The 44,509-nt window shown below is 42.3% G+C and carries 42 protein-coding genes and 9 pseudogenes; 29 read left to right on the top strand and 22 right to left on the bottom strand.

Annotated elements, in window-relative coordinates; genetic code table 11:
• The 4 genes from ACYRY3_RS05110 to lpdA form a co-directional block, all read left to right on the top strand.
• A partial coding sequence (locus tag ACYRY3_RS05110) for a hypothetical protein (RefSeq protein WP_460200635.1) occupies positions 1–377 on the top strand: 377 nt, incomplete at its 5' end.
• 517 nt (positions 378–894) lie between these two features.
• Entirely contained in the window at positions 895–1,695 is an 801-nt protein-coding gene (locus ACYRY3_RS05105; RefSeq protein ID WP_460200634.1) for an isopentenyl phosphate kinase, read from the top strand.
• 159 nt (positions 1,696–1,854) lie between these two features.
• Positions 1,855–2,484 (top strand): Uma2 family endonuclease, encoded by a 630-nt coding sequence (locus tag ACYRY3_RS05100; RefSeq protein WP_460200633.1) that lies wholly within the window; start codon positions 1,855–1,857, stop codon positions 2,482–2,484.
• Positions 2,485–3,008: 524 nt separating this feature from the next.
• Positions 3,009–4,442, top strand: coding sequence for a dihydrolipoyl dehydrogenase (lpdA, locus tag ACYRY3_RS05095; RefSeq protein ID WP_460200631.1), 1,434 nt, complete (start codon positions 3,009–3,011; stop codon positions 4,440–4,442).
• A 246-nt stretch (positions 4,443–4,688) separates the two neighbouring features.
• Here lpdA and ACYRY3_RS05090 read toward each other — a convergent pair whose 3' ends face one another.
• The gene (locus tag ACYRY3_RS05090) at positions 4,689–5,090 is read right to left on the bottom strand and encodes a universal stress protein (RefSeq protein ID WP_460200629.1); all 402 of its coding nucleotides are present in this window, start codon (positions 5,088–5,090) and stop codon (positions 4,689–4,691) included.
• Between the two features lie 90 nt (positions 5,091–5,180).
• Here ACYRY3_RS05090 and ACYRY3_RS05085 point away from each other — a divergent pair, with 90 nt between their 5' ends.
• From ACYRY3_RS05085 to ACYRY3_RS05075, 3 genes are all read left to right on the top strand, one after another.
• Entirely contained in the window at positions 5,181–6,383 is a 1,203-nt protein-coding gene (locus ACYRY3_RS05085) for a phosphoglycerate kinase (RefSeq protein ID WP_460200627.1), read from the top strand.
• Positions 6,384–6,466: 83 nt separating this feature from the next.
• Entirely contained in the window at positions 6,467–7,078 is a 612-nt protein-coding gene (locus ACYRY3_RS05080) for an NUDIX hydrolase (RefSeq protein ID WP_460200626.1), read from the top strand.
• A gap of 365 nt (positions 7,079–7,443) precedes the next feature.
• Positions 7,444–8,208 carry a hypothetical protein gene (locus tag ACYRY3_RS05075; protein ID WP_460200625.1) on the top strand — a complete coding sequence of 255 codons (765 nt, stop codon included), beginning with the start codon at positions 7,444–7,446 and terminating at the stop codon, positions 8,206–8,208.
• 105 nt (positions 8,209–8,313) lie between these two features.
• Here the strand turns inward: ACYRY3_RS05075 and ACYRY3_RS05070 are convergent, their stop codons facing one another.
• Together ACYRY3_RS05070 and ACYRY3_RS05065 are read right to left on the bottom strand one after the other, a co-directional pair.
• Complete coding sequence (locus tag ACYRY3_RS05070) at positions 8,314–9,024, bottom strand: HNH endonuclease (protein ID WP_460200624.1); 711 nt, start codon at positions 9,022–9,024, stop codon at positions 8,314–8,316.
• A 34-nt stretch (positions 9,025–9,058) separates the two neighbouring features.
• A pseudogene (locus ACYRY3_RS05065) lies at positions 9,059–9,916 on the bottom strand (histidine kinase dimerization/phospho-acceptor domain-containing protein); the annotation flags it as partial.
• Positions 9,917–10,069: 153 nt separating this feature from the next.
• Between ACYRY3_RS05065 and ACYRY3_RS05060 the strand changes: the two are divergent.
• Positions 10,070–10,402 carry an element excision factor XisI family protein gene (locus tag ACYRY3_RS05060; protein ID WP_460200623.1) on the top strand — a complete coding sequence of 111 codons (333 nt, stop codon included), beginning with the start codon at positions 10,070–10,072 and terminating at the stop codon, positions 10,400–10,402.
• 46 nt (positions 10,403–10,448) lie between these two features.
• Here ACYRY3_RS05060 and ACYRY3_RS05055 read toward each other — a convergent pair whose 3' ends face one another.
• The 3 genes and pseudogenes from ACYRY3_RS05055 to ACYRY3_RS05045 all read right to left on the bottom strand — a co-directional run.
• On the bottom strand, positions 10,449–13,151 hold the full coding sequence (locus ACYRY3_RS05055) for an MGH1-like glycoside hydrolase domain-containing protein (protein WP_460200622.1): 2,703 nt from the start codon (positions 13,149–13,151) through the stop codon (positions 10,449–10,451).
• A gap of 57 nt (positions 13,152–13,208) precedes the next feature.
• Positions 13,209–13,376, bottom strand: coding sequence for a hypothetical protein (locus tag ACYRY3_RS05050; protein WP_460200639.1), 168 nt, complete (start codon positions 13,374–13,376; stop codon positions 13,209–13,211).
• Between the two features lie 51 nt (positions 13,377–13,427).
• Positions 13,428–13,595: pseudogene (locus tag ACYRY3_RS05045) on the bottom strand (NADPH-dependent FMN reductase); the annotation flags it as partial.
• On the opposite strand from ACYRY3_RS05045, the pseudogene murB reads away from it, so the two are divergent.
• Positions 13,539–14,093: pseudogene (gene murB, locus ACYRY3_RS05040) on the top strand (UDP-N-acetylmuramate dehydrogenase); the annotation flags it as partial. The pseudogenes ACYRY3_RS05045 and murB sit on opposite strands and share 57 nt — an antisense overlap.
• Before the next feature lie 98 nt (positions 14,094–14,191).
• On the opposite strand, the gene ACYRY3_RS05035 reads toward murB, so the two are convergent.
• Complete coding sequence (locus ACYRY3_RS05035) at positions 14,192–14,680, bottom strand: low molecular weight protein-tyrosine-phosphatase (RefSeq protein ID WP_460200638.1); 489 nt, start codon at positions 14,678–14,680, stop codon at positions 14,192–14,194.
• A 78-nt stretch (positions 14,681–14,758) separates the two neighbouring features.
• Positions 14,759–15,109: a YbaB/EbfC family nucleoid-associated protein gene (locus tag ACYRY3_RS05030; RefSeq protein WP_460200621.1), complete on the bottom strand. Its 351-nt coding sequence runs from the start codon at positions 15,107–15,109 to the stop codon at positions 14,759–14,761.
• Positions 15,110–15,804: 695 nt separating this feature from the next.
• Between ACYRY3_RS05030 and ACYRY3_RS05025 the strand changes: the two genes are divergently transcribed.
• A complete protein-coding gene (locus tag ACYRY3_RS05025; RefSeq protein ID WP_460200620.1) occupies positions 15,805–16,488 on the top strand; it encodes a response regulator transcription factor in 684 nt (227 codons plus the stop codon).
• Between the two features lie 9 nt (positions 16,489–16,497).
• Here the strand turns inward: ACYRY3_RS05025 and ACYRY3_RS05020 are convergent, their stop codons facing one another.
• The 3 genes and pseudogenes from ACYRY3_RS05020 to ACYRY3_RS05010 form a co-directional block, all read right to left on the bottom strand.
• Entirely contained in the window at positions 16,498–17,883 is a 1,386-nt protein-coding gene (locus ACYRY3_RS05020) for an AtzE family amidohydrolase (RefSeq protein WP_460200619.1), read from the bottom strand.
• Positions 17,880–17,993, bottom strand: a pseudogene (locus tag ACYRY3_RS05015) (DUF4089 domain-containing protein); the annotation flags it as partial. The gene ACYRY3_RS05020 and the pseudogene ACYRY3_RS05015, both read right to left, overlap by 4 nt.
• A 443-nt stretch (positions 17,994–18,436) precedes the next feature.
• Positions 18,437–19,264 (bottom strand): cold shock domain-containing protein, encoded by an 828-nt coding sequence (locus ACYRY3_RS05010; RefSeq protein WP_460200618.1) that lies wholly within the window; start codon positions 19,262–19,264, stop codon positions 18,437–18,439.
• Positions 19,265–19,340: 76 nt separating this feature from the next.
• Here ACYRY3_RS05010 and ACYRY3_RS05005 point away from each other — a divergent pair, with 76 nt between their 5' ends.
• The 7 genes from ACYRY3_RS05005 to ACYRY3_RS04975 all read left to right on the top strand — a co-directional run bounded on the left by ACYRY3_RS05005 (position 19,341) and on the right by ACYRY3_RS04975 (position 22,320).
• A complete protein-coding gene (locus ACYRY3_RS05005) occupies positions 19,341–19,547 on the top strand; it encodes a hypothetical protein (RefSeq protein ID WP_460200617.1) in 207 nt (68 codons plus the stop codon).
• 301 nt (positions 19,548–19,848) lie between these two features.
• Positions 19,849–20,502, top strand: a complete 654-nt coding sequence (locus ACYRY3_RS05000) for a peptidoglycan-binding domain-containing protein (RefSeq protein WP_460200616.1) — start codon at positions 19,849–19,851, stop codon at positions 20,500–20,502.
• Positions 20,503–20,568: 66 nt separating this feature from the next.
• Positions 20,569–20,709 carry a tetratricopeptide repeat protein gene (locus ACYRY3_RS04995; protein WP_460200615.1) on the top strand — a complete coding sequence of 47 codons (141 nt, stop codon included), beginning with the start codon at positions 20,569–20,571 and terminating at the stop codon, positions 20,707–20,709.
• Positions 20,710–20,713: 4 nt separating this feature from the next.
• Positions 20,714–20,854 carry a hypothetical protein gene (locus ACYRY3_RS04990; protein ID WP_460200614.1) on the top strand — a complete coding sequence of 47 codons (141 nt, stop codon included), beginning with the start codon at positions 20,714–20,716 and terminating at the stop codon, positions 20,852–20,854.
• Between the two features lie 196 nt (positions 20,855–21,050).
• Entirely contained in the window at positions 21,051–21,332 is a 282-nt protein-coding gene (locus ACYRY3_RS04985) for a type II toxin-antitoxin system TacA family antitoxin (protein ID WP_460200613.1), read from the top strand.
• Positions 21,333–21,818 carry a GNAT family N-acetyltransferase gene (locus ACYRY3_RS04980; protein ID WP_460200612.1) on the top strand — a complete coding sequence of 162 codons (486 nt, stop codon included), beginning with the start codon at positions 21,333–21,335 and terminating at the stop codon, positions 21,816–21,818.
• Between the two features lie 133 nt (positions 21,819–21,951).
• On the top strand, positions 21,952–22,320 hold the full coding sequence (locus ACYRY3_RS04975) for a BREX system ATP-binding domain-containing protein (protein WP_460200611.1): 369 nt from the start codon (positions 21,952–21,954) through the stop codon (positions 22,318–22,320).
• A gap of 106 nt (positions 22,321–22,426) precedes the next feature.
• On the opposite strand, the pseudogene ACYRY3_RS04970 reads toward ACYRY3_RS04975, so the two are convergent.
• Positions 22,427–22,642 (bottom strand): annotated as a pseudogene (locus ACYRY3_RS04970) (7,8-didemethyl-8-hydroxy-5-deazariboflavin synthase subunit CofH); the annotation flags it as partial.
• 293 nt (positions 22,643–22,935) lie between these two features.
• Here ACYRY3_RS04970 and ACYRY3_RS04965 point away from each other — a divergent pair.
• Complete coding sequence (locus ACYRY3_RS04965; RefSeq protein ID WP_460200610.1) at positions 22,936–24,177, top strand: glycosyltransferase; 1,242 nt, start codon at positions 22,936–22,938, stop codon at positions 24,175–24,177.
• A gap of 379 nt (positions 24,178–24,556) precedes the next feature.
• Here ACYRY3_RS04965 and ACYRY3_RS04960 read toward each other — a convergent pair whose 3' ends face one another.
• Positions 24,557–25,165 carry a DUF3318 domain-containing protein gene (locus ACYRY3_RS04960; RefSeq protein ID WP_460200609.1) on the bottom strand — a complete coding sequence of 203 codons (609 nt, stop codon included), beginning with the start codon at positions 25,163–25,165 and terminating at the stop codon, positions 24,557–24,559.
• Positions 25,166–25,345: 180 nt separating this feature from the next.
• On the opposite strand from ACYRY3_RS04960, the gene ACYRY3_RS04955 reads away from it, so the two are divergent.
• The gene (locus ACYRY3_RS04955; protein WP_460200637.1) at positions 25,346–25,618 is read left to right on the top strand and encodes a hypothetical protein; all 273 of its coding nucleotides are present in this window, start codon (positions 25,346–25,348) and stop codon (positions 25,616–25,618) included.
• Between the two features lie 71 nt (positions 25,619–25,689).
• On the opposite strand, the pseudogene ACYRY3_RS04950 reads toward ACYRY3_RS04955, so the two are convergent.
• Positions 25,690–26,865 (bottom strand): annotated as a pseudogene (locus ACYRY3_RS04950) (iron uptake porin); the annotation flags it as partial.
• Here ACYRY3_RS04950 and ACYRY3_RS04945 point away from each other — a divergent pair.
• From ACYRY3_RS04945 to hpsU, 7 genes and pseudogenes are all read left to right on the top strand, one after another.
• Positions 26,863–27,540: pseudogene (locus ACYRY3_RS04945) on the top strand (transketolase C-terminal domain-containing protein); the annotation flags it as partial. The pseudogenes ACYRY3_RS04950 and ACYRY3_RS04945 overlap by 3 nt on opposite strands.
• 886 nt (positions 27,541–28,426) lie before the next feature.
• A complete protein-coding gene (locus ACYRY3_RS04940) occupies positions 28,427–30,925 on the top strand; it encodes a glycoside hydrolase family 65 protein (RefSeq protein ID WP_460200608.1) in 2,499 nt (832 codons plus the stop codon).
• A 560-nt stretch (positions 30,926–31,485) separates the two neighbouring features.
• Positions 31,486–31,908 carry an endonuclease domain-containing protein gene (locus ACYRY3_RS04935; protein WP_460200607.1) on the top strand — a complete coding sequence of 141 codons (423 nt, stop codon included), beginning with the start codon at positions 31,486–31,488 and terminating at the stop codon, positions 31,906–31,908.
• A 452-nt stretch (positions 31,909–32,360) separates the two neighbouring features.
• Positions 32,361–32,666: a circadian clock KaiB family protein gene (locus ACYRY3_RS04930; RefSeq protein ID WP_460200606.1), complete on the top strand. Its 306-nt coding sequence runs from the start codon at positions 32,361–32,363 to the stop codon at positions 32,664–32,666.
• Positions 32,667–32,705: 39 nt separating this feature from the next.
• Entirely contained in the window at positions 32,706–34,196 is a 1,491-nt protein-coding gene (gene kaiC, locus ACYRY3_RS04925) for a circadian clock protein KaiC (RefSeq protein ID WP_460200605.1), read from the top strand.
• 202 nt (positions 34,197–34,398) lie between these two features.
• Positions 34,399–35,703, top strand: a pseudogene (locus ACYRY3_RS04920) (histidine kinase dimerization/phospho-acceptor domain-containing protein); the annotation flags it as partial.
• Positions 35,695–36,234 carry a hormogonium polysaccharide biosynthesis acetyltransferase HpsU gene (gene hpsU / locus ACYRY3_RS04915; protein WP_460200636.1) on the top strand — a complete coding sequence of 180 codons (540 nt, stop codon included), beginning with the start codon at positions 35,695–35,697 and terminating at the stop codon, positions 36,232–36,234. The pseudogene ACYRY3_RS04920 and the gene hpsU, both read left to right, overlap by 9 nt.
• Here hpsU and ACYRY3_RS04910 read toward each other — a convergent pair.
• The 8 genes and pseudogenes from ACYRY3_RS04910 to ACYRY3_RS04875 all read right to left on the bottom strand — a co-directional run bounded on the left by ACYRY3_RS04910 (position 36,216) and on the right by ACYRY3_RS04875 (position 41,383).
• Entirely contained in the window at positions 36,216–36,605 is a 390-nt protein-coding gene (locus ACYRY3_RS04910) for a hypothetical protein (protein ID WP_460200604.1), read from the bottom strand. The genes hpsU and ACYRY3_RS04910 overlap by 19 nt on opposite strands.
• A 208-nt stretch (positions 36,606–36,813) precedes the next feature.
• Complete coding sequence (locus ACYRY3_RS04905; protein ID WP_460200602.1) at positions 36,814–37,707, bottom strand: alpha/beta fold hydrolase; 894 nt, start codon at positions 37,705–37,707, stop codon at positions 36,814–36,816.
• A 73-nt stretch (positions 37,708–37,780) separates the two neighbouring features.
• Positions 37,781–38,239 (bottom strand): PaaI family thioesterase, encoded by a 459-nt coding sequence (locus ACYRY3_RS04900; RefSeq protein WP_460200601.1) that lies wholly within the window; start codon positions 38,237–38,239, stop codon positions 37,781–37,783.
• 45 nt (positions 38,240–38,284) lie between these two features.
• Positions 38,285–39,328, bottom strand: a complete 1,044-nt coding sequence (locus ACYRY3_RS04895; protein WP_460200600.1) for an acyl-CoA desaturase — start codon at positions 39,326–39,328, stop codon at positions 38,285–38,287.
• Positions 39,329–39,334: 6 nt separating this feature from the next.
• On the bottom strand, positions 39,335–40,333 hold the full coding sequence (locus tag ACYRY3_RS04890) for an AMP-binding protein (protein WP_460200599.1): 999 nt from the start codon (positions 40,331–40,333) through the stop codon (positions 39,335–39,337).
• 17 nt (positions 40,334–40,350) lie between these two features.
• A pseudogene (locus ACYRY3_RS04885) lies at positions 40,351–40,467 on the bottom strand (allophycocyanin); the annotation flags it as partial.
• 212 nt (positions 40,468–40,679) lie between these two features.
• Positions 40,680–40,967 (bottom strand): pentapeptide repeat-containing protein, encoded by a 288-nt coding sequence (locus ACYRY3_RS04880; RefSeq protein ID WP_460200598.1) that lies wholly within the window; start codon positions 40,965–40,967, stop codon positions 40,680–40,682.
• 143 nt (positions 40,968–41,110) lie between these two features.
• Positions 41,111–41,383 (bottom strand): hypothetical protein, encoded by a 273-nt coding sequence (locus tag ACYRY3_RS04875; RefSeq protein ID WP_460200597.1) that lies wholly within the window; start codon positions 41,381–41,383, stop codon positions 41,111–41,113.
• Positions 41,384–41,832: 449 nt separating this feature from the next.
• On the opposite strand from ACYRY3_RS04875, the gene ACYRY3_RS04870 reads away from it, so the two are divergent.
• From ACYRY3_RS04870 to ACYRY3_RS04860, 3 genes are all read left to right on the top strand, one after another.
• Positions 41,833–43,098, top strand: coding sequence for an MFS transporter (locus ACYRY3_RS04870; protein WP_460200596.1), 1,266 nt, complete (start codon positions 41,833–41,835; stop codon positions 43,096–43,098).
• A 251-nt stretch (positions 43,099–43,349) separates the two neighbouring features.
• Positions 43,350–43,544 carry a hypothetical protein gene (locus ACYRY3_RS04865; RefSeq protein WP_460200595.1) on the top strand — a complete coding sequence of 65 codons (195 nt, stop codon included), beginning with the start codon at positions 43,350–43,352 and terminating at the stop codon, positions 43,542–43,544.
• Positions 43,545–43,546: 2 nt separating this feature from the next.
• Positions 43,547–44,509 (top strand): YncE family protein (locus ACYRY3_RS04860; RefSeq protein WP_460200594.1); only part of this gene is annotated, 963 nt, incomplete at its 3' end.

The following is a 44,509-nucleotide window of genomic DNA, read 5'->3' as shown; positions in this document are numbered from 1 at the left end:
CTCCACCACCAAACCATGCTAGAGTTGCATTCCATGCTGCTGCTCCACTAAGGCTAAATAAAAATTCTAAAGGTGTTGAAGTTGACCTTTGTAATACTTTGTATAAATATGTTAAAAACTTAGTGGATAAATGCGAGCAAAAAGTAGAGAACTGGAGAAATATTGCTGAGTGGCTAGAAGATGCAGGATATAAAACTCCATCATCTAATCAATTCAAATTAAGTGATGATGTACCAGTCGAATTATTAGTAAAGAAAGCTAATATTAGTTTTGAAAGCAATAAAATTATAGTTGATATTAACTTGAGAATAGTAACAGCTTCACCTTCAGAAGTGCTAACTATAGAAAATTTTGATATTAATAATGGCAAGGGTTGATGCTCCAAAAAATTTAAATTATATTTGTATTTAGTTGTAATAAAGTTATTCTATTCTTAAAATTTATAAGAAATCCGGGTATTTTTATCCGGTTGGTCAGGAGCTCGACAACTTTTGCGAAGTCGGGAATCTTGCAGTATGTAAAAACATCAGTCTTGGCAATTGGTAAGAGGTTAAAGAAGCCTAAATTCTTTAAGAAGAATGCGGTAAAGATCCTTTTGCCCGCCCAGCGGATAGGACGGGCGAGACGCCCATCTCACTTACAGGAAATTGAATATTTTTTTATTTAAAAGTCTTCTAGGCTGAGGGAATATTAAGTTTCAGTTTACAGAGAATGATTCGTATTACCTTCATGGTAGGCTTTTCAAAGCTACTCCCTTGCCGCTAGAAGATTACCTAAAGACGTAGGTAGGGCTATGCAGCACAACACTGAACGGTGGGCAGTGCCCACCCTACAAGAATTGGTAATTTTAGAGGGGGAAAGGGGTAATTATCCCACCTTTCTAAAACTTTCATTATGGATCTAGCATTAATAAAGCTAGGAGGGTCTCTCATTACAGATAAGGACAAACCTTACACTGCCCGACCAGAAGTGATGCAACGATTGGCTGGAGAAATACATTACATACGGAATCAAAATCCAAATTTAAAATTAATTATTGGCAACGGAGCAGGTTCTTTTGGTCACCAATCAGCTAAGAAGTATAACACTATTGAAGGCTTTGTCTCTAATTCTGAAAAATTAGGATTTTGCTTAGTCCATCAGGACGCTGTAGATCTAAATCTGCTACTAGCCAAGATTTTTTTGCAAGCTGGTTTGCCAGTGGTTAGCCTATCGCCTCTAGCAATGGCAGTAACTCAGAACAAAAAGCTTATTGAAAGCAACTTTTCACCTATAGAAAATATTCTTTCTGCCGATTTGATTCCTTTAGTTTTTGGTGATGTTGTTCTGGACAAGGCAATCGGTGGCACTATCCTCTCTACAGACACTTTGTTAGCAGAATTAGCCAAATATTTTTCCGCTCAAGAAAAGTTTAAAATATTACTAATAAATGCTGGAGACTATTCAGGTGTACATGACCAAAATGGAGAAGTCATTCCTATTATTACTAAAGGAAACTATTCTCATATTGAAGCTGCCTTAGGTTCTAGCCGCTCGGTGGATGTAACTGGTGGAATGAAAAAGAAAGTAGAGGAGTTTTTAGCTATTTCTAGTCTGGGAATCGATTGTTGGATTATTGATGGAAATCTTCCAGAAAATTTAGCCCAGACCGTTTTAGGAAAGCCGTCTTTCGGTACCCTCATTCGAGCATCGTAATTGAGCCCTGAAAGTCTCTGCTCTTTCTTTCCTCTGTACCCTCTGTGTCTTCTGCTCTTAAATAGATATTTAAGTGAAAAAAGAGTATCCTCATAGAGCAGCGTCGTTGTCTATTGCCATAGTAAAGCAAATAATCAACATTTTAATTTTAGGTAAAATATGACGACAAAAAGTTTTATTCAACCGGAAGAAATTATTCATTTATCAGGTATTAGTTGGCAAACCTATGAAACTTTACTTGATGAATTGAGTAAAAATCGCCGTCTTCGACTAACTTATAACCGGGGAAATTTAGAAATTCTGGCTCCTTCTCCCGAACACGAACGTTACAAGACTTTAATGGGGCGCTTTGTTGAAACCATAGCTGAAGAATTAGAAATCAGAATTGAACCATTTGGTTCTACCACTTATAAGTATCCACAGTTGAGTGGAGCAGAACCAGATGAAAGTTTTTATCTGAAAAATATTGATATTATTCGCGGCAAAAAGAGGAGCGATTTACAACAAGATCCTCCGCCAGATTTAGCAGTGGAAATTGATATCACTAGTAGTTCTGAAAATCGCTTACAAATTTATTCAGATATTGGTATAGCAGAAATTTGGCGTTACGATGGTGAAGATTTTAGTATTTATATTCTTCAAGACCAAGAATATGTCAAAACAGAGCAAAGTTCGGCATTCCCAAATTTACCGCTACTAGAAATTGTACAGTTTTTAGAACAAGTTGGGGAAAAAGATTATTTGGAGTTAGTGAAGGAATTCCGTCAATGGCTGCGGAATCGCAAGTAATTTTGTTAAAAGATAAGAGGGCGGGCGAGGAAGCGAATGGCACTAAGAAGTGCTATTCGGTCTCTAGCCCGTCCCTTAGAGCCGAGGAAAACTTCCGTTCCATAAGGCAATTGGAAGATTAGCATCCACCTTAATACGATGTAAACGCGTGACCGTAGCCCTCCTACCCTTAACTAAAGCTTGGTTACATTCCCGACTCGTTCAACAAGTTGGGAACCTAGCAGTTCATCAGTATACTTCTAGACTGAGAATATTTTCTACATATAGAAGATATTTCATCTAAAGGTATTCAATAAAACACACATAAAACTTGTATGATTATAAACCTTTAAAAATATTGGAATACAAGCTACTATATTCATAAATATGAGTAATTTATGTTACACTATACTAGACAAGACATAAATTCTATCCCCTAGTAGCTTAAATCATCTTTTTGATTTAGCAACAACATAAAATTAAGAATTGCACTGATTGTTTGGTCAGTTAAAAATGAAGTTGGCGATGCACGCGGGGAAAGTAAAGTGAGTCAAGGGTTTGATTACGATTTAGTAATTTTAGGCGCTGGAGTAGGCGGACACGGCGCTGCTTTACACGCCGTTAGCTGCGGTTTAAAAACAGCTATTGTCGAAGCGGCTGACATGGGAGGCACCTGTGTTAACCGAGGCTGTATTCCATCTAAAGCACTGTTGGCAGCATCTGGACGTGTGCGGGAATTACGCAATGCCCATCATCTCAAGTCGCTGGGAATCCAACTAGGAGGAAGCGTTGAGTTTGATAGACAAGGAATTGCCGACCATGCCAACAATCTTGTCGCTAAAATTCAAGGTGACCTGACCAATAGCCTTAAGCGTTTGGGGGTCGATATCATTCGAGGTTGGGGTAAGGTAGCGGGGATACAAAAAGTAATAGTCACAACTGACAGCGGTGAAAAAACGATCGCAGCCAAAGATGTTATTCTTTCCCCCGGATCGGTACCCTTTGTTCCTCCCGGTATTCAAGTAGATGGCAAAACAGTTTTCACGAGTGACCAAGCCGTGAAATTAGAATCGCTACCAAACTGGGTAGCAATCATTGGCAGTGGTTACATTGGCTTGGAGTTTTCTGATATTTACTCGGCGCTGGGCTGTGAAATCACTATGATAGAAGCCCTAGATCAGCTTATGCCGGGATTTGACCGGGATATTGCCAAACTTGCGGAACGGGTTCTGATTACTCCCCGTGATATTGAAACCTACGTGGGAATATATGCTAAGAAAGTGATTCCCGGTTCACCTGTAGTTATTGAGTTGGCCAACTTCAAAACCAAAGAAGACGTAGACGTGTTGGAGGTAGATGCTTGCTTGGTTGCTACGGGGCGCATTCCGGCTACGCAAAACTTGGGTTTAGAGTCTGTAGGAGTGGAACTTGACCGTCGGAATTTTATTCCGGTGAACGACAGTATGGCTGTGCTGTCAGCAGGTGAACCAGTACCACATTTGTGGGCAATTGGCGATGCGAATGGCAAGATGATGCTGGCACACGCTGCCTCTGCTCAAGGTATCGTAGCGGTAGAAAATATTTGCGAGCGTCGTAAAACAGTAGATTATCGGAGCATTCCAGCAGCAGCGTTTACCCACCCAGAAATTAGCTATGTGGGGATGACTGAAACCGCAGCTAAGGAACAGGGTAGCGCAGAGGGATTTGAAGTAGGAACAACCAAGAGTTACTTCAAAGGCAATTCCAAAGCATTGGCAGAAGGTGAAGCGGACGGCATAGCAAAGGTGATCTATCGCAAAGATACGGGCGAAGTTTTAGGCGTTCATATTTTTGGAATGCATGCTTCGGATATCATTCATGAAGCCTCAGCCGCAATTGCCAACCGTCAATCTGTCCATACCCTCGCTCATTTGGTTCACGCCCACCCAACACTTTCGGAAGTGTTAGATGAAGCATACAAACGTGCAGTAACAGTTTAGTCGTTTTTACGAGTGTCATTTGTTTTTCGTCTTTTGTACGAGACAAATGACCAATAAAATGACTAATGACTAATGACTAATGACTAATGACTAATTTCCATTCCCTCCCCTACAAGGAGAGAGGCTTTGATTTCTCCCCCTTCCCTTGTAGGGAAGGGGGTTGGGGGGTTAGGTTTTCTACATGACGTGAAAAGTCAGCTTTAAGGTAGACGCACAAACAACAGAAAAAGTGATGCTCGTCAACCCCTAGGGCACAATCAGCACGGGACAAGGGGAAAGATTAATGACGCGAGATGTCACGCTATCTTGCGATCCCTCGTCCGTTAATCCCAATCCGCGACAGCCCATGATGATTAAATCAGCTTCTATTTCATCTGCCACATCGCAGATGGTAAAAGCTGGTTTTCCTTGCCGTTCAATGGTTTCGGCTGGAATTCCTTGCTGAGAAAACAGTGATTTGGCGCTTTCTAGCAGTTGGGCGACTGTCTCTGGTGAAGTCATCACATCTCCAGCGGAATCTGCAACTTCTTCAACGACACTCAGCAGCACCAACCGACTGCCGTACTTTTGCACGATGTTGACAACCATGTCGGCTGCTTCGCGTGCTTCCCGGCTTTGGTCAATTGGAAATAAAACAGTTTTGAACATTATGATTCACCTCCGCCCCCCTGAGTCGGTAAAATCTGGATGGCACTATTTATCAAAACATATCAAAAAGGCAATCAGGAGGTTCGTGTCGTGTCAAAGAAATCTTTGGCAAATTTGTCTTCAGCAGACTTGTCTGGTAAACGCGCCCTAGTGCGTGTTGACTTTAACGTACCTCTGGATGATGCCGGGAACATCACAGATGATACTCGCATCCGGGCTGCTCTACAAACCATTCAAGATTTGACGCAGAAGGGAGCTAAGGTAATTCTAGCAAGCCATTTTGGTCGTCCCAAGGGTGTAGATGATAAACTTCGCCTGACTCCGGTTGCCAAGCGTCTGTCTGAGTTATTGGGGCAAGAAGTCGTTAAGACTGATGACTGTATTGGCGATGATGTTGCTGCTAAGGTGGCGGAATTACAAAACGGTCAGGTTCTCTTACTGGAAAACGTTCGTTTTTACAAGGAAGAGGAGCAAAATGACCCTGAATTCGCTAAGAAACTGGCTGCCAATGCGGATTTGTATGTCAATGATGCTTTTGGCACAGCACACCGTGCCCATGCTTCTACTGAGGGTGTCACAAAATACTTGAAACCCTCTGTTGCTGGGTATTTGATTGAAAAAGAATTGCAGTACCTGCAAAATGCCATTGAAAATCCCCAACGTCCTTTGGCGGCTATTATTGGCGGTTCTAAGGTTTCTAGCAAAATTGGTGTGATTGAAGCCCTTCTGGAGAAGTGCGACAAACTTCTCTTAGGTGGTGGTATGATTTTCACCTTCTTTAAAGCTCGTGGTTTGAATGTCGGTAAGTCTTTGGTGGAAGAGGACAAGCTGGATTTGGCACGGTCTTTGGAAGCTAAGGCAAAAGAAAAGGGCGTGACTTTCCTGCTTCCTACAGATGTGGTGGTTGCAGATAAATTCGCTGCTGATGCCAATTCGCAAACCGTCAGCGTAGAAAACATCCCTGAAGGTTGGATGGGCTTGGATATCGGTCCTGAGTCTGTAAAGGTTTTCCAAGAAGCCCTTGCTGATTGTAAGTCGGTTATTTGGAACGGACCAATGGGTGTGTTTGAGTTTGATAAGTTTGCTGTTGGTACTGAGGCGATCGCTCATACTCTTGCTGAAATTGGTAAAACAGGTGCAACCACCATCATCGGTGGCGGTGATTCTGTTGCTGCGGTGGAAAAGGTTGGTTTGGCCGACCAAATGAGCCACATCTCCACTGGTGGGGGCGCTAGTTTGGAGTTGCTCGAAGGTAAGGTATTACCCGGTATCGCTGCACTAGATGAAGCGTAAACACGGATAATTGATAGTGGTTAGTAGTTGGTGGTTAGTGGAAATACTACTAACCAATAACTACTAACTACTTACAAGCACTTATGAAATGGCTGGCATGGGCACAAAAACTGCAAGCGATCGCTCAAACAGGTCTTACCTATTCTGAGAATCCTTATGATATCGAACGGTTTAAATCAATACGGGCGATCGCAGCTGAAATCCTAGCAACTCACTCAAATGTCGAACCCAGCTACATTCTGGATTTATTCTCTCGTGAAGTGGGATACGCAACCCCCAAAGTTGACGTGCGGGGTGTCGTGTTTCGCGATGATACCATATTGCTGGTGAAAGAAAGAGAAGACGGTTGTTGGACGCTTCCCGGTGGATGGGCTGATGTTGGAGAATCGCCCAGTGAAGCTGCTGTGAAAGAAATTTTTGAAGAATCAGGCTATCTCACTCGTGCTGTCAAGTTACTTGCTGTTTATGACAGAAACAGACACGGACACCCACCCCATCCAAATTACGTCTACAAGCTGTTTTTTCTTTGCGAACTTGTTGGTGGTACTCCATCAGCCAGTATTGAAACGGAAGAAGTAGGATTTTTTCCTGAGGATGGCATTCCAGAATTATCTCTTGGACGTGTGACCCCCGCTCAGATTACCCGTCTTTATGAGCATTATCGCAATCCAGATTTGCCTACAGATTTTGATTAATTGATGTAGGTTGGGTTGAGCGCCAGCGAAACCCAACACAAGCCGTGATAATTTTGGGTTTGTTTCTTCAACGCAACCCATGTGATTTCGATTTTGAGTGTTGGGTTTGGTTCTTCAACGCAACCCACGTGATTTCGATTTTGAGGCTGGCTTGTGTTGGGTTTCGTTCCTCAACCCAACCTACGTATGGAATTTTTCATCTCAATCCAAGCTCACAACTTCCTCACATTTTCCTATTAATTTAAAAACTGAACAGCACTAATTGAGCAATATTACCTAATAGAGTGCAATTGTCAAACGGATGCAAGACATCTGTAGGAATGGACTGTCATACCTTTTTATAAAAAAACTCAGGAGACAGGATTATGAAAATATTCCACCTTAAAAGATTTCAAGACTATGAAATGCATATATCTAATAATCTAAGGCAAAAAGGATTTCTCTTTATTGCTGATTCCGAAACTGGAGACGATAAAATTATTAGACCCCAACCATCGGCGGTAGAAACACAAGATCGTTTAGGTTCCTGGTTTTCTCAAGCTATTACAACATTGCATTGTCCTAAAGAAACAGTCAGTTTAGATGAAGTTTTTCCAGTGAAGGGCAACACGTGCCCCGTTTTATCTGAAGCAGAAATTGTGTGTTTTTTCAAACAACTGCAAGCTGATTTCTCACTAAGTGCAATTAAGTTTAGCAACACTTGGATTAGCTACATATCCTGGTTAAACTGCGATATGTTGACTGAAGAGCAGTTAATTCAGAAAGTGCAAGAATTTGTAGCAGCAGCACAAACATTAAAGTATATCGCAGAACGAAAAAGGGCTCCTTTTTTAGGGTTTGACCAACTCACTGAAGAATATTTAATCTTCAATAGCTTATGTCTTGTCTTTAACGATCCGGGGCACCATAAGTCAATGATACCTGTTCTTGAGTCTATTAAATTTGGAAACAATTCTATTCCAGAGTTTCTATTTTCTGGATTGAAATTTATGTTTAGCAACGTATATAAAGGCTCTCTTTTCTTTGACAAAATAGTCTATCGTTCCTTTGACAATAAAATCTCAAGCTCTCAATTAATTCGCAACCCTCTCCATTTTGGATGTTCTCTTGATGAACTGGTTCTGAAATAGAAAAGGAAAACCCGGATTTCTCACCGAACCTCCTTGTGGCGGAAGCCCCTGTTTTCTAAACATGGGGAGGAAGCCACGGGCGAATTTATTCGCCGTCTTAATATCCTAAAACCCATAGGAGTAACCGTCCTTAAGATGAATTGATGTACAAAACTTGTAACTAATTCCTGCAACACGTCCACTTTTAGTTGCAATATCAAAACTGCCAGTTTTACGACACAACACGCGACCAACATACTGACCTACCTTTTTCCCGGAAAGTACAACAGCTTTGACAATGTCGCCAGTTTTGAAACCAAAATGAACTTGTTTGTGCTCTCGATGTCGAGTTGGGAATCCATAGCGGTCAGTACCACACATTTGGCGTGTTCCCCAACCAGCACACTTGATGTGTAATGGTTGTTGGGTTAGTAACTGAATTGTTTCGACATCTCCAACACAAGCCGCATCAATCCAGTGTTGCTTGGGTAATTCAAGTCTTGTTCGGTTGTATTTGGTTTGTCCACCCGTTCCCATTGTGGTGGGTAAGATGTTTTTTAAGGTGCGAAATAATTCCCAACGAGTTGCATTGACTGCGGCTGCATCTTTTAATGGCTGCTTGGCTTGTCGTTGAATTTTTCCTAACCTAGAACCATCCTTTTTGAGAAACTCGTCTATAAACTTAGTTCCTTTCTTAGTGTTACATCGTTCGCAAGATAAGGTTAGGTTACTGACTCTGTTGCTACCTCCTTTTGCCTTGGGGTGGATATGCTCAATCTGAAGTGGTACTCCTTGTTTGTCGCAGTAAGCGCACTTCCTGCCCCACTTTTCAAGCAAGTATTCTCGCACCTCATAACCAGCGAGTTCCCCGAGTTAAGTTGTTCTGCCGTCGCAAGACGCTTTGCAAGTAACCATGTACAATAGTCAAGGGTGTACGTAGTTCGTGAGAAACATTACTCACAAATTCTCGCTCTTGTTCCCTGGATTGGGAAAGGCGAGATAACAGCATATTTAAGGTTTGAGCTAATTCTTTGACTTCACTGGGTGCATTATTAAGATAGAGTTGTGCTTCTCCTAAATCTTCTGGACAAATAACGGCAGTCATTTGATTGAGCTGGCGTAGAGGTTGCAGAGAATTCTTGATATAAAATGCGATCGCGACTGTGAGGGCAATAATTGCCAAAACACTAGTAATACCCAGGTTTTGTACCATGACCACAAACATTGACTGTTCGCGGGTAATATTCTTCACCACAAATAAATTACCGAGTACCTGACCTTCGACCTGTACAGAATTCTCAGATAAAATAAAGTAGTTTTTACCAATTTTGTAGACTTGCGCTTTCAGCGGCATCTGAGTTAAAGACATTAACTCAGCGACCACAGACTTAGATAACAAATTTAAATTAGTAGATTGTGCCAAGATTTTCCGATCTGGGCTTTTAATCCATAAAAATGTATTGGTGCTTTCTAAATTTTTAACAGCCTTGTGCAACCCGGTTTCAGGTTGCATCATTTCACTATAAAGTTGCACATCCTGCGGCAAACGCTGGGCTATTTGTTCTATGTTTTGTTTGTGACTATCAATCAAAATTTGCTGCATTTTCCAACTCGTCCATATAAAGACGCTACCTAATATCAAAGTAGAAAATGCAGCCATGCCAATTTTTAGGCGGAATTGTAATGAGAAGGGATCTATATTTCTCCAAAATTTTCTAATATTTTTCACTGTTTTGATTATAGTTTTAATTTTAATTTAATTGTTCTTTCCAGTCACAAAGCTCCTTTAATAAGGATGTTTGAGGAGTTTTGGGTAAATAGAATGCGATCTGGTGAGCCAGGAATAAGATGTTTATAATGAGAAACAGGAGGTAATTGTTCAATGGCTGTAGAACAATATCGTCAAATCATTCAACAATTAATTTTAGAACGAGCTTCTCGACGATTGGCGCAAGAGGAAATCGAGACACAAGCCGTTTTGGATACTGAACGTGACCACTACCTTTTACTTCATACGGGCTGGCGCGGTAATAGTCGGACACATGGATGCAGTATACACCTGGATATCAAAAACGGCAAAATCTGGATTCAGCATGATGGTACTGAGGTCGGTATTGCTACACTACTGCTCGAACAAGGTGTGCCTAAAGAAGATATAGTTTTGGCGTTTCACTCCCCTTATATGCGCCAATTTACTGAGTTCGCCACCCATTAAGCTTGTCCCTATCAAGGTGTAATATTTATACTGACATCTTGCACCCTTAAGTGGGCGAGGTAGGTGGGCAGTCCTTCTCTATCTCTGGTTCCTGATGTTGTACTTCATACTCACCAAATTGCTGAATGAGTTTGGCAACTAAACCCGTCCAACCGGTTTGATGACTTGCGCCAATTCCTGCACCGTTATCGCCGTGGAAGTATTCAGAGAACAGAATTAAATCTCGCCAATAAGGGTCTGTTTGAAATTTTTCAGTTCCACCATAAGCAGGTCGTTGGCCAGAGGAATTTCTTAAGAAAATCCGGATAAGCCGTTGCGATAATTCAGACGCAATTTCCCAAAGAGTCATCATTTGACCGGAACCCATTGGGCATTCTACTTTAAAATCGTCTCCTAAGTAGTAATGAAACTTTTGTAGGGATTCAACGAGGAGAAAATTTACCGGAAACCAAACGGGACCGCGCCAGTTAGAATTCCCACCAAACAAACCAGTACTGGATTCAGCAGGTTCGTAATCGACTCGAAATTGCGAACCGTTGACATCAAACCTATAGGGATGTTCGGCATGGTATTTAGAAAGCGCCCGGATACCGTAAGGTCCAAAAAACTCGTTTTCATCTAACATCTTTTGTAGAACCTTCCGCAACTTATCTTTGGAAACAATTGCCAGTAATCTTCTAGCACCTATACCTTTTGTTTCCATACAAGCTACATTCCGCCGCAGATCGGGACGGTTCTCTATAAACCATTCCAGTCTCTGTTTAAAAGCAGGAAGTACTTTTAAGGTATCTGGTTCAATGGTTTCAATAGCAAATAGGGGAATGAGCCCTACTATTGACCTGACTTTTAACGTAATTTCGTCTTCAGGTAAATGCAGCACATCATAGAAAAAACCATCCTCTTCATTCCACAAACTGGTTTTTTCCTCGCCAATATGATTCATGGCATCGGCAATGTAAAGGAAATGCTCAAAGAATTTGGTGGCAATGTCTTCATAAACGGGGTTAGTTTTTGCCAGTTCTAAAGCTATTGTTAGCATATTCAAGCAATACATCCCCATCCAACTTGTACCATCAGATTGGTTGATGTGTCCACCTGTAGGTAGTGTTGCGCTGCGGTCAAAGACACCGATATTATCTAATCCTAAGAATCCTCCTTGAAAAACGTTATTTCCTTCAACATCCTTGCGATTTACCCACCACGTGAAATTTAGCAACAGCTTCTGAAATACCCGTTCTAAAAACTGTCGATCGCTGCGTCCGTATATCTTCTGTTCAATTTTGTAGACACGCCAAGTTGCCCAGGCATGAACGGGAGGATTCACATCGCTAAAGTTCCATTCATAAGCGGGAATTTGCCCATTAGGATGCATATACCACTCCCGCGTTAAAATATCTAATTGATTCTTGGCAAAATCAGGGTCAATCATTGCCAAAGGAATACAGTGAAATGCCAAATCCCAAGCAGCAAACCAGGGATACTCCCATTTATCAGGCATAGACAGAATATCTTGATTGTTGAGGTGAAACCATTCGCGATTTCTGCCATATTTACGTTCTTGTGGCGGAGTAGCGGAATCACCTTTCAACCATTTTTCCACATCATAGTAATAAAATTGTTTAGTCCACAACATTCCGGCAAAGGCTTGTCGCTGTACATTTCGCATATCTTCGCTCAGTGAGAAGGGAGTTAGATTTTGATAAAATTTATCCGCTTCTTGTTTGCGAAGAGCAAAGATTGCCTCGAAGTCTTTGGCAAAAGGTTCAACTAAATTGGATGCATCAGTTAATCGCAATCGTACAGTTTTAGTTTCACCAGCATTAATATTTAATGCATAGTTTATCGCTACTTTTGTCCCTATTTTCTCTGGATTAATTGCTTCTTGTCTACCATGTATGATATATTCGTTAATGCCATCTTTTACATGGGCAGAAGTATTGGGAAAGTCATACAGTTTTTCGGTGTTTGTTTCGTTTTCCGTAAATAACAACTCTGTTTCGCCTTCAAAGTACATCCACTTTTTCCCTAAAGATGGATGGGCAACTTCTATGATATTCTGGCAACACTCGGACTTGGTTTCTTGAAGTATAGGTTTAATTGCCTCTCTATCCCAAGACCAAGTATTTCTAAACCAAAGAGTAGGCAATAAATGCAGGGTCTTTGATTCCGGTCCCCGATTTACAACTTGAATTTGAATCAGAATATCTTCAGCAGAATTTTTAGCATATTCCACGAATACGTCAAAGTAACGGTTTTCATCGAAGATGCCTGTATCTAGTAGTTCAAATTCTGGTTCTTGGCGGCTGCGGCGTTGATTTTCTGCAACTAGTTGAGAGTAAGGAAATGCTTTTTGTGGATATTTATAAAGCATTTTCATATAGGAATGGGTGGGCGTATTGTCAAGGTAAAAGTAATATTCCTTAACATCTTCCCCATGATTTCCTTCACTTCCAGTCAGACCAAAGAATCTTTCTTTGAGAATTGGGTCTTCGCCATTCCAGAGAGCGATCGCAAAACACAACTGTTGTTGTTCGTCAGAAATTCCTGCTATGCCATCTTCACCCCAGCGATAGGCACGGGAACGAGCATGGTCATGGGTGAAGTAGTCCCAAGCCGAGCCGTTGGGGCTGTAGTCTTCTCGCACCGTTCCCCATTGGCGATCGCTTAAATAAGGTCCCCACTTACGCCATTTTGCTTGATTATTCCGGGCTGCTTCTAATCTGATTTCTTCTTGGGTTGGATTTGTCATAATCAGTCCTGTTTTGTGCATTACAGCAGAATCTATGTGTTCAATATTGTCTTTTTTTTACACCTTGACTTCTTGCCGCCCATACCTAAGTATCGTTGACATCCAAACCAACTCATGCATGAACCGTTCCAGACGGCGAACATAAGTCTCTTTGTCAATCAAATGACCAGATTCATCAAATAAAGTTTGAACATCGCTAAAATTCAGGTCATAGAAAATCGTCATTAGCCCCAACTCACGCATCACGGGCAAAAGGTTTTGGATAACCCGCGTACCGCCAAAGGATCCTGCCGAAACACCACAAAGCCCGACAGCTTTATGAATATATTCTTTAAGGCAAGTGTCGAGTACATGCTTGAGCAAACCCGGATAACCGTGGTTATACGGGCTGTTGGTAGTCCAGGAACTGTGGGTGGTGCTGTTGTTATGAATGCAGGAGCACACAACAACTGTATCGCAGACATCTTAACTAGTGTTGAAGTACTTCTGCCTGATGGGTCTTTGGAAACTCTTACTCGCGAACAATTGGGTTACGCTTATCGTACCTCAATACTACAAGGAAACAATAAAATAGTTACTCAAGCGACTTTTCAATTACAGCCCGGAGCCGATCCAGCATATGTTGTGGCAACAACTAAACAACACAAGCAGCATCGGTTAAATACCCAACCCTATCACTTACCAAGCTGTGGCAGTGTATTCCGCAATCCCAAACCTCATGCTGCTGGTTGGTTAATTGAACAAACTGGTCTTAAAGGCTACCAAATTGGTAAGGCGCAAGTTGCACAACGCCATGCTAATTTTATCGTTAATTGCGGCGGAGCAAGTGCTTGGGATATTTTTAATCTTATCCGTCACGTTCAGCAGCGGGTACAAGATCGCTGGTCTATCCTCCTAGAACCAGAAGTCAAAATGATCGGTGAATTTCAAGCTGCTGGTTAAACCAAGCTCATTCAATGCACTCTAAGTTATTAATCCCCCTTCTTTGATTAAGAAAGGGGGAATTCATTCTTAACAGCTATCGGTTAACTGATAACTGTTTACTGACCACTCGTGACTGATTCGCTCACGTGTTTTAGCAAACCTTCACAAGCATCAACAAGCAAATCAATCACTTGATTAAATCCCTCTACACCACCATAGTAGGGATCTGGAACTTCTTTAAGAGTATGCCTAGAGCAGAAGTCACATATCAAGTGAACTTTTTGGTGATATTTTCCAGTTCTATCAAGAGAAAGGATATCCTCATAATTCTCTCGATCCATCGCCAGTATTAAGTCAAAATTGTCAAAGTCTGACTTTTGAAACTGTCGGGCTCTACCACGTAGTTTAATTTGTAACTTTTGAAAAGCCGCAGCACTCATCCGAGAATCGGGTGGACTCCCAATGTGATAACTAGATGTACCAGCAGAGTCGCAGATAATGCGAGCGCTCAATCCTCGCTTCTCAATCAGATGATTCATGATATTTTCTGCCGATGGTGAGCGACAAATGTTTCCCAGGCAGACAAACAGCAGCTTGTAGGGCATAAATGTCATAGTCACTAGTCATTAGTCCTTTGTCATTAGCATAAAACTTATGACAAACGACAAATGACAAATGACGATTTATTGAAATCCAGGAAGCTCCAACCCACTGGTTAATTCTTCCATGCGATCGCGCATTGTTGCCGTAGATTTGTAATACGCGTCCTTCATTGCCGCAGTTACCAGATCGGAAAGTACCTCTGCTCCTTCACCGATAGCGTCTGGAGAAATTTCCACTCGCTTGGGTTCTTGGTTCCCACTGACAATGACCTTAACCAGACCTCCGCCAGATTCTCCTTGAATCTCCATTTGCTCTAATTCTTCTTGAAGTCGCTTTGCCCCTTCTTGAACCTGTTGAGCTTTTTTAAAGGCTTCAGCCAGTTCTTTCATTTTGCCCAAGCCGAAACCGAATCCCTGTCCTTTTCCTGTCATAATTGGTTATCCAAGTGTGCTTTGAAAAACAAATCAAATTCAATTATAGATGTGGTAGGTGAAATCCTATTGTTGAGTTACAAGTAATCCGTGTCCTACTACTCAACATACATTGTACGCTCAACCACTCATCCTGATTGGGGTTAAGGAGCAAATTGCTTCAACTTCAAGAGCCGACTTGGTTTGTTGATCTGCTAAAATAGCTACACTGCTAGGTTTTGTAGTTAGCTAAACAATTTGTCTTTAAAGATTGTTTGTTAAATAAAAATCCCGTGTTGCATAATTGTGTTGACCAAATACCCTCAAAAGTGAATCTACCTTTATAAGTAAAAACGGGTATCCCAGAGGTTAGTATAACTACATATGCAGGGGGACGGGCTTCCGTTGCCAACTCGTTGAATTTTAAGAGGCTAAGAGATATCCTGATAATATCAAGCAGTTTTGACTGTTGATTTTCATAGATGTCATGACTTATACAGAAAAAGAGGCTGCAAAGTGTAGTTGGCTGGTAGTGCTTACAACGGTGTGAACCTACCTTGAGGATTTAAGTTGAACCCAGTAAATCCACTATTGGGAAGTTATTAACTACAATCCTGTCATAGTATGAAACATAGGAGTACTATTTTTACCTGAGTTTATTGATAGTGCTTGAGCGAGCAAATTTCTTGGTAAAAAATGCTAGGGGTGTACTGTCCATGCCCTTGACGATCCTTGTAGTGGATGACGATCTGGGCACTCGTCTGTCTATCAGTGATTATCTTGAACTGTCTGGCTACTCTGTAATTACGGCAAATGACGGTCAAGAGGCTTTGGGGATGGTAGAAGAATACCATCCTGATTTGATAGTCACTGATATTGTCATGCCACGAATGAACGGTTATGAACTCGTGCGGCGGGTTCGTCAGCAACCCGCTTTCCGATTGCTTCCTGTAATTTTACTGACAGCACGAACAAAGACTCAAGAAAGAATCTTGGGTTACCAGTCGGGATGCGATCTCTACTTGCCCAAGCCTTTTGAGCTAGAAGAGCTAGCAGCAGCGATTCGCAATCTCTTGGAGCGATCGCAAATCATTCAATCTGAGTATCGTTTTTCTCATCAAGAAAATTTGGGCAGTTCCGTGCCAACAAAATCCCTTGACATTCATTATCCACAAACTACAGACCTTCAAAAATCGCAAATATTTTCCGATTTAACCTCAAGAGAACAGGAAGTGTTAGAGCTTCTAACTCACGGTCTTTCTAATGCTGAAATGGGTCAACAGTTGCACCTTAGCCCTAGAACTGTGGAAAAGTACGTTAGCAGTTTATTGAGAAAAACAGCAACTAGCAACCGAGCTGAATTGGTACGTTACGCCATTAAGCACGGTTTGGTGGAATAGCATGATTTTTTATTTAACGGGTGCTGATATCAAGCCCTCTGTCTCCAAGACCGAAGCAACCCGTAAAATGAGCGCTTCATTATAAGGTGCGGCTACCAACTGTACACCTAAAGGTAAAGCATTTGAACTCTGGATAGGAACAGATAAAGCAGGTAAGCCAATAAAAGATAGTGGTTGAGTAAATAAACCTAGATGGGGACGGACAAGAATTTCTTCTCCATCTACAATCATACTTTGTTGACCAATCAAAGGTGCAGAAATTGGCGTAGATGGTGCAAGAATAATATCTACGTTTTGAAAGATTTCTCGCACTTTGTCTCTATACCATCTCCTAAATCGCTGCGCTTGTATGTACCAACTACTAGGTATTAAGGCACCAGCAAGAAAGCGATCGCGTGTGGCCAGATCGAAATCTTGTGGGCGGGATCGCAATTTCTCCAAGTGTAAGTTCGCTCCCTCACAAGCTGTAATCACAAATGCTGCCGCCCTAGCACGATGAACTTCAGGTATTGAAATATACTCATTACTATGCAAAGCATTGGCAATCTTTTGTACTGCTGCCAACGCTTCCGGGCTAGCCCCTTTGACAAAATAATCACCCGCAATGGCGATTCGCAAACCCTCAATACCTCGGTTTATTTGTGACAAACATAACTCAGGCGGGCGATTCGTACAGACCGGGTCTCGATTGTCTTCTCCCTGCAATACGTCAAATACCGTAGCAATATCCCTTACGGAACGAGCAAACGAACCAATGTGGTCTAAACTGCTGGAAAATAAAGCAACACCAGTACGAGATAAGCGTCCGTAAGTTGGTTTTAACCCAAAAACGCCACACAATGCCGCAGGTACGCGGATAGAACCGTTAGTATCAGAACCTAAAGTCAGGGGAACTAACCCAGCCGCTACCGCTGCTGCCGAACCACCCGAGGAACCACCTGCAACCCGTGTTACATCGTGAGGGTTGTGAGTAATACCATAGTGTGAGTTTTCCGTGACAAACCCATAGGCGTACTCATCCATATTCAAAGCACCCACCAAGACAGCACCCGCTTGTTTCAACCTCGCCACTGCTGTTGCATCTTGGGTTGCTGTTGGATTTTCGGAGTTAATTTTCGCACCTGCAAGAGTTGTCAAACCAGCGATATCAAACAAGTTTTTGACAGCAAAAGGAACTCCAGCCAAAGAACCAGGGTAACGACCTTGAGACACTTCAGAGTCAATTCGTTCTGCATCATCCAAAGCAGTTTCAGCAGTGACAGCTGTAAAACAGTTGAGTTCCCCATCTCGGGCTGAAATTCTTTCTAGAGATGCTTTGACCACTTCCACTGCGCTAACTTTAGTGTCTCGCACAGCAGTTGCGATCGCCACAGCATCATTTTGTTCTAAATTCATGGTTCAAATACGGGGGCTGCTTCGATATTATCCGGCAAAGGGAACTCATTAACAACTTGGGCGATCGCTTTAATTCTCTCAAAATTTGCTACCACCCCATCTCGATACTTCTTTGAGGTTGTGAGTGCTGTCAATCAGTGGATCGAAAATACAACGACACAGGCGATCGATGTTGAAACGCCCAAAAGGTTTCAATTGTGAGTTATTTGATTCACGATCGGATTCCCTCACAACTCCCAATCCAACGTAAAACCTTCCTCTTTACTTATCTAATCCTGCATTTTTTGAAAATACATTGAAATCGTATACTACCTAATTCTTCTATGCGATCGACATAACAAACTATATCTGCTTATAGAAAATTTGTACTATTTTTTAGCGTTCGTTTGCACTCGTGCTTCGATGCACGCCTAACTGTAAAGGTGTGTAATCAAGTGATTTCAAATGGTCCATCTTTACCACGTAGTCCCCACCGTAATGCCCGCATGAAACGGACACCCATCCGTATCGCTTGCATAAAAAAAGATGCAAAGTATTCTCTGTAGAAAAGACGCTATATCGATCGCACGTTGCGAGCCACCCAACCAAACTTGCTTTGAACTAACTCAAATTTGACAGTCGTACCAGCTGATATGGTGCGGTAACCTTCTCCTGGAATAGCAGTGAAGTTGAAGAAGACATCCTCACCATCATTTCTAGTAATCATGCCATTGCCCGTTTTGATATCGAACCAACGTACAACACCTTGCACCACTCTTCGTCCATTGGCTCCCAATGGTGGGACACCATTCAACCATTCTTGTTGGGGGATGCGAACTTGTTTGACTTGGTCGGTATCGTAAGCTTCGTAGCGGTAATCCGAACGCGTCTCCATAATTGCCCGCAAATCATGCCGCAATTCTTCAACAGTAGGTCGCCCCACAAAGAACCAGCCGTTGTAAATTTTGTAGATGGTTAAATCGGGACGCAAAATAAAGGTATACGGTTGAGGGCGATAGGCATACTCGCCTTCCGTGCTATCCAAAATATTAATTCGCTTAATCAGTTCTCGTTTCTCGTCACATAGAAACGACCATTGCGCTCCCAATCCTGCCCGGAAAGCAGCTTGTACTAGAGGTGGATCGACACTAATTGTGACTAAGGAGCCGTAATTGACTGCCAATTCGTTTTGAAACTGTACCAACTGAGAAAGTTGTTCTCGATCTCTAGGACAAAAGAAGCCTCGATAGAAGACAACAATCAAGGGGTAGCCGTCAGTAAAACCCATGTGGCGATCCATTAGGCTGGGTTGAGTGAAATCGGAAAGCTTCACCAGTTCATTTTTGTGATTTGGCAGTTCGGCGTCTATAAAGCGATTTCCTGGTTGTAAATTTACGGTCATATAGCCTTTTAATTGAGCTGCTGATAAAAATGTTTAAGTTATTTTACAAAACTCTTAACAGCGGAAATATGTGTGCTTGGCTCAACTTGCAGAGACAAGAGTTTTGCTATCGGGGCTGAAAATCTCATCAAGAATCCACGGATCTTTGGAATGGTGTGTAAGAAACAAAACTATGTTTGATGCCTTTAGCCTTCATACTTCTCCTCCTCAGACGCTACGCGAACAGCCTTTTTGTACCAGTCATGCCCACCCCTCAATGATGCGTCAGCAATTATTTCCCTAGTTAGAAATTTGGCACCTATCAACTCTGACCTATGAGCCAGGTTAAAGTTCCGTAACTACATTAACATATAATTAAATCATGATAAGGCTAAAAGTCTGAATTTGATGATTTGACATATCAGATTCGCATAAATTTGTGGTGTTTGGTTACCATTTATCAAAATAAAAGAGGAAGTTACCTTTTATAGCTTCAAATAAATAGTCGTTCACTATGTGTAGCAAACATATATTGATAGCTTCTGTATAACTCACTTGAAGCTAGGCGACTATTTTGTTTGTATTTGCAGGAGCAGTTTATGAACATGAAGAAGATTAAATCTATCCGGTCAGGCTTGTTATCAGTTGGTGTTTTCTCAGCACTTTCATTTGCTGCTTTACCCTTTGCAAGTCAACCCGCAGTGACTCAAGCCCCTTTAACTGTATCTGCTGATGGTAATCTCAATGAATACTCACCCGAAACCGCACCATTACTAGTACGCGGTTTTGCAATTCCAGCAGTAAAAGATGTTCAACTTTTTCTTAAGGATTTAGGATTCTACTACGGTCCTATTGATAGTGTATATGGTTCGAGGACATCTTCAGCTGTCGCTAGTTTTCAGCGCTCGAAAAACTTGCCTGTAAGCGGCGCTGTTAATCAACGGACGTGGACAGCACTCATTCATGCCGACCGGAGTAGAGCATTGGTACCTATCAGCGATATCAGCCAATATTCAGCAGAATCAGCCCCAAAATTGCAAATTGGTAGTAAGGGACCTGCAGTTAGAGATGTTCAAGCGTTTTTGAAACAGCAAGGCTACTACACTGGTGCGATCGATGGTGTTTATGGTTCTTCTACTGCAGTAGCAGTCGCGACTTTTCAGAAGAAGCACAATGACTTGAACAATGATGGAATTGTTGGGTACACCACTTGGTTAACTATGATTGATACTGCTCGCCATCCTTCAGTAAGTAGCTAGTACAGAAAGGCTGAAGTATCAAGGATAAAGGATGAAAGTCACACACTTATATTAGGTGATGTAGAATTGGTTGCCCAAGTTTTAATTAATTTAGGCAATAATTTTCGTTTACTGAAACAATATGAAGAAGCAATTGAGTTCTGTCAGCAGGGACTCGATGTCTCTAAAGCGAGCGGCAACCTGTCTAAGCTAGCATCTGCTCTTTGATAGTTTGGGTAATATTTACTTCGAGCAAGAACAATATGCGATCGCACTTGATTATTATCAGCAGTCCATGCAAACTAGGCAACAAACAGTTAATCGAGTCGGTGAAGCTTATTGTCTTGGACGGATGGGCAATGGAATCAATTAAGTCCAATTACCGCAGTTTTAGCAGGTAGTGATGGTTTCAGTCAGGATTGAAACGATCGGTCAAGGTAAGCGTTATGTCAAGCAAAATTAAGAAATTAATGTATTCTCAAAAATGGTCGTTTGGGTAATTTTATAATAAAGATACACATTGTGTATCTGGCAGTTCCATGCTAAGGTACAAGACAAAGGAGAACATTATGCAGCCCCAGCGCAACCCTGATATTCCTACTTGCGCCGTCAATCTGCGTATCCGTAAGGATGTGCGGACGCTTATTGACCGAGCAGCAAAAGCGCAAAGCAAATCACGTTCGGACTTTATGATTGATGCTGCGCGGCGAGCGGCGGAAGATACGCTGCTTGACCAGACCTTTGTGCGAGTGGACGAAGAAACCTATCAGCATTTTCTGAATGTTCTGGATAGCCCGCCCTGCAATGAAGGGTTTGAACGCTTGATGAATGTTAACAAGCCGTGGGGATAGATGACCCTTCAAGCCCCTGTACCTCTTGCGGATACTCACGTATTGGATGACTTTGATTGCGGAGTAGCCAGCCTGAATGACTGGTTAAAACGCCGCGCTGTTGCCAATCAGAAGAACAATGCATCACGTACCTATGTTGTAACGGATGGGGAAAAAGTGATTGCTTACTATTGCCTTTCCTCTGGCGCATTGGCGCTCTCACACGCGCCATCGCCTATAAGACGGAATATGCCCGACCCCATACCCGTAGCCGTTCTTGGAAGGCTTGGAGTAGATACCTCATGGAAAGGACAGGGGTTAGGCGCGGCGTTACTACAGGATGCGGTACTTCGTACAATGCAGGCGGCAGAGATACTAGGCATTCGTGGAATAGTCGTACATGCCATATCGGAAGAAGCTAAGCAATTCTACCAGCATTACGGGTTTTCTCCTTCGCCCACGCAACCCATGACGCTTATTCTGTCTATCAAGAAAGTCATAATATAATCTCAAAATCAGCGCTTGTAAAAAATGTATTTTTACGCTTCATAATGCGCTGATGTTATTTTCAGCTTACTACCTGCCCCTTTCCTTATCCCCAACTCAGGTTATAAAAGTAAACGTATTAATTAAAAAAACTATGGCAATCAGCGAACGAGATATTGAGCATATCTTTGAGCGTCTTCGCTCCGGTGTTGTTCCAGAACGAGGGTTGGAGGCTTTTGCTGTCGGTATTGATAGACAGCGAACGGAAATTCACCGTCAATTCCAATTAGCAGCGAATGGTGAAGGTGTTTTTAAGTTTTTACGCGGTGGCTACGGCTGTGGTAAAACTTTTATGTCCCGTCTCGCTATCCTTGATGCTCAAGCTCAAGGCTTTGCTACCAGTTTTGTTGTGGTTTCTGATAACGATTTGCACTTTTACAAGTTTGATGATGTTTACCGCAAAGTGGTTCAGGAGTTGGGTACGAGTTCCTGTCCTAGAGGTGCTTTAAGTTTACCCTGTTAGGACGGGGTTCTGTAGCTAAATCATCAATTTTAAATTGTATGCGTTCTTGAATTTCTGGCGATAATTTTTTAAGTTGTTTTAACGCTCCTTTTAAGATTTCAATTTTATAACGCTCGCAAATATTGGTAAAGTTGATATTGCGGTTAATAACGTAGGTAACAATGTCCCCTGCTTGCTGTTGACGCAATTTATCAGATGTAGCGCGAATGGCAGCAATTGCAATCGGATCGGTTTGTTTCAACAATACCAGTCCTTCTTCAGGAGACAAGTCATACCCCATTAGGGTACGGTCAAGGATAGCATCAACAGTTACAGTAGTCACAGGTCAATAACAGCAAACGACATCTAACATTTTTGCTTTCAAAGCATGGCATATTTTTAAGAAAATACTTTCTGCCTATATAAAGATATCCGTAAAGGTTGGTCAGCAGTCTTATGTTTTCTAGATGTTCAAATTCTTTCTTCCAAAGATTGTATAAACAAACACTAGAGTCACAAAAATTTCGGCAGATAGAATTTTTTGAAGAAATTATAAGAGAATAACTCTTAAGAAAACAGTTCCGGCGCACATCACCACAGATCGAGAAAACTAGTTGCCCCCATAACCATTTTTCAATGAGTATTATCCAACCTAATTCACTTTTATTAGAACCTACAGGTCCGTTAAGGATTTCTGAGTTGCCACCTCAAAGCTTGGGCATAGGAGAACCAATTCTCTTTTCCCTAGTTATTCCAACTTACAATGAGGCGGCAAATATCAAAAAAATAATCGGGATACTTAATAATTTACTAGATGAGTTCATTCCAGGAAACTACGAACTCATTGTAGTGGATGATAATAGCCCAGATGGTACATGGGACATAGCACAATCTCTGATGAGAGAATATTCTCAACTACGGGTGATGCGACGCCAGCACGAAAAAGGGCTTTCCACTGCCGTCATTCGTGGTTGGCAAGTAGCACGGGGAGAAATTTTAGGGGTTATTGATGGCGATTTGCAGCATCCGCCCCATGTGCTGTCACAACTAATAGATGCTATTGAACGGGGGTCTGATTTAGCAGTTGCTAGCCGTCATGTGGATGGTGGTGGGGTGAGTAAGTGGAGTTTTATCAGACGTTTTTTATCCCGTGGTGCTCAAGTGTTGGGATTGATTATTTTACCGGGAGTACTGGGTAGGGTTTCCGACCCCATGAGTGGTTATTTTATAGTACGTAGAAACTGCTTAGCCGGTCAAACTCTGAATCCAGTTGGGTATAAAATTTTACTAGAAGTTATTGGTCGAGGCAGTGTGGGTCAAATTGCTGAAGTTGGTTATATATTCCGCGAACGCAAAGAAGGTGAAAGTAAGGTAGGATGGAAGCATTATCTAGATTACTTGCATCATTTGATACGCCTGCGGCTTTCAACAGGGAGGTTGGGGAGGTTCAGCCAACACTTGGGTTTTCCCATTGGTCGTTTCATCCGCTTCGGTTTAGTAGGGTTTAGTGGGGTATTTGTGGATATGACCTTGCTTTATTTACTCAGCGACCCGACTACCTTAGATTTACCCCTCACTCTCAGCAAAATGATTGCAGGTGAGATTGCAATTTTCAATAATTTCCTGTGGAATGATATTTGGACGTTTGCTGATGTCTCAAGTCAGCAAAATCAATGGCGACAACGTGTTTTGCGGTTTTTGAAATTCAATATTATCTGCCTTGCCGGTCTCACGTTAAATGTGTTGGTCTTAAAATTGGTATTTACTTTTATTATTCCCAACCGCTACATTGCCAATTTGATTGCCATTGCGGTTGCCACAATTTGGAACTTTTGGGTCAATCTCAAACTTAGTTGGCGGGTAACACAGGTGAAATAACGGGAACAAAAGCTGTGAGTTGTGAGTACTCTAAAATTATTGATGGTGTTGATTTACTTTCTATGGATTTAGGTTTATCTCAGACTCAAAGGGTTTTTCGAGAACAGCATGATATATTTACTGATTTAGAAAAACAAAAAGATTCTTAAGCGGACAGGCACAACCACACCGAACCGCATTCTAGGGACTGATAGCAGTTGGGTCATCCGTGACTCTGTTGACTGAGGACATCTATATGGTAATGCGGTCTATACCAGTGATTGAGGACTTGAGACAGCTGTGCCACTACCGCTTACTACATTAACTCCAGTAGTTATTAGTTAGTAGCTAGTTGTAAAAAACTACTGCTAACCACTAACCACTAACTACTAACCACCAACTACTCCTGACTGATTCCTTTGGGAACTCCCACAGGTGACAAACCAGCCATAACTCGTAAATTTTGGCAGCGGATCAACTCCGTAAAATCCAGCCCCAAACGCCCTTCAATCTTGGCTACCGCCTCAATTGCCGATAACAAATGCTCTGCTGCTTCGGCTTCTGAGTACCCCCGCCGCAGCGCTACACGAATGGCAGCTTCATCAGCAGTTACCTCTGATTGTTGAGAACGGTTCATGCGCCATATCCGAAGCATGGCTAGTCCAGTTAATCCACAGGCTATAACCACACCTACTGCATCTGCTTGGGCTGATTCTACAAATCCGCCCATAAGGCCAGCTATAACTATGCCTTGATAGATGTCAGGCTTAAACCATTTGACACCAATCAACCAACTTACAGTTCGCAGTAATAGCAAGTCGCGTTGCGGCTTGGACAAGCGTCTCCACAGATCGAAGTTAATATATATAGGTCTGTCTTGATTCCAAGGTAGTGGCAAGGAAGCATCAATCACCTTTGGCTGTTCTGGTTTGCTGACAATTTTTGTCAGCATTCGACCAGTCGCAGGCATCATATCTATCAAACGACGTATTTCAGCATTTGGTTCCATCTTAAGGGTCTGCTAGCAGCTATTAGCTATCAGCTTTATCAAAACTTTTGATATATGCTTAAGGATACCTGGTTTGCTCAGTAAAAAAACAAGCACTAGTCAAAACAACTTTTACAGTCATTATTGCTTAAAAACCAATAACTAATGACCAATGACCAACGACCAATGACTAATACTATTATGGACGCTTTTGTTCCCATCCCGCCTGAATGGACAAAACAGGCGATTCATGCTTACGAATTTTGCTGTCCTAAGTGTCACTCAAGTAGTCGAGAGGCTGTACAAGTCTGGATCAATCGTAGATCTCCGGTTCTCACCGAATACAATCGTCGCAAATGGCAGGAGTTTTACCAGTGCCATTGTGGTTGTGCGTGGTGGGCTTGGAGTAACGATCGCCCTCCAAGTGACTTATCATCCTCACGCAACAGCGATAATCCTCACCCAGATATGTAAAAAAAAGCCTGCACAAGCAGGCTTTGATTAAGCCCTACCAAAAAAGGGTAAGGACTGCTGAGGGACTCATTTTAGAAAGTGAAGGTAGTACGCAGTGTACCTACATAAATGGTGTCATTATCGTTATTGTGTTCTGGGTTGAAAATAACTAACACACCAGGGGTAACAGCAATGTTGTCAGTGATCTGCAGTTTGTACAGAGCCTCTAAATGATAGGATGTATCGTCGTCTTCACGACGAACACCATTCTGAATAAAATCGTTATCCGTGGCTTTAGGTGGTTGACCAAAGATAAGGCCGAGTACACTACCTTCTTTACCAAAATCTTTGAGAGCCAGAGTTGCAGCCCAGTAATTAAAGTCCGCATCATCACCTTCGCGAGGACCGCTCTGAGCTTCTGCTTCACTGTAGCCGTACCACCCACCGATAGTTATGTTCCTACCCAGTCTGAAGGCAGCTTCTACGCCGTAGTGATTGGCTGTCAGTGCAGCACCGCCGAAGGGGTTATTTGCGTAGCTACTTCCTGTTGAGGAGAACAGGTTAATATTTCTATTTCCGTTCGTATTTTGATAGGTACGCACGTAGGTCAAACCAATACTAAATGCTTGGCTGGGTTGGAAAGATAACTGACCGACAGCTGAATATGAGCCATTGAAAATACCATTACCCAACCCCGGATCGTTTGCTCCTCCTGCTAGATAACCCGCAGACAAGCTAATGGCTCCTCTTGGGTTGAGAGTTATGGTAGCACCTGCACCACCCTGATTTTGCCGATAGATGGGGCTAAAGCGACCGTAACGACCAATAGCACCCCTAGCATCGCTGGCTAAGTCGGGGTTAAAGTTGTTAATGTTGTCGTAAAATTCACCACCTGCCGCGTCAATTTTGACACGTACTGCCTCACCGAAGTTAAAGGTGTAATTGAGCTTGTCTAGCTCGATATCGTTGTTGTTGTTGTCGTCAAAAGATAGACGAGTCATGTTAGTACCCGTAACGTTCGTACCGTATGGGGTTGTATTACGTGCTTGCAAACGGGTTACTAACAGGTCGTTTCCAGTAAAGCTGGTATTTAATCTCAGACGCACTCTGTCAGAAAAAATGGTGTTTGTCTCCAAGTCATCATTGGAATTGTCGGCTGGACTTGGAGTGCTATCTGGATCGGTGACACCAGAGGGAACGGCTCTCTCATCTCCAAAGACTTCAGATATGTTAAAGATAACTTCCCCAACCAGTTTGGTGGTGGTAGAGAGAACTACTCCAACGTCCTGTGTCACTTCTCCCACTCGGGAATCGATGACATGGCAGACAACACCTGTCACTTCGGTATAAACAATATGTTTGCCGATAACGGGTTAGATGACGGCTACGAAACCCGACTTTATTTCCCAGCAGATGCTGCTCAAATGAAAGCTTGTGTTGAAGCAGTGTTCTTCGATGCAGGGCTGCGGTTTATCTTCTCCACCCGTTCCAAAGTTCCCCACATTCTTGATGCTAATGGCAAAGAGTTCTATGGCGAAGGTTACACCTTTGTCCCTGGCAAAGATGAGGCGATCCGCGAAGGAACAGCAGGTTATATCGTCAGCTATGGCGATGGAGTTTATCGCGCACTTGATGCTGTAGAACGTCTCAAGCAGCAAGGAATTGATGTTGGTTTAATCAATAAAGCCACACTCAATGTCGTAGATGAAGAAACCATCGCTAAAATCGGTGCAGCACCTTTTGTACTGGTTGTGGAATCCATGAGCCGTCGCAACGGTCTTGGTATCCGCTTTGGAACTTGGTTACTTGAGCGCGGATTCACACCCAAGTTCGCTCACATTGGAACTCATCATGAGGGTTGCGGTGGTCTTTGGGAACAGTTCCCCCATCAAGGAATTGACCCCGAAGGCATTATCAATAAAGTTAAGTCATTAATCGCTTAACCCAGTTTCTTTGTAGAGACGTGCTTATGAGCGTCTGTACATACAGCATTTTTTAGATATTGGTAGGGCGCAAGGCATTGCGCCCTTACAATTGGCTGCATCTCACCCATATGAAAACCTTATAAAAACCAGCGTCGATACCCCCAGCAAGAACAATCCAAGACTCCCAATAACCTTCCATCCCTGATATTGTATGTTGTAGGAAGAGACCTAATAAAGACGTACCGTAGGCAGTAGGGTTCTTTCTATGCATCTTCATATAGAACGATATTAGATTACATAATGTTAGATGATAGTTTCTCTACTTCCCAACCTTAGTAGAAGAGCTATCATAAATTGAAAATTGTCAATCTCACCTATGATTGAGTTAACTTTAGCTTTATAAAAGTATAGTTAATGTAGATACGACGGAATTCTAATAACTGAATACAAATAAAGGACTTTCAAATCAAGAAATATCCAACAATCTTTTGTAGAGGAAGACACACAAGCAGTTATACCAACTCTTTGTGAGGTTGCGCCAAATTTCTTCTCTTTCTTTGTGTCCTTTGCGTCCTATGCGCTGGCACGCACGCTAAGCGCAAAGCGCACGCTCCGCGAACGCTATCGCGGTTCGTTATATAATTCGGCGCATCTTCAGACAGAATTGGTATTACCTGAGAAGAGCGGAGTTGCCTCTCCTTGAAAATCTCTAAAGCTTAGTTTTCTTGAATTCCTGTTAAGCAAAACTTCTATAGCGTTTCCTAATCTAGTGGGGTACACCTAGTTGTAAGGGCTCTCGACCGTTCACCCCTACTCTTGTACTTCTGCCTAAGAAATTTTATTACAATGTGTTAAACATAGCACGATTTGAAACTCCAGATTAAAGTCAACTTGGTGAAAGTCAATGCTACAATGTAAACCTATAAACCCTCCCAAATACATCTATCCTCCTGAACCTTGGCGGTGGGTTGAAAAGCAGTTCTATCCCCGTTTCCTGCTACAGATGGAAACACTGTTTTCAACAGCAAATGGCTATTTAGGGATGCGAGGAGTTTTTGAGGAAGGTGCTCCCGTAGGTGAAAATGGCACGTTTATCAATGGTTTTTATGAAACTTGGCCGATTGTCTACGCGGAAGAGGCTTATGGGTTCGCAAAGACAGGGCAGACGATCGTAAATGTCACCGACAGCAAAATTATCAAGCTGTACGTTGATGATGAACCGTTTTATCTGCCTACTGCCAATTTGCTCAGCTATGAACGTTCCCTTGATATGCAAAGCGGTACTCTCGATCGCGACATTTTATGGGAAACACCATCTGGTAAGCAAGTTTCTATCCGATCGCGCCGACTCGTTTCCTTTGTACACCGACATCTGGCAGCCATATCTTATGAAGTGACTCTTCTAAATGCTCAAGCACCCGTTGTGATTTCCTCCGAAATGCACTACGACGCCACAGTTAGTGCTAGTGAAGGCGATCCTCGACTTGCTAAGGGTTTTAAAGAGCGCGTACTCCTACCTCAGTACAATTATATAAAGGATCGTCGCATTATACTCGGTCACATCACTAGAAACAGTCACATGACTTTAGCCTGTGGTGTGGATCATTGGTTTGAAACCCAATGTTCTTACTCTTACGACGGCGAGTGTTCGGAAGATGATGGTAAGGTCGTTTTTTCGGTAGATGCTCAACCCGATGTCCCAATTCGGTTGGTTAAGTACATGACTTATCACACCTCTGACCATTCTCCGACAAAAGAATTATGTGCAAGAGCCGAACGAACACTCGATCGCTCCATATCTGAAGGTTTTGACCATCTGCTAGCAAGCCAACGACAGTACTTGAATGATTTTTGGGAACGCAGCGATATTCAGATTGACGACGTTCCAAATGATTCTGATATACTACCAGATTTAATGCAACAAGCGCTACGCTTCAATCTATTTCAAATATTTCAAGCCTCAGCGCGAGCAGAAGGAGCGGGTGTGGCGGCAAAAGGGCTAACCAGTCAAGCTTATGAAGGACATTACTTTTGGGATATGGAGATTTATGTCCTGCCATTCTTGATTTATACGGCTCCGCGTATTGCCAAAAACTTGCTGATGTTTCGACATAGTATGTTGAACAAGGCACGACAGAGAGCAGAGGAAGTCAACCAAAAAGGAGCGCTGTTTCCGTGGAGAACAATTAATGGTGAAGAGGCGTCTGCCTACTATGCCGCAGGAACTGCTCAATATCACATTGATGCAGATATCGTGTATGCCTTGAAAAAGTATGTTGAAGCAACGGGGGATGAGGAATTTCTCTTTAAAGAAGGGGCAGAGATTTTGGTTGAAACAGCACGGATGTGGTACAGCCTTGGGTTCTTTTCCCAGCGAGTGGGCGGTCAGTTCTGCATTCATGGTGTCACGGGTCCCGATGAATACAACACCGTAGTCAACAATAACACTTATACAAATTTGATGGCACGAGAGAACCTATGGTATGCCGTAAAAACTGTTGAAACTCTTCGCGAACAATACCCTGGCTTGTTTACTGTTTTAGTTGATAAAACCAATCTGGAACTTTCTGAGGTAGAGAACTGGAAAAAGGCAGCGGATAATATTTATCTGCCTTTTGATGAAGGATTGGGAATTCATCTCCAACACGATGGCTTCCTTAACGATGAGGTTTGGGATTTTGAGAATACACCTGCTAGTAAGTATCCGCTGCTACTACACTTTCACCCGCTGGTAATTTACCGACATCAGGTGATTAAGCAAGCAGATATCGTGCTGGCAATGTTTTTATTAGGTCATGAGTTTTCACTCGAACAGAAGCGACGTAACTTCGATTATTACGATCCTCTGACAACGGGAGATTCCTCTCTCTCTGTCTGTATTCAGAGTATTATGGCTTCCGAAATCGGTTATATGTCCAAGGCGATCGCATATGCCAAGTATGCTATCCTCATGGATTTGGGAGATGTGGCTGGTAATACGAAAGACGGTTGCCATATTGCTGCTATGGGAGGAACCTGGATGGTTCTGGTATATGGATTTGCAGGTTTGCGAGACTATAATGGTTGCTTATCTTTCGACCCAAGATTGCCCAAAGTCCTCAAAAGGCTGCAGTTCCCCTTAACAATTCGAGGACAGCGATTGGAAGTGAATATTGATGGCAAATCCGCAACGTATTTGCTAAAGCAGGGAACTGAGTTGACAATCTCTCATCAAGGCAAAGACATTTATCTGTCTGTTGGAATTCCGGTATCGGTAGAATTGAAGCCCGTTCTTGAACTTGAGGGAGGGCCTGTTAAGACAGATGTGCCTCCTGAACCTAATAATGAATCTGAAGAACCCTCTAGTCCTGGCAATCCCACTAACAGTACTAGTCCATTGGAAGTAAGGGATGCCCAAATATAATCGAGAACTGGATTTGGTCGGATTGGTGAAGTGGCATTCCCAGAACTTTGCTTTTGCCCAATCATAACGTGAGGCGATCTGCCGCTATGCTGAGCGCGAAGCTATCGCAGTTTAACTGGATTGTCAGGACGTAAGTTCTGGCTCCGCCGCTTGCCTGATTTTTGTTGTCACCCAGACAAATTATCGTCTGGGTGACAATTACTACTGGGGCCGTGGAGCAGATGGGAGTGGCAAAAATATGCTGGGACAAATTTTAATGGAGGTACGGGAGATTCTGCGACAGCTGAGAAAAGATTAAGTAGGGTGCTTGGGCACTGCTTTAACGTCTTCCTTAATTTTCGGACTCCTTGCCCAAGCACCCTACTTAATCATTCTACAAAACATCTAACTGTCAAACCCAAAATTCAAAGTCTCTCTCCTTATAGGAGAGAGATTTAGAGAGAGGTTTTCCTTTCTTCCGTGAAAAGTAAGTCAGGAATTCTCATCTCCCTGCGAAGGAGTAGTTGAAGAAGAAATCGATCGCAATTGTAAAAAAACAAATCTATTGTCATGTTTATTCAATGACTAACCCAACACCCCGAAAGCCATTTTCAAGTCAAATAGGAACTCACAATATTGTTATCGGACAAAAAGTAAATTCTGCTAAATTGCAAAGAGCTAAAGAACTTCGTCGCGAAATGACGCCAGAAGAAAAAATCCTTTGGCAACATCTACGTGGGAATCGTATGAATGGTTTTCACTTCCGCCGCCAGCAGATTATTGATGGATTTATCACAGATTTTTACTGTCATGCTGCCGCATTAGTGGTAGAAGTGGATGGAGAGATTCATGAACAACAAGTAGAATACGATACAGAACGCGACAAGATTTTGTCAGCACGGGGACTGCGTTTGTTAAGAATAAAAAATGAAGAAGTGCGGCAAAATCTTGATAATGTTTTGGCACTTATTTCTAAGGTATGTCAAGAGCAGTTATCCCCCTAATCCCTATTCCCTCATAGAGAACAAAGAAGAAGAAACTCCCCTCCCCTTGTAGGGGAGGGGTTGGGGGAGAGGTTCGATCGCATTACCCATCCCACCAACATCTACATAATTTTCCGCAAACTAGGTTTGGCTCTACCCATTGACGAATGACTATCCCAATAGCCAGATAAATAAGTTGCGTTTCTTTAGCTACAGGCTGGCTGTCTTCAGGAAGTTGAAAACCAAAACATCTGTCTACTGACACATTTTGCTAATAATTAAAAGACAAAGAGATAAATATTTAGACGTATTTCTTACAGTTATTTAACAGAGTTGTAACTCTTGGTTTCCCTGACTATCGGTTAACAGAAATACTTCGTTAGTCTGAATAAATATAACATTATTCAAACATATAATGACTAAAATAAGAAAAAAAGAATACAAAGATTAACAGGTTATGACTCAAGTGACCGATGAGTGATAAATATTTACTCAAACTTTACATTACTGGATATACACCCAGGTCTCAGCGAGCCATCTCCAATTTAATTCATTTGTGTGAGTCCCACTTAAAAAACCGACATGAAATAATAATCATTGATGTGCTGGAGCAGCCCCAGGTTGCTGAAGCTCAAAAGATTCTAGTGACACCAACTTTAATCAAAGAGTTCCCTTTGCCACAAGTGCGAATTATTGGAGATTTATCAGATACTCAAACGGTCATCTTAGGGCTGAATATTTCACCAAGCAATCGTGATACATTGAAGGACAATGGGTAGTAATCTATATAATCATATTCAGAACATAAAAGTTCAGCGATGAATCCAAACAGCGAACAAGATTTCATTGAGAAGCTTGTTACGGGAATTCCTGGCTATGACCTTTTATCTGACGGAGGGCTGCCAGTTGGTCGGTTAACTTTAGTGGTTGGTACTGCAGGCAGTGGTAAAACTGTCTTTGCTTGTCAGTATATTGCTGAAGGTATTAAACAGGGAGAAAATGGGGTGTTCGTTACCTTGGAAGAATCCCCCCAGTATATCCGGAAAAATATGCGCGGTTTTGGATGGGATATCCGCAGATGGGAGGAAGAAGGTAAATGGGCATTTGTTGATGCATCCCGCCAACTTGAAGACAAACCATTGGTGAGTGGAGAATATGATTTTGATTCTTTACTTGCTCGAATTAGATATGCGATCGCTCAAGTTAATGCAGTCAGAGTTGCGGTAGATTGTTTGGGAGCTATTTTTACCTACACCTCCGATAAAAATCAAGTTCGTAACGACCTATATTTGCTCGCTTCATCCCTAAGACAGATTGACAGTACCATTGTTGTCACTTGCGAACGCAACCAGGAATACGGAGAAATTAGCAGTTACGGTGTAGAAGAGTTCGTTGCCGATAACGTTATTATCCTGCGGAATGTTCTAGTTCAAGAAAAGCGCCGCCGTACTATAGAAATTCTGAAATACAGAGGCAGTTGTCACCACCAGGGCGAATTTCCCTTTTCTATCCTACCTGACAAAGGTATGGTGATTATTCCTCTCTTAACTGCGGATACAACAGAGGATGATACCTTTGATTCCCGCATAACTTCTGGTAATACAGAACTTGATGCAATGTGTGGCGGTGGTTTTTTCCGCAACTCTATTACCCTGGTATCAGGTGCTACAGGTACGGGTAAAACTCTCCTTGCGACTGAGTTTATGTCAGCTGGAGTGCGTCGCCACGAACAGTGCTTGTTGTTTGCTTTTGAGGAAAATCGTAAATTGCTCTTGAGAAATACCCGAGGGTGGAATATGAACTTGAGGCAAATGGAACGCGAAGGAAATTTGCGAGTTGTCTGCCGTCACCCAAAGTCAAGCCGATTGGAAGAGCACCTGATTAGAATGCAGGAAACCATTGAGGAATTTCAACCACATCGAGTGGCGATCGATAGTCTCTCGGCATTAGAGTGGATTTCAACCCCTGGGGCGTTTCGAGAATTTCTCGTGACTCTAAACGCAATGGTCAGACGCCAAAAAATCACTGCACTCTATACTACGACTGCTCCAACCCTTATAGGTGGTACCTCCATCTCGGAAGCTGATATTTATACAACTACAGACACAATTATCTTACTGCGATATGTTGAAGTTTACGGAGAAATTCGCCGGGGAATAACGGTACTCAAAATGCGTGGTTCGGAACACGATAAGCAAATCCGTGAGTTTACAATTGACACCAGAGGTATGCACATCGGAAGAGCCTTCCGCAATATTACAGGTATTTTGGTAGGTAATCCCGTTTCCAGTATCTATAGACCAAGGTGAACCAGCGACCCGATTGGTTCTTCTCATTCTACCGGAAGAGTCACAAACTTAAGCCTTTCGGTAATATGATGGCGGCTCAAAAATGATTATGATTTATTTATCATAGAAAATTCCTTACCAACAAAAAGTAACAAAAGTGGCTGCCAAGTTTAATATCCTACTTCTATTAGACTCGCCCGAAAACAGAGAAAACATCCAGGCGATGTTGGACAGGGAGAGCTTTGCAGCAACTTATAAGTGTATATCAACAAAAGCTGATTATCTCTTACATCTCAATTCTACCTGGAATATTATTGTAGCTGAATATACTTTAAAAGATATAGAAGCTTTGGAAGCATTGTGCTTGGCACAAGCAAAAGGATTGAATATCCCTTTTGTGATTCTTAACAGCACAAATAGTGTCTCCGTTGCTGTAGAGTGCATGAAAAGGGGAGCTACAGACTACCTGTTAAAAGATGAATGGGCACGGCTTCCCCAAGTTATAGAGCAGGCAGTTGTCAAAAAAACACAACCAGCCATGACAGAACCGCTATCGGCAAATTGTGAATTACAAAAAATTGATTTAGAGCAACAGCTGCAACAAAAGAGGGCAGAACTCACAAGACAAGAAAACCGTTCCCAACAAATCGAAGCAGCACTGCATAGAATTGAAGGACAATTGCAAACTCTGATTGCCAAGAATGCTGACGGAACCTTAGTTGTCGATCGGCAAGGCATTGTACGTTTTATCAACCCTGCAGCACTAGCACTTTTTGGTCGCAAACAAGAAGAACTGTTGGGAGAATTATTCGGTTTTCCTGTTGTTGCCAGTGATAATACAGAAGTCGATATTTGCACTTGCAAAAAAGGAAGTGGCTTAACAAACTGTTGCTTGGAAAAAATTGCCCAAATGCGTGTGGTGGAAATTGAGTGGCAGGGAAATATTGCTTATCTTGTCTCTCTAAGAGATATTACAGAACACAAACGGGCTGAAGAAGAGCGAACTAAACTTTTGGAACAGGCTCAAGCAGCTAACCGTGTCAAAGATGAATTTCTCTCCGTTCTGTCTCACGAACTGCGAACACCTCTGAATCCCATATTAGGTTGGGTCAGACTTTTACGAAGTGGCAGGCTTGATTCTGTCAAAGCTTCTGAGGCTTTGGAAACTATTGAACGTAATGCTCGCTTGCAGATACAACTTGTAAATGATTTGTTGAGTGTATCTAAGATTTTGAGCGGTAAGTTAAGTCTCAATCCCGTTACTGTTGACCTGACAACTACCATCGTTGCTGCAATTGAAAGTGTACGTCTTGCTGCTCAATCTAAAGCTATTGAGATAATAACTGTATTTAATGCTAATAAGGCTTTGGTTTTTGGCGATCCCAAACGCTTGCGGCAAATTATGTGGAATCTGCTTTCTAATGCTGTTAAATTTACCCCATCTCAAGGACAAGTCACAATTCGTTTAGATAATGTTGGTTCCTACGTCCAGATTCAAGTCAGCGATACAGGCAAAGGCATTAAACCAGACAAATACGACCAATCTTGGTTTGACCGGGGACGACCCGGTTGGTATATTTTGTTTTGGTGGTTTGTACAAGCGATCGCTTTTCCTCTAACACCTCACCCACTCAATGGTCTGCGCTGCGCCTTGCTGCGTCTGTTTGGTGCGCGTATTGGTCAGGGCGTCTTAATTCGACCCACAGCCCGTTTCACCTATCCTTGGAAAGTGACAATTGGTGACTGCAGTTGGATTGGAGATGACGTTGTTTTCTACAGTCTGGATTGCATCCACGTTGGAGAACACTGCGTGATTTCTCAAAAAAGTTACCTGTGTACTGGAAACCATGACATCCAAGATCCAACTTTCAATCTCAAAACTGCAAGTATTACCATTGGTAATGGCGCATGGGTTGCAGCAGATTGCTTCGTTGGACCGGGAGTCACTATTGGGGCTAATGCCGTAATTGGAGCTCGAAGCAGTGTTTTTAGTGATATCCCCTCGGGACAAGTTTGCTGGGGAACCCCCTGTTTACCTCGTTATGAGAGAAAAATGTAATCAGGTTTGATAATAAAAGCTTGCTGTTGCAGTCGTTCACCTGATGATGTAAAACTAATCTCGCCAGTTGCTCCACATACTGGTCTGTTTCTGTTATGTAGTTCTTTTGGTAATTCCCAACGATTTGTATTTCGTTTCAAGCCCTCGATAATAACTTTGGTACCATCATAAGCTACAGCAGTTCGCCAATTGACTTTTCCTTCGAGTTCTGCCAGTTTGACCATTTCTACTGCGCCTGGGTTGAATAACTCGCCTCCCATTGAGGAACCTAGCAATAAGAGAGAACCTGCTATGACTGGTTCGATACCAACCGCCTGTAGCAAAGGTAATAATACGGTTCCCACAATTGCTGCTGTGCTTGACTGACTCACAATCGCCATATTTACTCTGTAGTCTGCTTTTAGAGAAATGGTATAAGGACTTGTGAAGTCAACTGAAGGATGAAGTATAAATTATAAAGTAATTTCCATCAAGAAATTCAGGTGCTTGAAATTAGTAGGATTCTTGCCGTCTGCGTTTCATCAAGCAACCCATTGCACCAGCAAAAATCCAGCAATGATATTTGTAATTCAACCAGTTTTAACCTACTAAATTCTTGACTGATTCAGCGAAAATTTTAGGAGCTTCAACCTCAGGAGAGTGACCCGCCTTTTGAATATATACTTCTTCAAAATCAAGAGTTAACTGGCGAGTCAGACTTTTATCAGTTTTTGCGTGGGAACCATCACATTCTCCCCAAATAATCAGACTAGGTTGTTTAACTGGGTCTAAATCCGGTTGCTGTTCTTTCAAGTAAAATTGAAAGCACGAAGCTAGAGAAAAACACGCACCCAACTTGTAAGACCACAGTGCTCTTTCTGTTAATTTCTGCGCCGTTTTAGAATCTGCAGTTACTAGATCGAACCAGTTCCCACTACGCTTTTCTTTTAAAAAATGTAAAGCTATTTGACCCAAAAAAGGTGTAGAGAGAATACCTTGAGGATCTCTTCCTTTTTTCCACTCCAAAGCACCTTGCCAGGTGGGAATTTGATTGAGAACCATGTGAGAAACTAACTCAGGGTGAAGGTTAGCAATTTTTATGGCACAAAACCCCAAAAGACAAGGAAAGCTTAATATATAAGGACCTAAATTGAGACGGGTTAAGAACTGAACTAAGGTTGTTGTAATAAAGTCAAAATCATACCTAAAACCCAATCCCTTTGGCAACGAAAATCCAAATCCCGGTATTTCAAAGACAATGACTCTAAAATAACGAGAAAGCTCTGCAATTGTCTGGTCGTAAGACTCAATAGTTAAGGGGGGGTCTGTATTGAGTACAATAGTGGGTTTATTTTCTCCAGTAATACAATAGCGTATCCATGTTATTCCCATATCTATAAATTGGATATTAGACCGAGACTGACTAGCGGGACCGTGGATTATTGAGGAACTTCTTAAGGTTGGGAAAACCGTATCAATTAAGGTCGCAAACATAGTAAAGTTTCTTGAGAGGAAATTATGGTAGTATCAGGCAGTTTTCGTTACTAAAACGATCGCTTGCTGTGATTCAACCATAAGGTGTTACAGTAGCTAAACCAGTAGAAACAAGGGTTTCTTTAGTCCCTTTTACAGAAAACACATCAGCCCTGGTAATAACTTGACTGAAAGTTGATTTAATGACATAACCTCTAGCAATTAGTTTTTCACCAACGGCAGGGGCGATAAAGTTCAGTTTGTATTCGGCAGTCACCACATCACCCACCTTAGAAGCTGCAGCCCAACAACAGGCACTATCAACTAAAAAACCAATCACAGCCCCGTGGGTAAAACCATTATGCTGCTTTAATTCTTCTCGCATGGAGATGGTTAATTCGGCAAAGCCATCCTCACAAGCAGTGATATCTACATTCATCCAGACTGTAAAGGGAGAGGTTTGGATTTTTTCTTTTAAGGAAACAAGATTGGCGGGGGTTCTGATTTTGGCAGTAGTGCTCTTCAATTTTTCGGTCTTGATTGTAGTATCCATAAATGACAAACTCCTGATATGTTGCAATAATTTCCTACCAAAAACTCAACTCACAATTCCGGAATTAACCCTTTTTGCTTTTACTTGTTCTGGAGTTGGTCGCTTGACGTTCCAAGCCAAGCCAAGCTTTTCAAGCAAGGTAATAAATGAACCACTCGGATCGATTTGCCACCAATCAATGTTGAGTAGGGCAGAACCCGGAAAAGCATGGTGATTGTTGTGCCATGATAGTCCTAAACTTGGAATAGCTAAAAACCAAATATTGCTACTCTGACTGTTGGCTTGATCTACAAACGGACGAGTCCCGAATAGATGACAGCCGGCTCGAATCATTAAATCTCCTATCAGGGTCATGACACAAAATCTGAAACATCCTCCCCACAGAAAGGCAGTCCATGCCCCGTGCCCAGTTCCGGTAAATAAGAAACCTAATAAAGCTGGCAAGAAGAACGAGACCAAAACGATGCCATAAAAATAGTTATTGATAACAACCATTGCTGGTTCAGCCAGTAAGTCTTTGGCATATCGTTCCGGTGAAGGAATTTGGTTTGTTTTAGGGTTGTACTTCCAGCCAAAAAAGGCATGCCAGATATTTTTGAGCCTAGCCCAAGGTGTTTCAGCGTCAAAGTAATGGGGTGAATGGAGATCGCCCTCACGATCGGCATAGATGTGATGGCAACGATGATAAGCCGCATACTCAAGAATGGGCGCTTCACCTACCATAGAGCCAGCAACCGCCAGCAGAATGCGTAGGGGTTTGGCTACTTTATAGCTTTTATGGGCAAACAGTCTGTGCATTCCTGCTTCTCCCCCCAAGCCAATAAAGTTAAACATGAAGAGCAGAATCCCCAAGTCAGTCCAACTTATGCCATGATTCCGAAAAGAAGCGATCGCGGCAATTGCACCGATTAAACTGACTATATCTATGGTAGGATACCACGCGTATCTAATCCATTTCCTCATCCCAGAAAGGGGTTTGTATTGAGGATGGTTATTATCTATTTCTAAAGATTGGAATACTTCAGTGACTTCTGTAACGAAAGACTGCTCTTGCATTTGAGCTACATAGCTTGGTAGTTGACTAGACATAAAGTGTTACCCTTCAGAGACTTGCGTGACTTTTTCAAGGCTTTTAAGTTCTTGCAACAGATACAGCAACTTGGTACGCTGTCGTTGAATTTTTCCGCTAGTGGTTTTGGGAATGTTATTTAACGGGAGGACTACAGTTTCATGTACCGTCAGTTGGTAATGGTTATAGACAGCAGTCTTAACCGCTTGTTGGATTTCATCCTCATAAATATAGATTTGCTGGTAAAACTGACGAGCCACTTCAGTAACAACCACCAATTTTGGAGAATAAGTACCGGAGACTGAAAACACGACACAATTGCTTTCGTGTAAAGCTGGGTGAGAAAGTTTGACCGTTTCTTCAATATCTTGGGGATAGTAGTTTTTCCCATCAATCACAATCAAGTCTTTGAGTCGCCCCGTAATATACAGCCTGCGCTGGGAATCGAGAAAACCTAAATCTCCTGTCCGCAGAAATTGCAATCCATCTCGAAAAACAAATGTTTCCTGATTTTTATCGGGTTTTTGCCAGTAACCTCGCGTAATACTCGGTCCAGCAATCCAGATTTCTCCAATGTGATGGGAAGGACATTCTACCAAAGTTTCAGGATTGATGATTTGTAAGGACAGCTCTGCCATAATCTGACCATTGCTAACCACAGTACGGGTATTGCCTGTCTGCCCTGACGCATCTGCATCCAGGACTTCATTCCCGCTACAAGGGATAGTCAAAGCCAAAGGTTCTTCAGATCGATCTGTACCGCTAACAATTAAGGTTGCTTCTGCCAAACCATAACAGGGTAAAAATTCCTTTGGCAAGGCAATGTCACTCACGACTATATAAGGTTGCCATTGCTCAAATATCTCCAGAGCTTGCGGGACTGAAAACGCTTGTTTTACCTCAACACCATAGAGTTGCAGGAGGATCGTCATCAAATCGCAGCAATCGACATTATTGTCTACGATGAGTACTTGCAGCCCTTGGAGGCTTGCAAGATTATTAAGAAATCTATTACTTGGATACATAGCTACGCCAATTGAGAAAGTTGTAGACGGTGCTGACTGCTCTTAACAAAGATATTGATCTGGTCTAGTTCTCCCGGAGTGAAATAGCGAACCTCTGCATCTGCATTTAGAATCATCTTAGTAATAATACTTATTACGAACTCCTGAAAGATTTAAATTAGGTCTACGCATATTGATGACTGCTGCAATGAACAGCATCCCTTCTCCTAAAGCATGACAAGGCACTGTTTCATTTCGAGGTTTATTTGATTAACTACGACCTGAAAAATAATCTGTAGCATCTAACAATGAGCAGTGCCTTTAGATGAAAGACACTGCTCACCAATAACAGATTTATTGTCAAGCGTTAGCTAAAGAAATAATTGGCAGATTCTAAGAGATCGTTGTGTGTTCTTCCATCAGGCATTTTTGCCCCCCTCAGATTTGCCCTACTGAGATTGGCTCCTTTAAGTCCAACCCAGTTTAAGTTAGCGTTGCTTAAATCTGAGCCGCTCAAGTCTGCGTTACTCAAATGTGCGCCACTCAAATCTACTCCACTTAAATTAGCTTTAGGCAGGCTGATTCCTCTCCAGTCTGCCTGTCTAAAATTTCTTTCTCCGGCTGCGTATCGTTTTAAAACTTCATTGGCATCCATATTGGCTGCCTCACAATGTGTAGCGTTATCGCTGTTTACATTTCTATTATAACTCACAATCCATCATTATAACATTACGAGTTTACTCTTTGCGATCGCATCTTGTTAGGTTGTGTTGCTTAATGCAGTGCCATTCAAGTCAATCAACTGTTCTGTAATATTTTTTGCGACACAACTATCTGATTTGCTTCCTCAACTCCGGCATTCAGCGCTTGGTCTGGTGTACCGTAGCAACCGAACAAGCACGAGTCAAAGTCCGCAATGGGGACTGTGTTGCGTTCTAATACGTCATGAATGGCAATCGCGTAGGAGTATTTTTTTTTTAGTAGAGGATGGGGATGCACCGCCACATACCACGGTGTATGAGTCCCAAACTCAGAAAGAGTGCCTATTTTTTCAAGGATTGGTTTGTTCATTGTCGCCTGAAACTTTCTTCGCTTTAGTTGCAAAACGCTGTCCTAAATAACGTAACTGTTCAGGGGGTAGAAGTGCGATCGCAAAAAAGTTAACTTTAACTGGGACAGCAGTAACGTACTACATAAAGTAGATATCATTCAACTATAGCCCGTTTTTTCTGTTGTTTTCACCATCCCAAGAGGGAGAAGTAATTGAGAGTGAGACAAATCTTTAACTAACTATATTGATTGTCAAGAATTTATGTACACAAACCTACATAACTTATACTTTGTCATACTGAGGTTTTCGCAAGCATTGTCACAAAAAATTAGGGTTCTTTACTTTAAAAATGTATGATACCCTAATGATTAGCTTATCTAAATAATTTTTCAGAGAAAGTGTATCCTACTTGTAGGGTCTGACACAGAGCAATTATCGCAAATTTTAGAAGGGTAATCTCTACTCAAAAATGTCTTCAAGTAAACGGAATTCAAATCTCAACAGCGCTCAAGTTGCACAACACGACCCCTTTGCAGCCTTGAGGTTTCGAGACTATCGCCTCTTTACCATCGGGCGTGTTCTCTTGTTTACGGGAGCACAAATGCAGTCTGTAGCAATCGGTTGGGAACTTTACGATCGCACTGGCTCAGCTATGGTGTTAGGTGGTGTAGGTTTGGCACAAGTGTTGCCGATGATTGCTCTGACCTTGATTGCAGGACACGTAGCAGATCGCAGCGATCGCAAACGAACCATGCTACTCTCAGTCATACTGCTAGTTATTTGCTCCCTGGCTTTAGCAGTGCTTTCTTTTACTCAAAGTACAATTGTTCTAGTTTATACGTGTTTGCTGTTAACAGGTGTAGCTAGGGCGTTCCTCAAGCCTGCTAGCGATGCTTTGATGTGGCAGTTAATACCTGTCAGTGTTTTCACAAATGCTGCAACTTGGAATAGTAGTAGCTTTCAGTTAGCATCAGTCATTGGTCCTGCCTTGGGAGGATTTGCGATCGCTGCTTTTGGAGGTGCCACGGGGGTATACGTACTAGCCGCAGTAGCAGCGCTGTTGTGTTTTGCTTTAACAGTAGCGATAAAAGAACAAAAGACAACCCTTTCAAAGGAACCAATATCACTCAAAGCACTATCAGCTGGTGCTCAGTTTGTCTGGCAGAATCAGGTCATCCTAGCAGCAATCACCCTGGATCTATTTGCCGTATTACTTGGGGGATCGGTTGCATTGCTACCTATTTTTGCCAAGGATATTTTGCGGGTCGGTCCACTAGAGTTAGGCTACCTACAAGCCGCCCCTTCCATTGGCGCACTCATCATGGCGGTAGTATTGGCCCATATGCCACCATTACGTAAAGCAGGACCAGCCTTACTTTGGTCTGTAGTGGGCTTTGGCGTTGTCACGATTATTTTTGGGCTATCTCGTTGGTTTTGGCTATCACTGCTGATGCTGGCGCTGAGTGGGGCACTAGATAGTATTAGTGTTGTGATTCGTCATACCTTGGTTCAAATCCGAACTCCCGACCACTTGCGCGGTCGAGTTGCTGCCATTAATAGTGTCTTTATTAGTGCTTCTAATGAGTTAGGAGGTTTTGAATCAGGGTTAGCTGCAGCCTTGTTTGGCCCGGTAATTTCTGTAGTTGGTGGTGGAATTGGCACGATTGTCGTGGTAATTGTGGTAGCTGCAATCTGGCCCAAAATTCGCAAGCTAGGAGCCTTGCAGGAGTCATGATCAAATAGACAGCCATTTAAGATTAATGTGTAAAAAAGAACATTTGTAGAGACCAGCCATGCTTAGTCTCTACATTGTAAAATTTATGAAAATTTTATACTACTAAAGCTTGATTAATTAACCGTATTTATAGTAATGTTTTACAGTCCGTCATAATTGCAACTTTTACAAAATGCAGTCAATCTGACATCAACCTTACTGTCTTCAAGCTTAACCGACGTTTTTTAATTCACTACACAAAGAGAATTTCTGTGCGGATTGCGATTGATAATCACAGCAGTATTGTCTTGTGTTATTCAAGTCTCGAACGTCATTTCCAAATCCGAGGTTTTTTAACTTTGCAAAAGACAAGCGATCGCTTGTTATACAACGCTTTTACCAACACAATCAAACAGGCTATGAAGCTTTTTACAGACAGCTTGATGTACTTGAATGAGGAAAGTTAAAGATGAAGAAATTGTTACTTCCATTTCTATTTTTCGTTGGTATTGTTTGGGTTATATTTACCCAAGTCCCCCTTCCACTTCACAATAATTTTTCTCTATCAGCCTCAGCCAAACAACCAAAGAATCCCTCAGCTTATGAGGTTTGGGCTATTGACCAAGCAGATTCCTTTGATGGTACTCCCTTGGGAGGCAATCTCTATGTTCTATCAGGTGACGACCAAGACTTTTTAAGAGGTAATGCAAAGGTTGAGAAAGTTAATTTAGCTGCCAGCGCCAGGAAAAAAGGTCTTGCAGCAGGTCAAAAACCCCACTGGATTGCTTTCAATCAGGGAGCTACACATGCAATTGTGGGACACGCGACAACGGCTCAGGTCTATGCAATTGATGCCGATAAACGTGAAGTTGTAGATTCGATTCTTCCACCAGGATTACCAAACTCAAACTCCCACGCTGTGTCCGTCTCAAAGGATAACAACTTCGTATTTGTTGCAGATACTCCCGGTCAACGGATTCATAAGATTTCCACAAATTATGAGGCATCCGGAGATAAAATTTTTGGTGAAGTTAAAACCTTGGACTTCAATATTCCGGAGACAAAGACAGCCTTAGGAACTCCCACTGCCCGACCAGTGGTAGCTGTAGTCGATGACACAGGTAAGTTCGTTTATGTCACGTTTGCGGATGGTGGGGTGGCGATCGTCAATGCAGAAACACTGAGCATAGCCCACATTTACAATAAAGAAGAAGTCACCTTCAATGGATTGGTTGCTTCTCAGATTGGCGACAACTTTATCACCAACGCAGGTAATGCTAACCCCCAAGTAGCTGACTTTGTCTATGTTTATAACCACAAGTCTCTGCTAGAAAATCCCTCGGAGCGTCCAGATTTCATTAAAGTTCCTCAATCTGGTAATGATGTTCATGGTGTGATAGTAGTTCGTGACAAATACTTATGGCAACTTAAC

The organism is Scytonema sp. NUACC21 (genome assembly GCF_054684315.1).
This window is presented reverse-complemented; position numbering and strand designations above follow the sequence as displayed.

Bases quoted from the DNA above. Each gene is read 5' to 3' on its own strand.
- ACYRY3_RS05105 (WP_460200634.1), top strand. From the start codon at position 895: ATGGATCTAGCATTAATAAAGCTAGGAGGGTCTCTCATTACAGATAAG.
- ACYRY3_RS05100 (WP_460200633.1), top strand. From the start codon at position 1,855: ATGACGACAAAAAGTTTTATTCAACCGGAAGAAATTATTCATTTATCA.
- ACYRY3_RS05090 (WP_460200629.1), bottom strand. From the start codon at position 5,090: ATGTTCAAAACTGTTTTATTTCCAATTGACCAAAGCCGGGAAGCACGC.
- ACYRY3_RS05080 (WP_460200626.1), top strand. From the start codon at position 6,467: ATGAAATGGCTGGCATGGGCACAAAAACTGCAAGCGATCGCTCAAACA.
- ACYRY3_RS05075 (WP_460200625.1), top strand. From the start codon at position 7,444: ATGAAAATATTCCACCTTAAAAGATTTCAAGACTATGAAATGCATATA.
- ACYRY3_RS05060 (WP_460200623.1), top strand. From the start codon at position 10,070: ATGGCTGTAGAACAATATCGTCAAATCATTCAACAATTAATTTTAGAA.
- ACYRY3_RS05055 (WP_460200622.1), bottom strand. From the start codon at position 13,151: ATGACAAATCCAACCCAAGAAGAAATCAGATTAGAAGCAGCCCGGAAT.
- ACYRY3_RS05050 (WP_460200639.1), bottom strand. From the start codon at position 13,376: ATGACGATTTTCTATGACCTGAATTTTAGCGATGTTCAAACTTTATTT.
- ACYRY3_RS05035 (WP_460200638.1), bottom strand. From the start codon at position 14,680: ATGCCCTACAAGCTGCTGTTTGTCTGCCTGGGAAACATTTGTCGCTCA.
- ACYRY3_RS05030 (WP_460200621.1), bottom strand. From the start codon at position 15,109: ATGACAGGAAAAGGACAGGGATTCGGTTTCGGCTTGGGCAAAATGAAA.
- ACYRY3_RS05025 (WP_460200620.1), top strand. From the start codon at position 15,805: ATGCCCTTGACGATCCTTGTAGTGGATGACGATCTGGGCACTCGTCTG.
- ACYRY3_RS05020 (WP_460200619.1), bottom strand. From the start codon at position 17,883: ATGAATTTAGAACAAAATGATGCTGTGGCGATCGCAACTGCTGTGCGA.
- ACYRY3_RS05010 (WP_460200618.1), bottom strand. From the start codon at position 19,264: ATGACCGTAAATTTACAACCAGGAAATCGCTTTATAGACGCCGAACTG.
- ACYRY3_RS05000 (WP_460200616.1), top strand. From the start codon at position 19,849: ATGAAGAAGATTAAATCTATCCGGTCAGGCTTGTTATCAGTTGGTGTT.
- ACYRY3_RS04985 (WP_460200613.1), top strand. From the start codon at position 21,051: ATGCAGCCCCAGCGCAACCCTGATATTCCTACTTGCGCCGTCAATCTG.
- ACYRY3_RS04980 (WP_460200612.1), top strand. From the start codon at position 21,333: ATGACCCTTCAAGCCCCTGTACCTCTTGCGGATACTCACGTATTGGAT.
- ACYRY3_RS04975 (WP_460200611.1), top strand. From the start codon at position 21,952: ATGGCAATCAGCGAACGAGATATTGAGCATATCTTTGAGCGTCTTCGC.
- ACYRY3_RS04965 (WP_460200610.1), top strand. From the start codon at position 22,936: ATGAGTATTATCCAACCTAATTCACTTTTATTAGAACCTACAGGTCCG.
- ACYRY3_RS04960 (WP_460200609.1), bottom strand. From the start codon at position 25,165: ATGGAACCAAATGCTGAAATACGTCGTTTGATAGATATGATGCCTGCG.
- ACYRY3_RS04955 (WP_460200637.1), top strand. From the start codon at position 25,346: ATGGACGCTTTTGTTCCCATCCCGCCTGAATGGACAAAACAGGCGATT.
- ACYRY3_RS04940 (WP_460200608.1), top strand. From the start codon at position 28,427: ATGCTACAATGTAAACCTATAAACCCTCCCAAATACATCTATCCTCCT.
- ACYRY3_RS04935 (WP_460200607.1), top strand. From the start codon at position 31,486: ATGACTAACCCAACACCCCGAAAGCCATTTTCAAGTCAAATAGGAACT.
- ACYRY3_RS04930 (WP_460200606.1), top strand. From the start codon at position 32,361: ATGAGTGATAAATATTTACTCAAACTTTACATTACTGGATATACACCC.
- kaiC (WP_460200605.1), top strand. From the start codon at position 32,706: ATGAATCCAAACAGCGAACAAGATTTCATTGAGAAGCTTGTTACGGGA.
- ACYRY3_RS04905 (WP_460200602.1), bottom strand. From the start codon at position 37,707: ATGTTTGCGACCTTAATTGATACGGTTTTCCCAACCTTAAGAAGTTCC.
- ACYRY3_RS04900 (WP_460200601.1), bottom strand. From the start codon at position 38,239: ATGGATACTACAATCAAGACCGAAAAATTGAAGAGCACTACTGCCAAA.
- ACYRY3_RS04895 (WP_460200600.1), bottom strand. From the start codon at position 39,328: ATGTCTAGTCAACTACCAAGCTATGTAGCTCAAATGCAAGAGCAGTCT.
- ACYRY3_RS04890 (WP_460200599.1), bottom strand. From the start codon at position 40,333: ATGTATCCAAGTAATAGATTTCTTAATAATCTTGCAAGCCTCCAAGGG.
- ACYRY3_RS04880 (WP_460200598.1), bottom strand. From the start codon at position 40,967: ATGGATGCCAATGAAGTTTTAAAACGATACGCAGCCGGAGAAAGAAAT.
- ACYRY3_RS04875 (WP_460200597.1), bottom strand. From the start codon at position 41,383: ATGAACAAACCAATCCTTGAAAAAATAGGCACTCTTTCTGAGTTTGGG.
- ACYRY3_RS04870 (WP_460200596.1), top strand. From the start codon at position 41,833: ATGTCTTCAAGTAAACGGAATTCAAATCTCAACAGCGCTCAAGTTGCA.